The sequence below is a fragment of the Hydrogenophaga sp. L310 genome, assembly GCF_055703065.1.
In genome coordinates this window covers 171,372-221,743 of the sequence record NZ_JBVPZA010000002.1, presented here as the reverse complement: position 1 = coordinate 221,743, position 50,372 = coordinate 171,372, and the positions used below count along the sequence as shown (strand labels likewise).

Sequence of the window (50,372 nt, the reverse complement as noted above, 5' to 3'; positions counted from 1 at the left end):
GCAGCCGTCCGATCGAAAACGTGACGGCCTACGAACTCGCGCTGCAGGCCCGTGCCCGCGTGCGCGAGGGTTTGTCGCGCTCCCATGCGGCCACCCGCGACGAGGCCATCCGGATCGCCGGGCAAGCGTTGGCGCTGGACCCCCGCTGCGGGATGGCGCTGCACGCGATCGTGGACGCCCACTCGTGGCACCTGTACTTTGGCACCGCCGGGTCGATTCCGGACACCCTGGAGGCCGCGCTGAACGCGACGGCCAGGGCCCTGGCGATCGACAGCGCCGACCACCTGGCTTATCTCGGGCGCGGCTGGCTGATGCTGGTGTCGGGCCGGCTGCCCGAGGCGAGCGCCGATTTCCGGCGCGCCCTCGATCTGAACCCGAACGACCCGGTCGCGCTGGTGCGGCTCGGTATGTGCGAGGCGGTGTCGGGGGCGTGCGCGCTGGGCACACGGCGCTGCCTGGAGGCGCTGCGCCTGAGCCCGCGCGACCCTGCGCGCTTCCATCTGCTGGACAACCTGGTCTGGGCGCAGTTCGCATCCCGGTCCTACGCGGAAGCGATTGACACGGCGCGGCAGTCCTTGCGCGAGGCCGATTTCGCCGGCACCCGCCTGTGCCTGGTGCTCTGCCTGGTCGGCGCGGGCGATCTGCCGGGCGCCGCGATGGAGCTGCAACAGCTGCGCCAGCTCGCGCCCGCCATGGTGGAGGCCCGGCTCAGCGGGGTGTGGCTGGCCAGCGATCCGGACGTGCGGCAACGAGAGATCGATTTTCTGGGTGCCGCCAACGGCTACCGCGCCTGAGTCGCGTCAGCGCTGTGCGAGCACGAAATCGATCGCCGCGCACACGGCCGCCACCTGCGCGGCGTTGCAGTGCTCGGGCGTGACGCGCGGGCTGTCGGGATAGACCTCGGTCGTCGTGGTGTAGCGGGCGCCCGTGATGCCGGCGCACAGGCCGAGCGACTTCAGCGGGTAGCGGATCACGCCGCGCTCAGACTGGGGCGAGCCGATGAGGCCGCCATGAGCGTCGGACGGCGCAATGTGCGTGATGCGCTCCACCGCCGCGATGATGGCTTGCTGGAATTCGGGCTGCGGGTTCTCGGTGTCGTCCACGAGGTAGAAGCCGTCCGGGATGTGCACGGGGGTGTAGGGCACACCGTCGCGCGCTGCCTTCGCCGGGCTGAACTCCGATGCGTCGGTGTCGGTGGTTTCGTGCAGGTCGATGTGCGCAGCGAACTGACCCAGCAAGGGCGCCACCAGCCGCATCAAGGCGGCGGATTCCTGCGCCGCGCTGGATTCCTTGAACGAGCGGTTGGGGTCGATGGCGTCGAAGTTCCAGCGGTGGATGCGTTCGTAGCCCCACGGGCTCACGCACGGCGCCACCAGCAGGTTCACCCGGCCCGCATAGACCTCGGCATGCTGATCCAGAAACCGCAGCGCGCCGTGCACGCCGCTGGTCTCGTAGCCGTGCACGCCACCCGTCACGAGCACGCCCGGCAGGCCGGGTTTCCATTCAAGGCTCTGCAGGGCAAAGAGCGGATACACATCGCTCTCGTACAACACCTCCCCATAGGGCAAGACCTCGAAGCGCGCACGCAGCCGCTCGAACACGGTCAGCACATCCTCGGCGTAGCTGCGCTGGCGCACCAGCTGCGCGCGCCAGGCGGCCACTTCAGCGGGTCCCCAGGCCTGGCCGGAGGTGCCGATGGGATAGAAGGCGGGATGGGTCATGGGCGGTTTTTCCGTCTGGGCCAGGGCGCTCAGGGCCTGGCCACGCGCTGGCGAATGTCTTTCAGCTTGGCCTGCAGGCGCCGCTGGTTGTCGGGGCCGGTGCGCAGCAGCATCTTGCGCCCGGCCGACAGGGACTCCAGGGCCGGGTCGGCCAGTTCGTAGCGCACCCAGGGGCGTGTGGACGGGACCGAACCTTTCACGTCCACCAGGGTGACGGCCAGCGGTCCAGTGGGCACCGGCGTGGCGATCAGGTGGTCGAGCACCTGGACCAGCCGGTCGTTGAAGTAGCGGCCCGGAAAGCCCAGCTCTTCGTAGGCCTGCTGAAACAGGGGGTAGAGGCTGCGGTACAGGTCCACGGCCTTGCCGGTGTCCACCGATTCGATCATCAGCACCAGCGGCACGTAGCGCTGGCTGTTGTCGGGGTGGATGGTCTCAGCGCCGTTCTCACCACGTTGCGTGGTGAAGCGCTGGGGCGTGGGAATGACGGGCCAGACCATCACCGGCGCCTGCGAGCGCGCCAGGTTGTCCACCGTGGCCACCACCCGCCGCACGAAACCGTCGACCTGCAGGAAGGTGAGCAGGTTCTTGCGGCTGAGCAAGCCCGAGAGCAAACCGTTGACGTGTTCGTCGGACCCGGCGAGCGCGGGCAGCGGGGTGGGTTCTGCGGCAGCATCAGCAACCGGTGGCTCGACGGGGTGTTGAACGGTGGGTGGTGTGGGCTCGGGGTCCACCGGCGCAGGCGGCGCCTCCGGGGCGGCGGCCGAGGGTGCAGCGGCCGGGGCAACCGGTGCCGGCGCGGGTTTGAACTGCTGCCAGCCGAAGTAGCCCGCCACGGCGAGCGCGACCAGGGCAGCGATGAGTACGGGGAGCCGGGAAGTCGGTGGGTTCATGCCTCGTCACCTGGTGGGTGGTTGGGGGCTGACCATCCTACACCGGGGTTTTCATGAGCCAGCGCTGGCGCGCAAGGTTGCACACAGCGGCCATCTATGAACGGCACAACAAAATTTCGCATGGTTTACATGAATCGGGAAGAATCAGAGCCACTGCGAACCTCCCCGAACCAGCATGAACTTCACCGAGCGACTCAAGACCCTGCCCGCCACCCACCACCTCGCCGCGCTGCAACTGCTGGACGCCCACGGTGCGGTGTTGGCCACGATTGAAAACAGGCCGGGCCAGACCGGTTCGCTGGCGGTGTACGCCGCCCTGGCCGCGATGCACGGCGGCCGCATCACGCCCGAAGCGGCGGCGCTGGGGCTGGACTGGTACGCGGAACACACGGCCGATGCGCGCACGCACCCGGGCAAACACCCAAACATCGACCGCCTGCTGGCCTGGGCACAGGGCACGGCGAGCCACACCGTGCGGCCGGTTCCAGCGGCGAGTGTTTGAGCGTCGTCAGTCGACCCAGCTGACCACAGGGCCGAGCCTGCGTTCGGCCATGAACACGGCCTCGCGCAGCGAGAGGGCCGCGCCGCCGTCCAACCAGGGCATGGGTGTGTGGGGCTTGTCGAAGCGGATGTAGTAACACTCCACGGCGTGATCGCCGGCGAGTTCGGGCGGGTCGTCGGCGTTGCCGGTGCCGTACAGGGTGTGGTGGCGCACGATGCGCACATGGCAGGTGGTCACGCCGCCGTAGAACCACAGCCCCTGTTTGACGGGTGAAAGTTGGTCAACGTCTTTCATGTCGCCTGCCCCCTTGAGAGTGAACACCCGGGACGCCGGCCGTGCCGCCCCACGGGGCGGCCATGCCGTGCAGACCATGATAGGCACAGGTGACCGCTGCGCCAAGGTGGGTAACACGGGGTTTGTCGAAACCGGGCACCCTGCTTCGTCGTAGGCTGGTGGATGCGCCAGCTGTCCGCCGCTTCACCCGTCACCCCCCAACCGCCACCCAGGAGATTTCCCATGACCACCGGCACCGTCACCCTGCACCGTGTGTTGACCGCACCGCCCGAGCGCGTGTACCGCGCTTTTCTCGACCCGGACGCGATGGCCAAGTGGTTGCCGCCGCACGGCTTCACGGGCCGCGTGCTGGAGATGGACGCGAAGGTCGGCGGCATCTACCGCATGCAGTTCACCAACCTGAGCAGCGGCCACGTGCACGCCTTTGGTGGCAAATACCTGGAGCTGGTGCCCAATGAGCGCATCGTGAACACCGATGTGTTCGACGACCCGAACCTGCCCGGCCAGATGATCACCACGATCACGCTGAAAGCGGTGTCGGTGGGCACGGAGCTGACCGCAGTGCAGCAAGGCATTCCGGCCATGATCCCCACCGAAGCCTGCTACCTGGGCTGGCAGCAGTCGCTGCAGTTGCTGGCGCTGCTGGTGGAGCCGGAGATTCCGGGCTGAGCGCGGCCCTGCCTGCGTTTCAGCGCGCAGGCATCGCCAGTGCCTGCAGGCGCTGGTGCGGCTCGCTGGCCCAGTCCAGCGGCAGCTGCTGTCGGATGCTGAGGTAGTGGTCGGTGAACACGTCGAGCCAGGCGGCGAGCGTGTCGGCGGCGCGCTGTTCGCCGGCCAGTTCGAAACACAGCGCGGCCACTTCGGAGGTGCAGAAGTGGTGTTCGTGGGTGGAGCGGCGCAGCCGGTAGTTGGACACCTGTTCGGGGTGCAGGCTGAGCACGGGCAGGCGGTCCAGATACGGGCTCTTGCGAAACATCTTGCGCGCCTCGGACCAGGTGCCGTCGAGCAGGATGAACAGCGGGCGCTGGCCGCCCTGCCCGGCTTCGTTGCCCTCGACCGGGGGCAGCGCGGTCACCACGCGCCCGGGCTCCACATAGTCGCCGGGGAACACCACATACGGTTGCCACTGCGGATCGGCCAGCAGCGCCAGCAGCGCCGGGTCCACCGCGGTGCGCGCCCAGCCGAAGGCCCAGGTGTCGGCCACCACGTCGGCGATCAGCCAGCCGGTGTTGCTGGGCTTGAGCGCTTCGATGTCGCCCATGATCAGGCACACGCCGGCGCGCGTGGGCACCTGCGGGCGCAGTGCGCAGATGCAGTGGCTGGCAATGAGGCGGCAGCTGGGGCAGCGCCCCAGGCCGGAGCCGCGGGCCACGTAGGGCTTGGAGCTGACGGCCAGGCGCGCGGTGCGCAGGCGCGAGACGGCGTGGCTCATGGGCGTACCTTCGCCCTGCGGGCTGCGTGCCCGCAGGGCTGGATGGGTGACAGGGGTGGTCATGCGGGGACTGTATGCCAGTGGCGAGCTGCACGCCCTCGGCACGGCACAGCGTGCGCTGAAATCTGCCATCATGCCGCGCATGAACGACGCCACCACCCCACCCGACACCGTCATCCACGGCTGGCACGCCCACGTGTACTTCAACGCCGACACGCTGGCGCAAGCGCGCACGCTGTGCGAAGCAGCAGCCGCACAGTTCCCGCTGAAGATGGGCCGCGTGCACGAGAAGCCGGTGGGCCCGCACCCGGACTGGAGCTGCCAGCTGGCCTTCAAGGCCGCGCTGTTTGCCGACGTGATCCCCTGGCTGACGCTGCACCGCGGCGGTCTGGTGGTGTTCATCCACCCGATCACCGGCAACGACCTGGTGGACCACCGCGACCGCGCCATCTGGATGGGCGCGGTGCGCCCGCTGGACCTGAGCGTGTTGCCCGAGCGCTCGGTGACCTACGACCTGTAAGCCCTGAAGCCATGAACATCACCACCCTTGAAGCGCTGCGCGCGCTGTACGACCCGGTGCGCGAACGCTCGGCCAAGAAGGAACTCCCTCAGCTCGACGTGCACGCCACGCGCTTCATCGGCCTGTCGCCGCTGGTGGTGTTGTCGAGCGCGGGGGCGAACGGCGCGCTGGACGCGTCGCCGCGCGGCGGTGAGCCGGGCTTCGTGAAAGTGCTGGATCCGCAGACGCTGCTGATCCCCGACGCGCCCGGCAACAACCGGCTCGACACGCTGGAAAACATCGTGCAGACCGGCCAGATCGGCCTGCTGTTCCTGGTGCCGGGTATGGACGAGACGCTGCGCGTGAACGGCAGCGCGCTGCTGACCACCGATGAAGCCGACCGCGAGCGCAGCGCCGATGCGAGGCGCGTGCCCAAACTCGTCATCCGCGTGACGGTGCGGGCGTCTTACCTGCATTGCGCCAAGGCGCTGATGCGATCGGCACTCTGGAATGCGAGCCGCCATGTCGCGCGCTCGGTGATGCCGAGCATGGGCGAGATGCTGCGCGAACAGATCGGCGAGCGCATGAGCGCGGAGGCGCCGGTGGAGACACAGGAACAGATGCTGGAGCGCTACCGGCAGACGCTGTAGCGGCGTGCGTTCATGGGGTGTCGCAGCTCAGACACGCATTCGATAGATTTCCGCGATTCTGGTTGGGCCATGGCAACCATAATCGGGCGCATGCCTGTTTCTGAAATCGCCATCTGGTCGGCCATGCTCGGGGGTCTGTTGACGCTGGCGGCGCTGGCGCTGGGTGACGCGCTGGGCAGCCGCAGCACGGGCGCGATGCGCAACCTGTGGTTTGTGGTGCTCACTGGCGCGAGTTGCGTGGTCATGTCGGGTTTGCCGGAAGCCTTGTTTCCAGCCCTGCCGGAGCGTCCGCTGATGGTGCTCAAAGCCAGTCTGGGGCCGCTGGCGGGCGGCGTGGCCCTGTATTTCCTGGGTGGCTGGCTGGGCGGTGCGCGCGAGGACGCCCTGGCGCACCGCCTCACCGCCTGGGGGGGCGCTGCCGTGTTCCTGACCGCGATGGCGCTGGCGCTGCTGGCCAGCCAGGTGTCGCGTGACCACTTTCGTCCGGTGCTGCTGGCGGCCGCGGTGGTCAACATGGTGCCGGTGTTGCTGGCGCTGATCGCGGTCATCCGGGCCACCCGGCGGGGCGACCCGCTGGCGCGCTGGATGGTGCTGGCGATCGTGTGCCTGGCGGCCATGGTGAGTGGCCTGTACCTGCGCGGCCTGGACGCACCGGGCCTGGGTTCGGGCTTCTGGCTGCTCACGGCGCTGGTCACCATGGTGTATTTCCTCACGGCCACGGTGCTGGGTTTTGTGCGCAACCGGCAAAACCGCAAGCTCGCCCGCCTCTCGCGCGTGCAGCAAGGCGCCGATCCGGTCACTGGGCTCTACACCGGCTCGGCCCTGATCGCCGAGGTGGAACACGTGTTCTGGCGCACCGCCCGCCAGCAGGGCGAATGTTCGGTGATCTGCGTGAACGTGAGCAACCTCTACGAGCTGACCGATTCGGCCGGGCCGGGTGTGGAGCACCAGATCCTGGTGACGCTGGCGGCGCGCGTTCGCCGCGCGGCCGGTTTCCGTTGCGTGGTGGGTCAATACCACCCGCGCTGCTTTGTGGTGGTGATGTTCACCGACAAGCACGCCGCGCCGCTGACCGAAACGCTGGCCCATTTGCGCTTCATGGTCGGCGCGTCGCTGCCGGTGGTGGATGAGTATCAGACGCACCACACCTTCCAGCCGCGCCTGGGCATCGGGGTGGTCACCCACGCCCCCTCACACGCGAAGCCGATGGACATCCTCAACGAGGCCGAGCGCCTGGCGCTGGCGCAAATCGCCAACTGGTCCCGCCCTCAGGGACCCGATGCGACCACCGAGCACGAGATCGTGACCGCGCCACAGCCGCTGCGCTGAGGTCCGCGGAACGCTACTTTTTTTCGACCGGGTTCGCCGTCAGCCAGTTGGCCGGGTAGGCGCGCAGGAACTCGCGCGCCTTCTCGGGGTGGGCGGCGTTGAGCCAGGCGTCGTAGCCCCCTTCGTTCAGCACCGCGGGCATGCGTTTTTCACTGCCGGGCTGCTGGTAGCGGTGCATGAGCGCGTGGCTGTTGGCGTTGACGGTGAGCAGGGTGTAGCTCACGATGACTTCGCCGTCGGCGCCGGTCCAGCTTTCCCACAGGCCCGCCACGCCCATCGGCTGGCCGTCCACGCGGCTGATGCGCGTGGCCACGGCTTTGCCGCTGCGGAAGTCGTCTTCAAAAAACGCCATCATCGGCACGATGCAGCGCTGCCCGGCGAGCCAGGCTTCGCGCAGGTTGTTGGAGGTGGTCACGGTTTCCGAGCGCGCGTTGACCAGCTTGGGCGAACGCAGCTTGGCATCGGACGCCGACTTCACCCAGCGCGGCACCAGGCCAAACTGGCCGGCCACGAGTTCGCGCACCAGCGGGGGCGCCGGTCGGGGTTCCTGCGGCTCATTCGTGTCCGGGGAATCCGCCGGTTCCACGGGTTCGGCCACGGCAGCGGCCGCCTTGCGGATGAACACCCCCGGCTTGCGCGGCCAGAGGTCGGGCCCCACAGGGGATTCGGGGGCCTCGACATGGAAAACATCGGGATAAAGGGAGGCGAGCCGCAGGCTCTCGGTGTGAACGGTCATGCGGCCATGCTAGCCGACCGGACCGCCGGCCCACCCGCGGTTCACCGCCGGCCCGATCGGTGGCATGCTTGGAGCGCCCGCCACGCCCTGCCGATCGTCCAACCAGCGCACCCGCCTCCCATGCTTCAGAACCCCCTTGTGCCACCTGCTCAGTCGACCCGCTCCCGCCGCTCCGTGGTGCGGGGGGCCGCGGGCGCCGTGGGGCTTCTGCTGCTGGGTAACTGGCGCCTGGCCTCAGGGGCCGGGGAAGCGGCGGCCGAGGCGAACGTGCCCCAGGTGGCGCCGGTGCCGGGCGGCATCGTTCGCCTTTCGCTGGGGCCATCGCAGGAGCGTCCCCGGGCCTGGGCGGGCGAGGTTCCGCTGCTGGTGCTGGGTGATCCGGTCGAATGGACCGCGCTGGTGGGCATCCCGCTGTCGGCCACGCCGGGCGAGGCGCGCATCGTGGTGCAGGGCGAAGCCCGCGAGCCGCGCGAGCTGGCGTACACCGTGACGCCCAAACGTTACGCCGAGCAGCGTCTGAAGGTGGCCCCGAAAACGGTGGACCTCTCACCCGAAGACCTTGCGCGCTTCGAGCGCGAACGCGACCACCAGAAGACGGTGATGGCGACCTTCAGCGAGCCAGCGCCGGGCGACCTGCGCATGCGCGTGCCGGTGGCCGGCCGGCGCTCCAGTTCCTTCGGGCTGCGGCGCGTGTTCAACGGCCAGGCGCGCAGTCCCCACAGTGGAATGGACATCGCCGCGCCCACGGGCACGCCGGTGAACACGCCGTTGCCGGGTCGCGTGATCGACACCGGCGACTATTTTTTCAACGGCCAGACCGTCTGGCTCGACCACGGTGGTGGCCTGCTGAGCATGGTGTGCCACCTGAGCGCGATCGATGTGCGGGTGGGCGACACGCTGCTGGCGGGCGAACGCCTGGGCGCCGTGGGCGCCACCGGCCGCGTGACCGGGCCGCACCTGCACTGGGGCGTGATGCTCAACCGCACGATGGTGGATCCGGCGCTGTTTCTCGCTGAATGATGGAGCGAGCGCCACCATGCTGATCCGCTTCAACAAACCCTACGGCGTGCTCAGCCAGTTCACACCCGAAGGGCGCTGGCGCGGGCTCAAGGACTTCATCGACCGGCCCGGCGTGTACGTGGCGGGCCGGCTGGACGCCGACAGCGAGGGCCTGCTGCTGCTCACCGATGATGGCCAGGAGCAGGCACGCATCGCCGACCCGCGCCACAAGATGGAGAAGACCTACTGGGTACAGGTGGAAGGTGTGCCCGACGAAGCCGCGCTGGCCGCCCTGCGCCGCGGCGTGACGCTCAACGACGGCCCCACCCTGCCGGCCCGCGCCCGCGCGATGCCGGAGCCGCCCGCGCTGTGGGAGCGGAATCCGCCGATCCGGGTGCGCAAGGCGGTGCCCACGGCCTGGATCGAGCTGGTGATCCGCGAAGGCCGCAACCGCCAGGTGCGCCGCATGACGGCGGCGGTGGGGTTTCCCACGCTGCGCCTGATCCGAGCCGCCATCGGGCCGCACAATCTGGATGACTTGGCGCCCGGCACCTGGCGCTGAAACAAACAACCGCAAAGCCCTGCCCAGGCCCTTCCTTTGGCGACACACAGGACACCACCGATGACCACCACCCCACCGCCGACACAAACCCGCAACGCGTCTGCCACGGTGGACCCGCTGTTTCTGGCCGCGCCGCGCGTGTCCACCTTCCTGCGCAGCTACGCGCTCACCAACGCCAGCGGTTTCTTCTTCCAGCGCGACGAACGCCTCTACCTCGTCACCAGCCGCCATGTGGTGATCGACGAAGCCACCAGCCACCTGCCCGACCGGCTGGAGATCGAGGTGCACCTGGACGCCAGCAACCTCACCCGCTCGACCGGGTTTTCGATGCTGCTCTACAACCAGGGCGCTGCGGTGTGGCGCCAGGGCCGCGACGGCGGCAGCGAGATCGACGTCGCCGTGCTGGAGCTGGACCGCAGCCAGCTGCCGGCCGGCGCGATCATCCGCGCCTTCACCCCGGCCCACCTGCAGACCTCGTTTGCCAGCGTGCCGGTGGACGCCTCGCTGCTGGTGGTGGGTTTTCCGCTCGGTTTTCACGACGCCGTGCACCACCTGCCGGTGGTGCGCCAGGCGGCGATCGCGTCGCCCTATGGCATCCGCTTCCAGGGGCAGGGCTTCTTCCTGACCGACGCGCGCACCCACCGCGGCACCAGCGGCGCGGCGGTGGTGATGCGCGACACCGCGCCCACCCCCGAGACGGCCGAGCTGCCCTGGAAGCTGCTGGGTGTGCATTCGTCGCGCATGGACATGGGCGACCGCGACCGCGTGCTCGACGAGTCGCTGGGCCTGAACTGCGCCTGGTACGCCGACATCCTGCTGACCCTGACCACACCCCGGACGGCCGGCAGCCCGGTCTGACGCCCGCCCCCCGGTTCCGCCACGCCACGCCCATGAGTACCCTGCCGTTCAGCCCCGCCGCCGACCGCAACCAGCAACCGATCCTGGAGGCCTTGCGCGAGGTGCTGCCGACCCGGGGCCGCGCACTGGAAATCGCCTCGGGCACCGGGCAACACGCGGCCTGGTTCGGCGCCGGCCTGCCCGGCTGGACCTGGCAACCCACCGAAGCAAACAGCACCGCACTGCCCGCCATCGCGGCCCGGGTGCAGGAGGCCGGGGCCGGCAACGTGCGTGCGCCCTGTCTGCTCGACGTGATGAAGCCGCGGTGGCCGAGCGACGAAGAGACCCTGGCCAGTGCGTTCGCCTTGCCCTTCGATGCCATCTTCTGCGCCAACCTGCTGCACATCTCGCCCTGGGCCACGTGCCGATCGCTCATGCAGGGCGCCGGGCGCCACCTGGTCAAGGACGGCGGTCTGCTGCTGATCTATGGGCCGTTTCTGGAGGACGGCGTGCCCACCTCGCCCGGCAACCTGGCCTTTGACGAAAGCCTGCACGCGCAGAACCCGGCTTGGGGCCTGCGCCGCCGGGAAGCGGTGGAAGAAGAAGCCCTGCGCTGCGGCCTGGGCCTGCGCCAGCGGCTCGCCATGCCGGCGAACAACCTGCTGCTGGTGTTCGGGTTTCGCTGAACCGGGCTGCACATGGACACACCGCGCACGCATTCGCCGGCTCCGGTCGCACCGGACCGCCGCCGCTGGCTGGCCACTTCGGCCCTGCTGGCGGGCCTGCCCGCCTGGGCCACGCGTGCAACGGCCCAGCCTGCACCCAGCCCCCTGACGCGCCCCATCCCTTCCAGCGGCGAAGCGCTGCCGGTGGTGGGGCTGGGGAGCTGGATCACCTTCAACGTGGGCAACGACCCGGTGGCGCGCGATGCGCGTGCCGAGGTGGTGCGCGCCTTTTTTGCCGAGGGCGGCCGCCTGATCGACAGTTCGCCCATGTACGGCTCCTCGCAACCCGTGATCGGCCACGCGCTGGCGAAACTGGGCCACCCGGCCACGCTGTTTTCGGCCGAAAAGGTGTGGGTGGGTGACGCGGCACGCGGGGCCGCGCAGATGGCGGCTTCGCGGGCGCACTGGGGCGTGCCGCGCTTCGACCTGATGCAGGTGCACAACCTGCTGGCCTGGGAAGAACACCTGCCGCGGCTGCAGGCGATGAAGGCCGCGGGCCAGTTGCGCTACGTGGGCATCAGCACCTCCGAAGGCCGGCGCCACGCCGAACTGGAGCGCATCCTGCGCACGCAAGCGATCGACTTCGTGCAGCTCACCTACAACCTGCTGGACCGCGAGGTCGAGCAGCGCCTGTTGCCGCTGGCGCAGGAACGGCGCATCGCCGTGATCGTGAACCGGCCGTTCCGCCAGGGTGACCTGCTGGACCGGTTGCGCGGCCACCCGCTGCCAGGCTGGGCGCGCGAGATCGGTTGCGACGGCTGGGCCCAGGTGGCGCTGAAATTCGTGGTGTCGCACCCGGCCGTCACCTGCGCCATTCCCGCCACCAGCCAGGTGGCGCATCTGCGCCAGAACATGGGCGCGGCGCGCGGACGCCTGCCCGACGCCACCCTGCGCGCGCGCATGGCGCGGGACGTAGCGGCGCTCTGAACACCCACGCGCTGCACGGCACAGCAACCCCGAGCCAGCCATGAGCGAATGGTGGACCTACCGCCCGGCCGATCTGCTGATGTTCGCGCCGCGCACCTATTGGCGCCTGTTCGAGCTGCAGAACCAGGCGCTCTGGCCCATGCCGGTGCTGACCACGCTGATCTTTCTGGCCGTGGGCCTCGGCCTGCTGCGGCGCAGCGACACCGCCCTGCGGGCGGGCACCGCGGCGCTGGCGTTGTGCTGGGCGCTGGTGGCCTGGAGTTTTCTCCTGCAACGCTACGCGGCCATCAACCCGGCGGCCACGGTCTCGGCTGGCGTCTTCGCCGTGCAGGCCCTCGGCCTGCTCGTGCTGTCGGGCGCCAGCAGCCTGCGCACCACGGCCCACCCGCTGCGCTGCGGGATCGGCCTCGGCTTGCTGGCCTGGGCGCTGCTGCTGTACCCCCTGCACGCAATGGTCGCGGGCCGGTCGCTGGTCCAGGCCGAGGTGTTTGGTTTCGCGCCCGACCCGACGGCGATCGGCAGCCTGGGTCTGCTGCTGTGCGCGGACGCGAGAGGACGCTTCGCGCGCGGACTCCTGGGGGCGCTGCAGGGGGTGGCGGTCGCCTGGTGCGTCGTCAGCGCGGCCACCTTGTGGACCATGGGATCACAGCAGGGCTGGGTGCCCCTGATCGCCGCCGTGATCGCGCTGGCCGTGCGCTGGCACTGGCCCCACCGCGTGGACCGGCGGCCAACGGGAACCGCCAGCCGCCGATGAACGGCGCTGTTGCGCCGCGATCCGGTTATCTGGGCGCGGGCATCGGCGCTTGCATGGGGGCCCGCATGGGCGCCGGCGCCGGAACCTCGGTCACCAGTTCACGCAACAAGCCGCCGGCGGCCACGGAGCCCGTTTCATTGCCGTCGCCCCGCGCCCTGCGCTCGCAGAGCATCTTGTCGTCGGGCGACATATCCTTGCAACGCTGGAGGGCGTTGCGCGCCAGTTCTTCGGGTGACGTTCCGGTCGACCGACGGCCCTTCAGGGCTTCGGCGCGCACCGCACCGGCCTCGCGCAGGCAGGCCGTGCGTTCGTGCATCGACGCACTGTCGAGACAGGCGGCGCGGTCTTGCTGGTAGGTCGCATCGATCGCCGAGCGCGACTGCGCGAAAGCGACAGGCGACAACATGAGCAGGGCGGCGCTGGCCAGCAGACCACGGGTCATGGAATGGGACAAGAGGGACATACGGTCTCCTTTGGAACAGGGAAAAAAGCGTGCGGTGGCGAGCCACCGCATCACCGGAACAAAGTAACGCCCGCGCGGCGGTCCGTCTGTGCACCAGCGCACAGTGCGCGGCAGGTGCCAAGCTGCCAGCCGCGGTTCAGGAAGGCATTGCATGCGTGATTGGCCGCGCCTGGAACCCGAACACCTGCTGCAGCGATTTGTGTTCCGGCAGCACGTAAATCACGGCATGCCGGCCCGAAAACATCGGACGGATGTGCGCGTCGTAAAAATCGGCCGGCACGTTGATGCAGCCGTACGAAATGCGCTTGTCGGCGACGGAGGGCGATGCGAGCCGCTCCAGCCGGCGCTCGGTGGGTTGGGTGGTGCGAACCCGGTGCATCGACACGGCCGCACCGTGATCGACCCACACCACGTCTTCGCCGGTGTGGTTGCGGCCGGCCATGCCCACGAAGCGGCCCGCGGGCGTGGTGCGCTCCTCGGGCCTGACCTCTGCGATGGGCCGCGAACCGATGCCCGGCACGGAGTCATCGCCCGGCGCCGAGCCCAGCAAGACCGGCGTGGCATCGCGCAGGCGCGCCGCAGCGTCAAACACATAGAGCCGGGCCGCCTTCTTGTCGATGACGACGAACGGCTGGCCGCTGTGGTTGCCCGTGCCGGCCACCCAGTCCACCACCTGGCGGGTGGCAACCGAAGCCGGCGTGTGGCCAAAGTCGGGCAGGCGCCCGGCGCTGACCGGAGCAGCCACCTGCACCAGGACCTGTTGAACGGGCGGAATCACCAGCGCCAGGATGGCCAGGCCCGCCAGCAAGCCGCGCCGGACGTCCTCGGCCATGCCCCGGCGCGAGGCGTCCGGCGGTGTGTCGTGCCCGTCCATCGGATCAGTTGCGGTCGGCCCGTTCCATGGGTTCGTTCATCATGGCGCCGGACGTTGCGGCGTCCGGTGCGGGCGTGACCGCGGCGTCCGCGGGTGTGGTCATCGGCGTTTGCGCCTCGGCGGCAGGTTCTGGCGCGGTCTGGGCATAGGCCCAGCCCACCGCGCCCACGACGGCCAGGGCGGTCACCGACGAGGTGAGAAGTCTGGAAGCAATCATGACGGGTTCCTTCAGCGTTGCTGCACACGGCAGGGGAATGGCGAACCCGGCCGGAAAAACCGGCCGGGTCCCGCTTGGAACCGGTGTCCGGGGTCATGGTTCTCTTTCAACAAAGGTGGTTACTTGTGGTTCATTCCGGACAACGGGAATTACAAAAAAGCACACGACCCCATCGACCACACCGGGCCAGGCCCTCGATACTCCGCATGAATGTCCGGTCTTGTCGGGGCCGCACACCGAAGAACGCCCGGATGGGTCAAAAATGGCCTGCTCTGTCTGGCAACGAACAGACCCTGGTTTCGCCCCGCGGCGAAGCTGCTTGCATCACCTTCAGAGGGAAATCCAGATGGCACAAACCGCACGCATTGTTGGCAAGGTCGAATACCGCGAAGGCGACGGTCCGAACATCGCCATCCGCCCCGGACCGGTGGAGGTGACCCAGGGGCTGAACGACGTCACGTTGAGCTGGGTCGACGAAGAGACCCACGGCGTGGCGGCGATGCCCCTGACCGACTTCAAACGCTACGTGGCCGAAGGCCATATCCGTCTGGACGCCTGATCCACCCGGTTCACTGCGTCACCGCGACCCGTCTGGCGGCCCGCTGGGTTGCCGGGACCCCGGTCGCCCGCGCCCGCCGCAGGAAACCGCGGTTGACCGGGCTGTGCGGCCTGAGCGCCAGGCGTTCGTTGGCCAAGGCTTCGGCCATGCCGCGCTGGCCGGCACGCAGGGCGGACTCGGTCAGCGTCCAGTCGATGATGTCGCGCTGCGCATGGCTGCCGCCAAAGCGGTTGGCGAAGTGCCGCGCGCGGTAGAGGTGCTGCACCGCACTGTCGTGTTCACCGCGCCAGTGCGCGGCAAAACCTTCCAACAGGTCGTGCCCGGTGTCGGCGGCCCAGCGAGAGACCTCGCTGGCGCCATCGGCGCTGCGCATGGCATCGCGCAGGCGCTGCACGTCGCTCTGGCGGTCGGCACCCAGGTAGGCCATCACCGCGTGCCAGTCGTTGAACGGGTAGAGGCGGCCATCGGCGTGGGCGTCCCAGGTCTGCGCCAGCTCGGTCCAGCGACCGCCCACATCCACTCCCGTGAGCTGCAGGCGCCACAGCAAGGCCGAGGCGTCCACCAGGTCGAGCACCACGGCGCTCGGCGTCTTGCGCACGGTGCCGTCGTAGAGCGCGAGCATGGCGTCCGTCTGGCCCAGCTCCAGATGGCACAGCGCACCGTGCCAGGCGTTGTGCACCTTGAAGAAATTGTCATCGCCCGACCAGTGCGGTTCGCGCGCGTTCATCCAGCCGATGCCGTCCTGCGCGCGGCCCTGCATCTCCATCACATGCGCCACCGCGTGGTGCGCCCAGCAGTCCAGCGGCTGCAGGTCGAGCGCCTCGCGACCCACCGCTTCGGCGCGCGCGTAGTCGCCACTTTCTTCCAGTCCAAATGCGTACATGCCCAGGACGATGGAATAGCCTGGCATGTCGGCCGACCAGTGCGGCAGCACGCGCGCGATGCGGTCGCGCAGGTTGCGCGCACTGGCGCGGTAGAAGTCGATCAGGTGCCCGGCCTGCAGCGCCACGATGTCGTAGGGGTGCCGCGTGTGGTGCAGGTCCATGGCCAGGGCGGCTTTGGTCCATTCGCCCTGCAGCACGCGCTGGATCACGCCCACGTGCGAGGCTTCGCGTTCGTTCATCGGCAGTGGCCGGAGGTTCTGCAGCACCTCTTGCGCCATGGCGACGCAACCGGGCTCGGTGGCCAGCGCCAGCATATGGGCCTGGAGGATGTGCGCCATGGCAAAACGCGGCGCGGCGGCGGTGGCCTGCGCCAGGCTGGCCATGGGGTCGCCGCGGTACAGCTGGAAGGCCGTGACGGCCTGTTCGTAGAAGGGCAAGGCTTCGGTGGTGGCGCCGCTCAAGGCGTGGCCCTGGGTGTCGGTGATCATGGGGAGGCTCCTTGAATATGTGGTTGCGTGCCGGCCGTCCGGGGGTGGCTTGGCCGCTGGCCGGTGTTGCGCCTGCGGGGCCGGTAGGGGTACTCTAGAAGTCTGACGGCGCACCCACAATGCCCAGGGCGCCGGCATTTGTCACCGAAACGCCGCCCATGCTGGAAGACCGCCCCGCCGATCCGCTGACCGAGATCCTGCGCGCCATGCGCCTGACCGGTGGCGTGTTTCTGGAAGCGGCTTTCACCTCACCCTGGTGCGTGGTGTCCAAGGTGTCGCCCGAAGACTGCGCGGGCTACCTGCCGCTGCCGCGCCACATCATTGCCTACCACTTCGTTTGCGAGGGCGAGCTGCTGGTGCAGGTGGACGGCGGTGCGCCGATGAGCGCGCACCGCGGCGAGATCGTGATCCTGCCGCGCAACGACCACCACCTGCTCGGCAGCGAGCTGGCGTTGGCGCCCATTGATGTGAACGACCTGTTCGAACCCGGCGACGGCAGCCGGCCCGGGCGCCTGGTCCATGGCAACGCCGATGCCGCGGACACGCGTTTTTTCTGCGGCTTCCTGTCGCACAACCAGCCTGACGATCCGTTGCTCAGCGCCCTGCCGCGTGTGCTCAAGGCGCGGATGGAAGATGCGGCAGCAAGCGAGTGGGTCGAGAGCTCGTTGCGCTTCGCCTCGCGCCGGCCGACGCCGGACGAAAAGCTGTCGCCCGCCGTGCTCGGCAAGCTCGCCGAGCTGCTGTTCATCGAGGCGGTGCGCCAGTACCTGCAGGACGACCCCGCCACCACCGGCAGCGGCTGGATCGCCGGGCTGCGCGACCCCCGGGTGGGCCGCGCGCTGGCCCTGCTGCACGGCCAGCGGGAACGTGCCTGGACCACCGAAAGCCTGGCGCGCGAGGTGGGGCTGTCGCGCTCGGCTTTTGCCGAGCGCTTCACCGGCCTGGTGGGCGATCCGCCCATGCGCTACCTGGGCAAGTGGCGCCTGCAGCACGCCGCGCGCCGACTGGTGGAGAGCAGCGAACCGATCGCCCGCATCGCTGGCGAAGCGGGCTACGAATCCGAACCGGCGTTCCACCGCGCCTTCAAGCGTGAGCACCGGATGACACCCGCCAGCTGGCGAAAACAACACGCGATGGCCGGCGACGCCTGAACCGGCTGCACGCCAAAACGGCGGGCTTGTTCAGCGGGCCAGGGTGTCGAGCTCGCCGGCGATGCCGGCCATCTCGGGTCGCGCGGCCGGGTCGGTGTGCAGGCAGGCGGTGGCGAGACCGGCCAGACGGTCCAGCGCCAGCGATGCCGTGGCGCCAGCGCCCTGCGCATGGGCCACCAGTTCCTCCAGCAGGCAGCCGAAGGCGCGCACGTCCAGCGCCAGCAGGGCGCGGCGCAGCGCGGGCTGGTCGTCGGGCAACAGCGTTGCGCCGCCGAGATCGCTGAGCATGGCGTCGCCGCTGGCCGGGTTCCAGAGGATGTTGTGGGCGTAGAAATCGCCGTGCATCACACCGCGCTGGTGCAGATGGGCCAGCGCGCTGGCCATGGTGCGGGCCACGCGCAGCGCGGCGCTGGCGGGCAGGGTGAAGCCGGGCGCATACACGTCGCGCGTGCAGCTGTCGAAGCTGGGCGGGCCGGCGAGGTTCACCAGTTCGGGCGGCAGCAGCGGCAGCAGCATGCCGTGCACGCCTTCGGGGTGCGCGCTCAGTTCGGCGCTGGGCGTGCACAGCGCGGGGTGTTGCCCGGCAGCCTGGCAAGCGGCGAGTTCGTGTTCGGGCAGGCCGTCGCTGGTGACCGCACCCTTGAAGAGCTTGAGCGCCAGCGCGTCGTCCGTTGCGTCTTCGAGGTGCACGCGGTGGATGTGACCGGAAGCGCCCTCGCCCAGCCGCTCGGCCACGCGCAGCCGGCCCCAGGCGATGCGGGGCAGCGGCGCGGGCGCCGCGCGATGCCAGCCCAGCGGGTTGCCCGCCAGCGCCAGCCAGGCCAGGCGCGGCAGTTGGGTGAGCCAGCCGGGCAGCGTGCTGAAGCGGTTGGCCGACAGGCGCAGCAGCTCCAGCCGCTGCGCGTTCGCCAACCCCGGCGGCAGCGCGTCGAGGCGGTTGCCCGCGAGCATGAGCTTTTGCAGCGCCGGGCGCCGGCCCAGTTCGGCGGGCAGCTGTCCGATGGCGTTGTCGGTCAGGATGAGCCAGCGCAGCTTCGGCGGCAGCGCGGCGGCGGGCACGTGCTGGATGCGGTTGGCCTTGAAGCCCACCATCTCCAGCGCCGGGCAGTCGCCCAGCACCTCGGGCAGGTGGGTGAACGCGTTGCTGGAACAGAAAACGATCTTCAGCCGCTGCAGCCGGCCCAGGTCGGGCGGCAGTGCGCGCAGGCGGTTGCCGGTGAGGTTGAGCACCTCCAGCGTGTCGGCGAGATCCAGCACCTCGGGGGGCAGTTCGGTCAGGCTGCAACTCAGGTCGAGCCGGCGCGTGCCGGCGAGCGCGCCGCTGCGCAGTTGTTCAAGGGTGTGCATAAGCGTGGAGACGTGGAACCGGATCGGCCACCGTGGTCGCCGATTATCCGGCGCCCAACAGCGCCCATGCCCCTGATGCCGTTGCCACTTTGGCGTCTGCAGCAAGCTGTCATCGGGCGCAGGCCCGACATGGATAATCCGCCGCCATGGAACTCTCCCTCACCAACCTCTTCCCCCTGGGCTGGCAGCACTACCTGCTCGGCGGCCTGCTGATCGGCGCCGGCGTGTCGCTGCTGTTCGTGTTCACCGGCCTGGTGGGCGGCATGAGCACGGTGTTCACCAGCTCCTGGTCCTTCGTGTCACGACGGCCGTTCTTCCAGCAGGCGCGCTTCACCGGTTCGCGCGGCTGGCGGCTGGTCTACGCGGCCGGACTCGTGCTGGGGGCGCTGGTCTGGTGGCTCGTTTTTTCGGATGGCACACCGCTGTCCACCGGGGTGCCGGTGTGGATGCTGCTGCTGGGCGGCTTCTTCGTCGGCTACGGTGCGCGCCTGGGCAACGGCTGCACCTCGGGCCATGGCATCTGCGGCCTGGGTTCGCTGCAGCTGCCCTCGCTGCTGGCGGTGCTGACCTTCATGGCCACGGCCTTCATCACGGCCAACCTGGTCGCCTGGGGGTTGGCATGAGTCCGATGAAATTCCTCGCCGTGCTGGCGGGCGGCGCGCTGTTCGGTTTTGGCCTGGCGCTCTCCACCATGGTGCAACCCGAGGTGGTGCTGAGCTTCCTGCGTTTCCAGGACGCTGGCCTGATGCTGGTGATGGGCGGTGCGGTGCTCGTGACCCTGCTCGCCTACCGGCTGCTTCCCCGCCTGCTCGCCAGCCCACTGCTCGGTGGCTATTTCCACCAGCACGTCGCCCACTGGAACCGCGACACGCTGGTGGGCTCGGCCTTGTTTGGCGTGGGCTGGGGCCTGTGCGGCGTGTGCCCCGGTCCGGCCATCGCGGGCCTGGGCACGGGCAACTGGAGCCTGCTGTGGGCACTCGCCGGCATCGCCATCGGCGCGCTGGTGCAGGGTCTGCGGGCGAAGGCCTGAAACCCGGCCACCTGTTCGGGAACCCCGCACACCCCCGCTCGCTCTACCCTGACTGGCACACCACCCACACACTGCACCATGCTCAAGACGCTCCAGGACTTTCTCGCCCAGCTCACGGCCCCCGCGGCCAACCAGTCACCCGCCGAACAGGTGCACGACCTGCAACTCGCCACGGCGGTGCTGCTGGTCGAGGTGATGCGGGCCGATCCGGCCATCGCCGAATCGGAGCTCGACGCGGTGCTGAACGCGCTGCGCAGCAAGTTTTCTCTCGACGATGAGGAGCTGAAGCGGCTGCTGGAGCTGGCGCATGACACCGCCCACACCGCCTACGACTACCAGCGTTTCACCAGCCAGCTCAACGAGCGGTTCACCCAGGCGCAGAAGGTGCGTGTGGTCGAAGCGATGTGGCAGGTTGCATATGCCGACGACCACATCGATGCCCACGAAAACCACGTCATCAGCAAGGTCGCCGGGCTGCTGCACGTGACACACGGTGAATACATCGCGGCCAAGATGCGCGCCAAGGAAGCGGCCCTGACAGGTCTCTGAGGAAGGAAGGGGAGCAGACGAACACCTGGCTACCTGTCTTTGCAGTCGGAGTGCCCGGCCTTTACCCGGGCGACACAAGTTGCTGTCAGTATTCGCTCACCCCAACCCAAGGAGTACTTCCATGAAATCCAGAACCCTCGTCAGTGCCCTGCTGGCCGCCACACTCGGACTGAGCTCGCTGTCCGCCTTCGCGCAGTCGAACGACAAGCGCGGTGACAGGCGCAGCGACGTGCGCGTCATCGTGCAACCGGTCCAGCACGTCGAAAGACGCGACGACCGCCGAAATGACCGCGTTGAACGCCGCGATGACCGCCGCAACGACCGCTTCGACCGGCGCGACGACCGCCGCGATGCGCGCAGCAACAACCGGAACTTCCGGAACAACCACCGCTACTACAACGCGCGCAGCCCCGAGTTTCGCCGCGGCAACTACATTCCCTACGAGTACCGTCATCGCCAGTATTTCGTGGTGGACCACCGCGGACACCGTCTGGCGCCGCCCCCGCGTGGTCACCAGTGGGTGCAGGTGGGCACCGACTACGTGCTGATCGCCATCGCAACCGGGCTGATCGCGAACATCATCCTCAACCATTGACGCACCCCGGGTGCATGGGCATCGGGTGGCCACGCCCCCGGTGCCCGATGTCTGCGATGATGATGGCCCCGCCAGGCAACACGTCGCCCATCCCATGAATTTCAGACACCTCTCCCTCGCCGTTCTGGCGGCCTCCACGCTGCTGCTCGCTGCATGTTCCAAAGAAGAAGCCGCAGCGCCGGCCGTGGCCACCGTGGCGCCGGCCCAGGCCTACGACGCGGTCGCCGCCCGGGCCAAGGGCTTCACCGTGGGCGCGCTGATGGGGGCCAACCCGGTCTATGTGCTCTTTGATCCGCAGTGCCCGCACTGCAGCCAGCTCTGGAAAGCCAGTCAGCCGCTGAACACCAAGGTGAAGTTCATCTGGGTGCCGGTGGCCATCATCGGCCCCAAGAGCCTGCCCCAGGGTGCGGCGCTGATGCAGGCGAGCGATCCGGCGCAGGCCATGAACGAACACGAACAATCGCTGCTCGCCGGACAGGGCGGCATGTCGGCTTCGGCGAATGTGCCCGCCGACGTGGAAGCCGCGATCAAGTCCAACTCCCAGTTGCTCGACAGCCTGGGCGCCGACGCGGTGCCCTTCATCGTGGCCAAGAACGCACGCAACGGTCAGGTGGTGAGCAAGGCCGGCGCAATGGCCACGCCCGCTCTGGCGGAGCTGCTCGGCGTGTCGGCGCCCTGATCCCACCACGCGGTCTGCCGGCAGCGGCACCGGTGGCTTAACATCCGCGTCTACCCGCCGCGAAAAGCGGTCACCAACGGAGATCCCCATGGGCAAAGAACAACGCAACGAAAAGATGTCGAAAAAACCGAAGAAGGACACATCGGCACCCAAAGGCCCGGCCACTTCGGACCGCCCGACCCCACCCGTCACGGCCGTCGTGCCGCGCGGCAAGGAAAAGAGCAAATGACCAGGCCGCTCGCATGAAAGCCACCTGGAACGGCGTCGTCGTGGCCGAAAGCGACGACACGGTGCTGGAAGAAGGCAACCACTACTTCCCCGAAAGCGCCCTCAACCGCGCCTACGTCACCTTCAGCAACCACCGCACCAGCTGCCCCTGGAAGGGCGAGGCGAGCTACTACTCGCTGCTGGTCAATGGCGAAATCAACCCCGACGCCGCCTGGTACTACCCGGACCCGAAACCCGAAGCGGAACACATCCGCGGCCGGGTGGCGTTCTGGAAGGGCGTGAAAGTCGGCGCCTGACGGGCCGAGGCCCTCCGCCTGCACCGGGCAACTGCTCCAGCAGTTCAAGGCCCTGCACGGGCAGCGCGTGGTCGACAGTGCCGACGGCCTCGCGCGCAAGCCAGATCCAGGTGCAACCGGGCGCTGCTGAGCTGTTGCCCGGGCTGGTCGTGCAGTGTCTGGACCATGCGCCGCACCGTGAAACGTTCCTGCGCCATCAGCCGCCGGGAGATTGCCCCCCGTCGAGAGCAGTCATTCACGCTCGGCCTGCTTGCGCGCCGTGATGTCGGTGATGCAGACGGAGACATCCTCCCCGGCCGGATACAGACCGAATTCCAGCCACACGCCCCTGGACTCGTACCAGTCTGCAACCTTCAGGGCCTCGCCGCTTTCTCGCGCACGCCAGTAAGCCGTCTCGAACGCCGTGCCCCGGGATGCCGGCAACTCGTCCCAGAAGATGTGACCCAGCAGGTCCTGGGGCGACTGCCATCCCACCAGGCGCGCAGCCTTGTCGTTGGCATACACCAGACGCTGGTCGGGTCCGATCGACACGACGGCATCGGTCACGCGGCTGAACACGTCCTGGAGCAGCCGGTAGCGCTCTTCGCTCTCCTGCAACTGGTGCCGCAAGTTCACCATGTCGGTGATATCGCGGGCCGTGCCAAACACACCGATGGTCCCCGACTCATCGTGCAAGGGACCTTTGGTGGCGTGGAAGGTGCGCCGGCCATCGGGTATCGACCTCGTATACAGAATCCTGGACACGGAACCAGAACAGCGATCCGGTCGTCACCAGCACGAACAGCATGCCTTTCCAGGCTTGCGCTGCGGCGAGCAACTCGATGTTTTCGAACACCAACTCCACCAGCGCGTCGGACCACAGAATCCACAACAAGGCGACCACGCCGTAACCAATGACCACACGGGCAAACGGGGCGGAGGAGGAGGCTCTCATGGACGGTGGGTGGGGTCGGACAAGTCGGGGCCGGCATTTCGACGGCGCCGAAAGCAGCACCATTTTCGCTGCTGACCGGCCGCCGTGGGCGTGTCATCTTCAGAATGGAATCGGCAAGTCACGCCACCAAGCTGAGGTCTTCACCATCAACGCCATGGCGCAGTGACTACACTGCAGCCCTCAAAGCCCCTCGGTTTCCCCATGGATCTCTTCACCCTCAGCCTGCTGGCCTTTGCCGGCGCCTTCATCCTCAAGACCACGGACCAGCGCCAGCGCATCCAGCTGCTGGGGCGCCACCTCGGCCAGTTCCAGATCGAAAAACTGATGGAACGGCTGAGCGAGGGCTACATGCGGGCTTTGAGCGAAAAAGACCCCGAGCGCCGCCAGCAGATCTGGCAACTGCAGCAGGCCACCGAAACCACGCTCGCCAGCCAGTTCCAGCGCTTTGCAGCGGACCTGACCAAAGAAGCGCCCACGCCGTTTCGCGTCAACCGCATCGCCCTGCCCTACGCCGACCGCTGGCTGCCGGGTGTCAGCTTCGATCTGCGCGAGGCCATGCGCATCCATGCCCGCGGCATCCAGCAAACGGTGGACAACCCGGCGCAGCGCAGCGAACGCGACCGCGCCTACACCCTGCTGGCCGAGCTGTACCTGATGCAGCACACCTGCCACTGGTATTGCCGTTCCCGCACCACCGCCTCGGCGCGGGTGCTCGCCCGCCACCAGACGCCGTACGCCCAGCTGGTGGCTTCGGTGTCGCCGGAGACGCGCCAGGCCTACAGCGAGCTGGTGGGACTCAAACGCTGAGCCCGTCGTCACCGGCCACCGGTGACAGACAGGCCATGGCTTCGTCCAGCAAGGTGTGCAGGGCCACCACGCGTTCCACGCCGAGCGCCCGGTTGATGCCCTCCTGCGCGACGCGCCAGCGCCGCTGGGCTTCTGCCCGCTTGGCCTGACCAGCCTCGGTGGCGCTGATCAGGAGGCTGCGCGCGTCGGCGCCGGGCCCCACCGCGAGCCAGCCCGCGGCCACCAGCGGCTGCAGGTTGCGCGACAGGGTCGAGGTGCTGACCTTCATCTCGGCGGCCAGATCCACCGCCCGGATCGGCCCGAGCTTGACCACGTAGGACAGCAGCGAATACTGCGTGCCCTTCAGCCCCGACTTGCCCACCTCGTTGTCGTAGTGCTGCGCCACGCGGCGCATCAGCTGGCGCAACTTGAGATTGGTGCAACCCTGCGGCTTGACCGCAGGGGTTGTGGGGCTTGACGCGGTGGTGACAGGGTTCATGCAATTGATTGTATCTACAATCAATGCATATGCAACTGTTATGGAGAACCCCATGAGCGCGTCAGACACCCTGGAAACCTGGCTGGCCCAGGAGCAAGAAATTCTGCAACGGCTGGCCGTCGGCCCCGGGCCCGGCGTGGCCCGGCCCGAGCAGATCGCTGGCAAGACCGGTCTGGAAGTGATGCAGGCCATGCTGCAGGGCGAGATTCCCTACGCCGCCATCGCCAAAACGCTGGACTTCCTGATCGTCGAAGTGGGCGATGGCAGCGCCATCTTCCAGGGCACGCCGGGTCCGCAGCATTTCAACCCCATGGGCACGGTGCACGGTGGCTGGTTCGCCACCCTGCTCGACTCTGCGCTCGGCTGCGCGGTGCACACCAGGATGCCGCCCGGCCGCGCCTACACCACCGCCGAACTGAGCGTGAACATCGTGCGCGCGCTCACCCCCAAGGTGCAGCGCGTGCGCGCCATCGGCCGCGTGATCCACTGCGGCCGCCAGCTCGCCACCGCCGACGCCCAGCTGGTCGGCCCGGACGGCACGCTCTACGCCCATGCCACCACGACCTGCCTGGTATTCGACCTGCAGCACAAACCCGCGGGCGGCGCGACGACATAATCGCGGTCCACGAACCGACCCGAAAGCACCCGATATGCGATTCCTTCACACCATGCTGCGCGTGGGCAACCTGCAGCGATCGATCGACTTCTACACCCAGGTGATGGGCATGCAGCTGCTGCGCACATCCGAAAACCCGGAATACAAATACTCACTGGCCTTCCTGGGCTTCGAGGGTGGCAACCCCGGCCAGGCCGAGATCGAACTCACCTGGAACTGGGACACCGACCACTACGACATGGGCACGGCCTATGGCCACATCGCCCTGGGCGTGCCCGACGCCTACGCCGCCTGCGAAAAGATCAAGGCGGCGGGCGGCAACGTGACGCGCGAGGCCGGCCCGGTCAAGGGCGGCAGCACGGTGATCGCCTTCGTGACCGACCCCGACGGCTACAAGATCGAATTGATCCAGCGCGCAGAAACCGAGGGCGGCGCCGGTCTGCGCTGATCTGCAGCCTGCGCTGCATGCGCCCGCAAAAAAGCCCGGATCTGGCCGGGCTTTCTTTCGGATGAGAAACGCCGGGGTCAGTCAACGATCATCACTTCCACACGGCGGGCTTCGGCGTCGTTGCCGGTGCCAACGGCTTCTTCAGGTTTCCTGAGCTCCAGCGAAGCGGCGGCCACACCCGCACCCACCAGGGCGTCGCGCACCGAGAGGGCGCGTTTTTTGGCCAGCTCGGCGTTCTGGACGGGATTGCCGGTGGCGTCGTGGAAGCCGGAGAGCAACAGGCGTTTGCCGCCCTTGGCTGCGGTGATCGCATCGTCCAGCGCGTCGAGAGCGCCCGATGCCAGCTCGGCTTTTCCGGAGGCGAAATAAAACGTGACCACACCGTTTTCGATCACCACGCTGGCGTCGTCCGCGACCACGGGCGCCGCGGCGGCGGGCATTGCGGCGGTGGCTACCGCTTCAACGGCTACCGCTTGAGCGGCGGGCACTGCCACCTCCTCGGTCCCGGTGGCGCCACCCGTGCCGCGGGAATGGTGGATGCCGAAGCCCAGCGCCAGGCCCACGGCCAGCAACACGGCGGCCATCAGCACCACCGCTGCAACGCGGACGTCCTGGTCGTCATCTTGAGAAAACATGGGCAAACACTCCCTGAAGAACAATGGGCAAGAGAAAATCAACACCGCTCGCAACCGGCCAGGGACATGCAGCCAACAGGCCTGTGCGATCAAACCCCGCATTCTAAATGGCCCACCCCGACATGCACCCTGCCCCAGCCGCCCCCCGAACCCGCCGACCCGACACCTGGGACCCCACCCGTCGCGACGGCGCCCGGATGATGGCCGACACACTGGCCGAATGGCGCAGCCAGGGGCCCGCACCCGACCTGTGGGTGTTCGGCTACGCCTCCTTGGTCTGGCGGCCCGAATTCGAGGCCACCGAACAGCGCCTGGCCCGGGTGCACGGCTACCACCGCTGCCTGCAGATGTGGAGCCGGGTCAACCGCGGCACTCCCGAGCGGCCCGGCCTGGTGTTCGCGCTGATGAGCGGCGGCAGCTGCACGGGCCTGGCACTGCGGGTGCCCCACGCCCAGGTTGAGGCGCTGTTTCCCACGCTCTGGGCGCGTGAAATGCCCAACCCCGTGTACGACCCGAAGTGGCTGCACTGCCAGACCGCACAAGGCCCGGTGCAGGCGCTGGCCTTCACGCTGTCGCGCCGCAGCCCCAACTACACCGGCACGCTCGACGACGAACGCTACCGCGACATCTTCACCCACTGCCGCGGGCGCTACGGCAGCACGCTGGACTACGCCCGCCAGACGCTGCACGGCCTGCGCGCCCACGGCATCGAAGACCACGCGCTGGAGCGCCTGCTCCGACTCGCCCCGTCAGACGTGGCCGATTGACCGCGCGCAAGCGCCGCGCTCCCCCGGCTGCCTATACTGGCTCCATGAACATCGCCGACCTGCGCAAAAGCTACGAAAAAGCCGAACTCAGCGAATCCGCTTCCCAGGCCGATCCGCTCAAACAGTTCGATCAATGGCTCACCGAAGCCATCCACAGCGAAGTGCCCGAGCCCAACGCCATGACGCTCGCCACCGTGGGCTCCGACCTGCGGCCGAGCACCCGCGTGGTGCTGATCAAAGGCTACGACGAACAGGGCATCGTCTGGTACACCAACTACCAGAGCCAGAAAGGCCGCGAGCTGGCCGGCAACCCGTATGCCGCGCTGCAGTTCCACTGGGTTGAGCTGGAACGTGTGGTGCGCATCGAAGGCCTCGTCGAAAAGGTGAGTGACGCCGAGAGCGATGAGTATTTCAAGAGCCGCCCCCTCGACAGCCGGATTGGCGCCTGGGCCAGTCCGCAGAGCGAGGTGATCGAGAGCCGCACCGTGCTGGTGACCAACGCCGCCAGATACGGCGCGCAGTTCCTGCTGCAACCGCCCCGACCGCCACACTGGGGCGGCTACCGCCTCAAACCCGACAACTGGCAGTTCTGGCAAGGGCGCAAGAGCCGGTTGCACGACCGCCTGCGTTACACGCTGCAAGGCGATGGCGGCTGGCTGCGGGAGCGGCTGGCGCCTTGAACGGAGCACCCCCCGCGCCGCTTCGCGTCACCCCCTCAAGGGGGCGATGCCTGTGGCCCGGCGGAGCCGGTTCCATGGCATCCTGGGTTCGGGCACGCCCTCCGGCTACGGCCTCACATGCACTGGATGCCTTGGCCTGATACCGCGGCCAGTGCTTCGTCAGTCACCCGCTCGGGTGCAATTTCAGATAGCGGTACCAAAACAAACGCCCGCTCCCCCATGCGCGGGTGCGGCACGATCAGCGTCGCCGAATGGATGCGCGCGCTGCCGTACAGCAGCAGGTCCAGATCCAGCGTGCGCGGCGCGTTGCGGTAGGGACGCTCTCGCCCTGCGCCCTGCTCGATCGCTTGCAGGGTGGTGAGCAGATCGGGTGCGGTGAGCGTGGTGGCGATCTCGGCCACCGCGTTGAGGTAGTCCGGGCCGCTGGAGTCGATGGGCGCGGTGCGGTACACGCTGGAGGTCCTCACCAGCCGGAGGCCCGGGGTTTCAGACATGCACCGCAAGGCCTCGCGCAGGGCCTGCGCCGGATCGCCGAGGTTGGCGCCCAGCGCCACAAAGGCCGTGACTTCATCGCGCTGTGGCATGCCCCAGGCCTGCACGGATCGAGATCAGTCGCCGGAACCTTCGGTGGCGCCGCCCTGCCCGGCCGCACCACCTGCGCCACCGGGTTTGCGACGGCGGCGGCGGCGCTTCTTGGCGGGTGCCGTGCCATCGGCGGAGGCGCCCGCTTCGGCCGGCGCGTTGTCGTCGTCGCCGTCTTCGTCGTTGTCAGCCTCACCCGCCGCCCGGAAGCGTGGATCCGGCTCGGTTGCGCTGGCCGGGTGATCGGCATCGCTGCGCTTCACACGGCGCGCGCCGCCAGCTCCGCCTTTGGGCTGGTTGACCTTGCGCTGCGCGTCCACCATGTCTTCGCGGATTTCGTCGCTGGCGTTCTGGAAAGTCTCCCACCAGTGGGCCAGCTCTTCTTCGATCTCGCCCACCTGGGCACGCAGGCGCAGGAAGTCGAAGCCGGCACGGAAGCGTGCCTGGTCCACCAGGCTGAACGGCGATGTGCCCACGCGCTTGTCAAAGCGCGGCTGCATCATCCAGATCTCGCGCATGTCGGCGCCAAGCTTGCCGCGGCCGGAGACGTCGCCAATGCGCGACTCGAACACCTCGTCCACGGCGTCCTGCAAGGCGCCAAACGCCGGCGGCGGGCGCTGGTTGCCGCGCGGCTGCAGGCGCTGGCTCCAGCCCTTGCGCACATCGGCCCACAACACGCAGGCCAGCAGAAAGCTCGGCGCCACCGGCTTGCTTTCGCCGACGCGGCGGTCGGTGTCCTGCAGGGCCAGTTTCACGAACGGATCGTCGGCGCGCTCCACCACCACGTCGAGCAGCGGGTAGATGCCGGTGTTCAGGCCCACGGCCTTGAGCTGAGCCACGCTGTCCAGCGAATGACCGGTCTGCAGCAGCTTGAGCATTTCGTCAAACAGGCGGCTCTGCGGCACGTCGGCCAGCAAGTTGCGCGACGAAGCGAGCGGCGCCAGGGTCTTGGCGTCGAACTTGAAACCCAGGCCGCTGAGCTTGGCGGCAAAACGCACGGCGCGGATGATGCGCACCGGGTCTTCGCGGTAGCGCGTGGCGGCGTCGCCGATCATGCGCAGGGTGAGCTTCTTGGCGTCGCGGATGCCGTTGTGGAAATCGACCACGACCTGGGATTCCGGGTCGTAGTACATCGCGTTGATGGAAAAGTCGCGGCGCGCAGCGTCCTGCTCGATCGGGCCCCAGACGTTGTCGCGCAGCACGCGCCCGCTGGCGTCCACCGCGTGCTTCATGCTGGCGAGCTCGCCCTTGCTGGTGCGCTCGTTGCCGCTCACCTGCTCGGCGTCGGCGCTATCGAGGTAGGCGCGGAAGGTCGAGACTTCGATCATCTCGTGTTCGCGGCCACGGCCGTAGACCACGTGCACGATGCGAAAGCGCCGGCCGATGATGAAGGCGCGGCGGAACAGGCTCTTCACCTGCTCGGGCGTGGCGCTGGTGGCAACGTCAAAGTCCTTGGGGCGCAGACCCAGCAGCAGGTCGCGCACCGCACCGCCCACGATGTAGGCCTCGAAGCCGGCCTGCTTGAGCGTGTGCACTACGTCCAGCGCGCGCTGGTCCACCAGGCTGCGGTCGATGCCGTGCACCGACACCGGCACGTCTTCGCGTTTGCCGAACTTGGAAATCTTGGCGTTTTTGGAGCCACTGGCTTTGCCGAGCAGCTTGTCGATGAATTTTTTGATCATTCGAATAGGTTCAGGATGCGCCAGCCCCGCTCGCTGGCGATGGGCCGGAGCCGGGCGTCCGGGTTGGTCGCGACGGGCTCGTGCACTTTTTCCAGCAGCGGCAGGTCGTTGATGGAGTCGCTGTAGAAGGTGCTGTGCGCCACGCTGGCCCAGGAATGGCCGCGCGCAGCCAGCCATTGTTCCACACGCGCGACCTTGCCCTCGCGAAACGACGGTGTGCCCCGGATCGCGCCGGTGGGTTCACCCTGCGCATCGCGCTCCAGATCGATGGCGATCAGCTCGTCCACCCCGAAGGCTTCGGCGATCGGACGGGTGACGAATTCGTTGGTGGCGGTGACGATGATCACCGTGTCGCCGGCGTCCTGGTGCTGGCGCACGAGATCGAAAGCAACGGGTTTCATGGCCGGGCGGATCACCTCGTCCATGAAGCGGCGGTGCGCGGCGTCGGACTTCTTGGCGCCGTGTTCGGCCAGGGGCGCCACGGAGAAACGGATGTATTCGTGGATGTCCAGCGTGCCGGCCTTGTACTGCTCGTAAAAGGCGTCGTTCGCCCGGGTGTGGGTTTCGGCATCGCGCCAGCCCAGGGTCACGGTGAACTGACCCCAAGAATAGTCGGAATCGATGGGGATGAGGGTGTGATCGAGATCGAAAAGAGCCAGGTTCATTCGTTTTCCAGCATGGATTTGATCAGCGGGATGGTGATCGCGCGCTGGGTGCGCAGGGCGTAGGCGTCGAGCTGGTCGAGCAGCATCATCAGGCTGGAGAGGTCGCGCGAGAAGCGGGTGAGCATGAAGTCCATGACTTCGTCGCCGAGGAACACGCCGCGCTCGTCGGCCGCGCGGCGCAGCACGGCGCGGCGTTCGGTCTCGCCCAGCGCGTGCAGCTGGAACACATGGCCCCAGCCCAGCCGCGTTCGCAGGTCTTCGCGCAGCTGCAGGTCGGCCGGTGGCCGGTCAGCGGCGGCCAGCACCCAGCGCGCGGGCCCGAGCGCCGGGCTCTGGGCGTTGACAAACCAGTTGAATGCGGTGGCCTGCTGTTCGGCGGTGTAGAGCTGGCAATCGTCGAACAGCACGGCGTCCCAGTGTTCGTCGTACTCGCCGGGGTGCAGCGTGGCGGCGTCGATCCAGCCGACCCGGCTGCCGTGGTCGCGCAGGGCTTCGCGCACCGCGCGCAGCAGGTGCGTCTTGCCACTGCCGCCGTCGCCCCACAGGAACGTCGGCACCGGCGAACGCAGCGGATTGCCAGCCCACAGGCGTAAATGCTCCAGCGCAGCTTCGTTGCCGGCAGCCACGAAATTGGTGAGCGTGGGCACGGGAGCCAGACCGATGTCCAGCGCCATCTGTTTCATGGGGGGATGACCCCTGCTCATGCCGGTCGGTCCTGCTCGGGCATGGGTGTCGTCGCCTGCGGTTGAACAGCTCTTTCGATGTAAAGCTCACTGGCCATGTACTGCGACTTGGCCCGGCGGATCGCGACCAGCAACACTGCGCTGGCCGGCAAGGCGATCAGCACGCCGACAAAACCAAACAGGTGACCAAAAGCCATCAGGGCGAAGATGACGGCGATCGGGTGCAGGCCAATGCGTTCGCCGAGCAGCCGCGGCGTGATGTACATGCTCTCGACCACCTGGCCCACGGTGTAGACCGCCGCCACCAGCGCCACGCCCAGCACCGCCTGAAACTGCAGCACGGCCGCCAGCAGGGCCATGACCAGCCCCAGACCAAAACCCAGGTAAGGAATGAACACCGCCAGCCCGGTGAAGACGCCGATGGGCAAGGCGAGTTTCAGACCCACCAGCGCCAGACCCACGGTGTAGAACACCGCCAGCACACCCATCACCAGCAGCTGCCCGCGCAGGTACTGCCCGAGCACCTCGTCGGTTTCATCCAGGAAACGCTGCACCACGGCGCGCCAGCGCGGCGGGATCAGGCCCTTGCTGCGCTCGATCAGATTGGCCCAGTCGAGCAGCAGGTAGTAGGCCACGATGGGCGCGAGGATCAGGTTGCCGAACACCGCGGCGAGCGCGCTGCCCCCGATGCGCAGCGACGACAGCAGGCCCTGGATGAGTTCACTTTCGTGACCGGTGATGAGCGCCTGCATCCAGCCGCGCACCAGCGACACGTCCACCTGCAGGTCAACCCCGAAACGCGCCAGCAGCGGCACCAGCCGGGTGTTGACACTGTCCAGCAACGCCGGCACCTGGTCCTTGAGCAGGGGCACCTGCTTGGTGATCACCGGCACGATCAGCAACACCACCGCCAGCATCACCAGCGACAGCATCGTGATGGCCAGGCCAGCGCCGAGCCAGCGCGGGATGCGCCGCGCGTGCAGCCGCTCGACCAGCGGGTGCAGCGCATAGGCCAGCACGGCTGCCAGCAGAAAAGGCATGAGCACCGGCGCCAGCAGCGACAGCAGCAGCCAGCTCACCAGCGCGATGGCGGCCCACGAAGCGACACGGATCTGGTTGGGCGTGAAAGTCATGAACAGGTGTGTCGGAGGTAAACGATCGGGCTGCAGGGGCAAACCCTTAAAATCTGGGGCAAATTCTAGTCCGCCACCCCGGGTGGACCCGCAACCGACCGCCAAACCGCGCTGCCCCACCTTGGTGGAGGCTGCTCCATCGACGTTTTCCCCGTCCCAACGCCCGGCCCCGCCGCCGGCACACGCACCCCATGACCTCCAGCAACACTCCCCTTTCCTACAAAGACGCCGGCGTTGACATCGTCGCGGGCGACGCGCTCGTCGAACGCATCAAGCCGCTGGCGAAGAAGACCATGCGCGAAGGCGTGCTGGCCGGCATCGGCGGTTTTGGCGCGCTGTTTGAAGTGCCCAAGCGCTACCAGGAACCGGTGCTGGTGTCGGGCACCGACGGCGTGGGCACCAAGCTCAAGCTGGCCTTTGAATGGAACATGCACGACACGGTGGGCATCGACCTGGTGGGCATGAGCGTGAACGACGTGCTGGTGCAGGGCGCCGAGCCGCTGTTCTTCTTGGACTACTTCGCCTGCGGCAAGCTCGATGTGGACACCGCCGCGGCCGTGGTCGGCGGCATCGCCCTGGGTTGTGAACTCTCCGGCTGCGCGCTGATCGGCGGCGAAACCGCCGAAATGCCCGGCATGTACCCGGCGGGTGAATACGACCTCGCCGGCTTCTGCGTCGGCGCGGTGGAAAAGAGCAAGATCCTCACTGGCCAGAGCGTCAAGCCCGGCGACGTGGTGCTGGGCCTGGCCTCGCACGGCGTGCATTCCAACGGTTTTTCGCTGGTGCGCAAGTGCATCGAACGCGCCGGCAGCGAACTGCCCGCCACGCTGGACGGCCAGCCGTTCAAGCAGGCCATCATGGCCCCGACCCGCCTCTACGTGAAGAACGTGCTGGCCACCCTCGCGAAGCACCCCGTCAAGGCCCTGGCCCACATCACCGGCGGCGGCCTGCTGGAGAACATCCCGCGCGTGCTGCCCGAGGGCACGGCTGCCCACCTCAAGAAAGGCAGCTGGCCGCAGACCGAGCTGTTCGCCTGGCTGCAGAAGACCGCCGGCATCGACGACATCGAGATGAACCGCACCTTCAACAACGGCATCGGCATGGTGGTGGTGATCGATGCCGCCGAAGCCGCCGCCTGCGCCGCCACGCTGCGCGAGCTGGGCGAGACGGTCTATGAGATCGGCGTGATCGCGGCCAAAGGCGGGGAAGCGATCGTCACGGTCAGCTGAACCCGCACCGCTTCGTGCCCAGGAAGGCCCGGCAACGGGCCTTCGCCGTTTCCGGGACACAACACAACCAGGGAGATAAAGTGTCCGAAAATTCCCTGTCCATGGCGACTGTCATGGGTACCTGGTAGACAGTGGCCATGTCCTGAAATGATCGGTTCCTGTCTGGCAGCGAGCAGACACCCGCATCGGTCATCGGCATGATCAAGGCTTCAACAACCCCGATGGAGTCCCCATGAAAACCGCCCTGCTGGTCATCGACGTGCAAGAGTCCTTCCGCCACCGCCCCTTCTTCACCGAACGGGACCTGCCCGCCTACCTGGCCGCGCAGAACGCGCTCATCGCGGGCGCCCAGGCGGCTGGCATGCCCATCGTGCGCATCTTCCACGTGGACGGGCCGCAGGTTCCGCAAAACCCTTTCTCGCTGGAGTCGGGCGCCGTGCGGCCGCTCGACGGCCTCGGGCCTTTTGAAGCCGCCGCGACCTTCCACAAGTCGCGCCACAGCGCGCTCGTGGGCACCGGGCTGGAGGTGTGGCTGAACCGGAATGCCATCCAGCGCCTGATCGTCAGTGGCATCCGCACCGAACAGTGCTGCGAAACCACCACCCGCCACGCGGCCGATCTGGGCTACACGGTGGACTTCGTGACCGATGCCACGCTGACCTTTGACATGGTGCAGCCCGACGGCACGCCGCTGCCGGCCGCCGACATCACGGCCCGCACGGCCACGGTGCTGAAAGACCGCTTCGCGCGCCTGTGCACGCCCGCGCAGGCACTGGAACCGGCATGAGCGCCGCGCCCGGCCGCCTTCACGCTGCGAGGGACATGACGCCCGCGACCGCGCCCATCCAGGTGGCGTTCGTGCTCATGCCGGACAGCCTGATACTCGACTGGGCCGGTCCCGCCGAGGCGCTGCGCATCGCCAACCAGTGCCTGCGCGCGGCCGGCCAGCCCGAGGCGTTCGCGCTGCGGTTCATCGGGCCCGAGAGCCAGACGAGCAGCTCGGTGGGCGCCATCATCAGTCAGATCGAACCCCTGCCGACCGGCCTGTCCGAGCCGGCCTGGGTGGTGCTGGTCGGACAACCGGGGCGGACCCTCGATGTGGGCAGCGACAGCGCGCGCCAGCTCATCCACTGGCTGCGGGCACTCGAGCTGGCGCCGGGCCGACTGGAACTGCTCACCGTGTGCGCGGGCGCCCTGCTGGCCGCGCACGCGGGACTGCTGGATGGACACCGGGCCACCACCCACCACCAGCACCTCGACGAGTTGCGCGCCGTGGCGCCCCGCTGCGAGACGGTGTCGAACCGCGTGTTTGTGGTCGATGGCCCGGTGAGCAGCAGCGCGGGCGTGACCACCGGCATCGACCTGTTCCTGCACCGCATCGCCGACCTGTGCGGGCCGGCCCTGGCGGCCCAGGTGGCGCAGGCCATGGTGGTGGCGCTGCGGCGCGGACCGAACGACCCCGAACTCTCGCCCTTTCTGCGCTTTCGCGCCCACCTGCACCCGGCCATCCACCGGGTCCAGGACGCCATCGGCCAGCAACCGCAGGCCGACTGGTCGCTGCAGCGCATGGCCGACGTGGCCTGCACCTCGCCGCGCCACCTCGCGCGCCTGTTCCTCACCCACGCGGGCATCGCCCCGCTGGCCTACCTGCGCAGCATCCGGCTGGATCTGGCCGACGCCGCGCTGCGATCGGGCCACAGCGTCACGCTGGCCGCCGAGCTGGCCGGCTTCAGCTCCGACACCCAGCTGCGCCGCACCTGGCACCAGCTCGGCAAGGCGGGCTCACCGGCGCACCGCTAAAGCAGCACCTCCGAAGGCAGCACATGCACCCCCGGCGTGGCGGCCAGCGCGGCCTGCAGCAGGTGGTGTGCGATGCGCTGCGCGGGGACCACGCGGTAGCGTCGCGGCAGCAGCGGCTGCACCCACTGCGAGAGGCGCACCGCGAGCTGTTCGGCCGGCCGGCTCTCCAGCCGCACGCCCCCGATCAGGCCCGGGCGCACCAGCGTGAGCGAGGGGTAGCCCACGGCCTGCAGATCGCGTTCGGTTTCGCCCTTGGTGCGGGCATAAAAAACGCGCGAGGCCGCGTCCGCGCCCAGGGCCGAGTTGAAGGCAAACGCCCGCGCGCCGTGGCGCCGCGCGAGGTAGGCGACCTCCAGCGGGTGGTCGTGATCCACCTTGTAGAAAGCGGCCTGCGAACCGGCCTTGGCGATGGTGGTGCCCAGGGTGCAGACCACGGCGTCCACCGCCCACCAATCGGCGTCTTCGGGCAGGCGCTCGAAGTCCACCAGCGGATTGAGCAGCTTGGGGTGCGGCGCCAGCGCCTTGCGGGTCGGGGCGACCACCTGGGCCACGGCGGCGTCGGCCAGGGCCTGCTGCAGCACGGCCTGCCCCACCAGGCCGGTGGCACCGACCAGCATCAGGCGCGTCATCCGCGGCAGCTCAGTTCAACGCGCGGCGCAGTTCCTGCAGCCGGCGGTCCATGGCGTCGCGGTCGAGCGCGTCGTCGGTGTGGGCGATGTAGATCTCCAGATCGCTCACCGCAAGGCGGGCGTCGCCCATTTCGGCCCAGGCCAGGCCGCGGTCGCGGTACTCCGTCCAGGCATCGGGCAGCAGCACGAGCAGGCGGTCCTGCACCGCGATCAGGCGCAGCCAGTCTTCCTGGGTGCGGTGGATTTCTTTCAAATTGCGCAACATGCGCGAGAGGATCTCGCGCGATGGCGCGGCCTGCAGGTACAGGCCGACCGGCACGTCGAAATCGTCCACCAGCCCGTTGCGCCGCTTGTAGGGCTCCAGCCGCTCGGACAGGTCTTCGCGGCTGAGCGACTGGCCGGTGAACGGGTCGATCACCACCTGGCCATTGGGCAGGTTGACCTTGACCATGAAATGCCCGGGGAAGTTGACGCCCCGCGCCTTCAGGCCCAGCCCTTGCGCCAGCTCCAGCCAGAGCACACCCAGGGTGATGGGGATGCCGCGCCGGGTCCGGAGCACCGCGTTGAGGTAGCTGTTGTCGGGGTCGTAGTAGTTGTTGACGTTGCCGCCAAACCCCATGTCGCGAAAGAAGAACTGGTTGAGCGCCCGCAGCCGCTGCAGCGGATCGGTGGCGTCGTCGCAGCGCCGGCGCACGCGGGCCAGCAACTGGTCCACGTCGCCCAGCACTTCCTGCACATCCATCTCGGGGTATTCATCCTGGGCGATGGCGGTGGCGGCTTCCAGCAACGGCAAGCCGTCATCGTCGGCCACCAGCGCGGCGAAGTAGCCCAGGGGCGTGGGCGTGGGGAATTCAAAGGCTGAAGGCATGGTCAGGGCGGCGGGCAGACCGCTGAACGGCGGGGTGCCGGTGCAGCGGACTTCATTTTCGGACGAATTGGCGAAGTTTCAAACCGGCCACGGTCAGGCTCAGGAAATAGATCAGGGCCGCGCCCACCACGCACAGGGCCAGCAGGCCCACACGCTGCAACGCCTGGCCCTCAAAACCCAGCCAGTTGAAGCGCGCAGCAGTCCACATCAGGAACACGGACATCAGCGCGCTGGCCGCGACCACCTGCAGGGCAAAACGCGCCCAGCCGGGTGTCGGCGTGTAGGCCCCGCGGCGCAGCAGGCCGATCAGCAGCCACAGCGCATTGACCATGGCGCCGATGCCGATGGCCAGCGCCAGCCCGGCGTGGGCCAGGTAAGGCACGAACAACAGGTTCATCAGCTGGGTCAGCACCAGCACCACCACCGCGATCTTCACCGGCGTGCGGATGTCCTGGCGGGCGTAGAAGCCGGGCGCCAGCACCTTGATGGCGATCAGCCCGATCAGGCCGGCCCCGTAGCCCATGAGGGCGCCGGTGGTCTGCTGCACGTCGGCCGCGGTGAAGGCGCCGTAGTGGTAGAGCACGGCCACCAGCGGTTTGGCAAACGTCAGCAGCGCCACCGCGCAGGGCACGGCCAGCAGCACCACCAGGCGCAGGCCCCAGTCGAGCAGGTTGCTGTAGCGCTGGGCATCTTCGGCCGCTTTGGCGGCCGCCAGCTGGGGCAGCAGCACCACACCCAGCGCCACGCCCAGCATGGCGGTGGGAAATTCCATCAGGCGGTCGGCGTAGGTGAGCCAGCTCACGCTGCCAGTGGCCAGGTGCGATGCGATCTGGGTGTTGATCAACAGCGAAATCTGCGCCACGCTCACGCCCAGCAACGCGGGGAGCATCAGCGTGGTCACGCGGCGCGTGCCGGGGTGGTTCCAGGCGGTTTTCAGCGACGACCAGCGCATGCTGATGCGCGGCAACATGCCCAGCCGCAGCAAGGCCGGGATCTGCACACCCAGCTGCAGCGTGCCGCCCAGCAAGACCCCGCCCGCCATGGCGTAGATCGGCGGGATGCCCAGGCTGTTGAACCAGGGTGCGCCCCAGTACGCGGCCGCGATCATGGCCACGTTGAGCAGCACCGGCGTGGCCGCCGGCACGGCAAAGCGCTTCCAGGTGTTCAGGATGCCGGCCGACAGCGCCACGAACGACATGAAGGCGATGTAAGGGAACATCCAGCGCGTCATGAAGACGGCGGCCTCAAAGCCGTCAGGGCTCTGTTTCAGGCCGCTGGCCATGGCCCAGACCAGCACCGGCGCCCCGGCCACGCCCAGCACGCAGGTGGCGGTCAGCGCCCAGGCCAGCACGGTGGCGATCTGGTCCACCATCTGGCGGGTGGCGGCGTCGCCCTCCTTTTCGCGCACACCGGCCAGCACGGGCACGAACGCCTGGCTGAACGCGCCTTCGGCAAACAGCCGGCGCAGCAGATTGGGGATGCGGAAGGCGACGTTGAACGCGTCGGTCAGGGCGCTGGCACCGAAAGTGGATGCCATCAGCAGTTCGCGCACCAGCCCGGTGATGCGTGAGGCCAGCGTCAGCAGGGAGACCAGGGAGGCGGATTTGAACAGGGACACGGCCGCCAGTGTAACCACGCGCTCCCTGCGCCCGGCGGAGACGCTACCCAGGCTGGCGGCACCATGCTAAAATTGCGGGCTTTGCTGGGCATCATCCCCAAACATTTGAAGGAAATTCACCATGGCAACCAAGCCGAAGAAAAAGAACCCCCGTCTGGCATCTGGCCGCAAACGCGTCCGCCAGGACATCAAGATCAACGCTGCGAACACCTCGCTGCGTTCCAAATACCGCACCGCCGTCAAGAACGTTGAAAAAGCGGTTCTGGCCGGCGACAAGACCAAGGCCACCGAACTCTTCGCCAAAATGCAAGGCGTTGTGGACATCATTGCCGACAAGGGCATCTTCCACAAAAACAAGGCCGCTCGCGACAAGAGCCGCCTGTCCGCCAAGGTCAAGGCACTGGCACTCGCCACCGCCTGACCACCCCACCGGCCTGATCCGTCAGGCCACCAGCCCGGACCCCTCGGGGTCTGCCGTTTGAAACGGGTGCGCTGCCAGCAAAGAAAAGCAAAAAACCGCCTTCGGGCGGTTTTTTGTTGCCTGTCCACTGTTCAAGTGACGTGGGCCAGGTGGTTCAGGGTTTTGCGGCCGGCTCCGGCAGCACGCAGCCTTCGGCCACCTGCAGGTCGTTGTCGCGCGCAAAGTGCATGACGAAGTCCCAGGCCATGGGTTCGGCTTCGCGCAGATCGGTGTGCACGATGACGACCTTGACGCCGTTCATGACCGTGGGCACGCACCAGGGCGAATACGCGATGTGGCTGCCCTGCCGGACCACGCCGCCGCCGGGGCGGAACTGGCTCATCACGCCGGCCAGACGTTCGGCCCAGTCGCTGGGGCGAAAGGTGCGGCCACTGCGTGTGACGCCCTGGATGAACACTTGTTTGGCAGTCGGAGAAACCATCGGGGAAGCCTTCGGATGGAGGGCCCTGGAAGGGACGCATGGCCACCGCCAGACCGAGGATCGCTGGCCGGGGTGGATGGCAGGTATTCTATCTTATATAAGACCTGAACTCAGGGATAACCCGGAGCTCCGGTCGGCTGACCACAGGCTGCCATGGCTTCATGACAGCGATGCGGAACAAGCAATGATGATGCCCGCTGCTGCCCCTAAAATCGCTTTTCAACGGCTCAACCTTCGTTGAGCCGCTTTCTTTTGGCCCTTCCCCACCGGAGTCCCGCATGAATGCCGCCGCCACCGCCGTCCCCTCGTCGCCCCACGTGATGAACACCTACGGCCGCCTGCCGATCGCGATGTCGCATGGCCGAGGCTGCCGCGTCTGGGACGTGAACGGCAAGGAATACCTGGACGCGCTGGCCGGCATCGCCGTCAACACCCTGGGCCACGCCCACCCCAAACTGGTGCCTGCGCTGCAGGACCAGGTGGCCAAGCTGATCCACTCCAGCAACTACTACCACGTGCCCAACCAGGAAGTGCTGGCCCGGATGCTGGTGGAGCGCTCGGGCCTGACCAACGTGTTCTTCTGCAGCTCCGGCCTGGAGGCCAACGAGGCCGCGCTGAAACTGGCGCGCAAGTACGGCCACGACAAGGGCATTGAGCGCCCGGAGATCGTGGTCTACGAAAAGGCTTTCCACGGCCGCAGCATCGCCACGCTGAGCGCCACCGGCAACCCCAAGGTGCAGGCCGGCTTCGGACCGCTGGTCGAAGGTTTCATCCGCGTGCCGCTCAACGACATCGAAGCCCTGAAAAAGGCCACCGTCGGCAACCCGAACGTGGTGGCGGTGTTCTTCGAGACCATCCAGGGCGAAGGCGGCGTGAACCCGATGCGTGCGCAGTACCTGCAGGACGTGCGCGCGCTGTGCGACGCGCAGGACTGGTTGCTGATGATCGACGAGGTGCAGTGCGGCATGGGCCGCACCGGCAAGTGGTTCGCCCACCAGTGGGCCGGCATCCAGCCGGACGTGATGCCGCTGGCCAAGGGCCTGGGCTCGGGTGTGCCGATCGGCGCGGTGGTGGCCGGCCCGAAAGCCGCGAACATCTTTGCGCCGGGCAACCACGGCACCACTTTCGGCGGCAACCCGCTGGCCATGCGTGCCGGGGTGGAAACCATCCGCATCATGGAAGAAGAAGGCCTGCTGGAGAACGCGGCCACCGTGGGCGCCCACCTGCGCGGCCAGCTCGAAGCCGCCCTGCTGGGCAAGCCGGGCGTGAAAGACATCCGCGGCCAGGGCCTGATGATCGGCATCGAGCTGGACAAACCCTGCGGCGTGATCACCCAGCGCGCGGCCGACGCCGGCCTGCTGCTGTCGGTCACGGCCGACAGCGTGATCCGCCTGGTGCCACCGCTGATCATGACCACCGCCGAGGCCGACGAAGTCTGCGCCATCCTGTTGCCGATCATTGCTGCTTTCCTGGCAGAAAACACATGAACCTCCGCCACTACCTCCAGTTCAAGGACCTGAGCGCCGACGAGTACGCCTACCTGCTCACGCGCGCCGCCTTCATCAAGGCCAAGTTCAAGGCCGTCGAAAAGCACCAGCCCTTCGCCGACCCCGACCGCACCCTGGCCATGATCTTCGAGAAGGCCAGCACGCGCACCCGCGTGAGCTTCGAGGCCGGCATGTACCAGCTCGGCGGCTCGGTGGTGCACCTGACCACGGGCGACAGCCAGCTTGGCCGCGCCGAACCGATTGAAGACAGCGCCAAGGTCATCAGCCGCATGGTCGATCTCGTGATGATCCGCACCTACGAGCAGAGCAAGCTGGAGCGCTTCGCCGAGCACTCGCGCGTGCCCGTCATCAACGGCCTGACCAACGAGTTCCACCCCTGCCAGATCCTGGCCGACCTGTTCACGATGGTCGAGTACCGACCGGCCGCCAGCGGCAACCCGCTGGACGCCCTCAAGGGCAAGGTCGTGGCCTGGGTCGGTGACGGCAACAACATGGCCAACACCTGGCTGCAGGCGGCCGAGCTGCTGGGCTTCACCGTGCATGTGAGCACACCCAGCGGCTATGAAGTCGACCCGAAGCTTGCCGGCGTCTCCAACCCGGCCTGCTACAAGGTGTTCAAGGACCCGAAGGAAGCCTGCAAAGGCGCCGACCTGGTGACCACCGACGTGTGGACCAGCATGGGCTACGAGGCCGAGAACGAGGTGCGCCGCGCCGCCTTCGCGCAGTGGTGCGTGGACGAAGCCATGATGGCCGTGGCCCAACCCGACGCGCTCTTCATGCACTGCCTGCCCGCGCACCGTGGTGAAGAGGTGAGCGCCGAAGTGATCGACGGCCCGCAGAGTGTGGTGTGGGACGAGGCAGAGAACAGGATGCATGCGCAGAAGGCGCTGATGGAGTACCTGTTGCTGGGGCGCCTGGCCTGATGCGCCGGGCCTGCGCTGCGTGACGATGGGCTCCTGTACCTCGTGCGGGGCCTGCTGCGCGAGCTTTCGCGTGGACTTCTCGGTCTGCGAGACGCAGGCGGAAGGCGGCAGCGTGCCCGACGGGCTCACCGTCACGGTCACCGACACCATCAGCCGCATGCGCGGCACCGACCACGGTCAACCCCGTTGCGCCGCGCTCTCGGGCCGCATCGGCGAACGAGCCACGTGCGGCATCTACGAGTGGCGGCCCAACCCCTGCCGCGAGTTCGAAGAAGGCAGCGACGCCTGCGGCCAGGCGCGCCGCCGCCATGGTCTGCCACCGCTGGGTGAATGGCCAGAACACTGAAAGAACATGCAAGCCCTACTCGACACCATCGCCACGATGGCCATGCCCACCGATGCCCAGCGCCTCTTCCACGGCCGGGGTGGCCTGCACCCGGGCTGTGAAGCCTGGACGCTGGATACCTACCCGCCGGTGTGGGTGCTGACCCGATTTGGCGAAGCCAGCGACGACGAACTGGCCACGGTGTCGGCCGCCCTCGCCGCGCGCCACGAACAGCTCGCACCCGGTGAGCCGCTGAACTGGGTGTTCCAGAGCCGGCACGAAGGTCGCAGCGAAACCCGGCTGATGGCCGGCAGCGTGCCCGAACCCCACGTGGTGAGCGAACGCGGCGCGCGCTACCTGGTGCACGTGCTCAAAGGGCAGAACCACGGCCTGTTCCTCGACATGGCCGAAGGGCGCCAGTGGGTGCGCGAACACGCCGCGGGCGCCAAGGTGCTCAACCTGTTTGCCTACACCTGCGCCTTCTCGGTGGCGGCGCTGCAGGGCGGCGCGAAGCAGGTGGTCAACGTGGACATGAGCGCGGGGGCCATCGCCATCGGGCAACAGAACCACGCGCTCAACGGCCTGCAGGCCGGCGCCAGCTTCCTGGCCCACGACATCTTCAAGACCTGGGGCAAGCTCACACGATCCGGGCCCTACCACCTCATCGTCGTGGACCCGCCGAGCTACCAGAAAGGCAGCTTCATCGCCACGAAGGATTACGCCCGCCTCATGCGCCGCCTGCCGGACCTGCTGCGCCCCGACGGCGAGTTGCTGCTGTGTCTCAACGCACCCGAGCTGGACACCGCGTTTCTGCAAGACCCGATGCGCGAAGCCGCGTCCGAACTGGTGTTTGTTGAACGCCTGCCCAACCCGGCCAGCTTCGCCGACGTGTCGCCCGAGCGCGCCCTCAAGGTGCTGCGCTACCGGGCGCCCGGGCTGCTGGATGCGCCCCGCGTTCAGACCCGGGGTTTGCCGGACGGGCAACCCGAGCAGGCCGAACAGGCACCACACGCGCCCGGCGGCTGACCGTCCGCGGTGTTCCCGCTGGCCGCGCCCGCCCGACCCCGCTGCAGCCAGCGCCGCAGGCTCGGCCGCAGCACATACCCCAGCGCCACCAGAACACACACGCCGGCGATGAAGCCCTGAACGCTCATGTTGCGCCCCAAGCCCCGGCGACCCGGTAGGTGGTCCAGGCCATCAGGTAAGCCAGTGCAAACAGGTAGGCCGCCACCCCCAGGGCGTGGCGCCAGTGACCGGTTTCACGCCGCACGGCGGCCAGCGTGGCCACACACTGCGGCGCATAGACAAACCACACCAGCAAGGCCAGCGCCGTGGGCAGGGTCCATTGTTCGGCGATCAGGGCGCCGAGCGCCTCGTGCACCTGGTCGCCCTGCGCGGACAGGGCATAGACCGTGCCCAGGGCCGCCACCACGACCTCGCGCGCCGCCATCGCCGGGATCAGCGCCACCACGATGCGCCAGTCAAAACCCAGCGGCGCGAACAGGGGCTCCAGCACGCCACCCAGGCGGCCGGCAAAACTGTGCGCCACGGCTGACCCGGTGAAGCCTTCGGGGGCCGCCGGGTAGCTGGAAAGAAACCACAGCAGCACCATGAGCGCCAGGATGATGCCGCCGACCCGGCGCACAAAAATCAGCCCCCGCTCCCAGAGGCCTCGCGCGATGTTGCGCGCGCTCGGCCAGCGGTAGGCCGGCAGCTCCATCAGCAGCGGCGTGGGCTGCCCCTTGCCGCTGTGGCGCGACACCACATAAGCCACGAACATCGCGCTGACGATGCCCATGACGTACAGCGCGAACAGCACGAGCCCCTGCAGGTTGAACAGACCACCCACCGTGCGCTGCGGAATGAAAGCCCCGATCAGCAGCGCGTACACCGGCAGCCGCGCCGAGCAGGTCATCAGCGGGGCCACCAGGATGGTCAGCCAGCGGTCGCGCCAGTGGGTGATGGTGCGCGTGGCCATGATGCCGGGCACGGCGCAGGCAAAGCTCGACAGCAGTGGAATGAAGGAGCGGCCTGAAAGCCCCACCAGACCCATCCAGCGGTCCATGAGAAACGCCGCGCGCGGCAGATAACCCGAATCCTCCAGCACGAAGATGAAAAAGAACAGGATCAGGATCTGCGGCAGAAACACCAGCACACCGCCCACGCCCGCGATCACGCCATCGACCAGCAGGCTGCGCAACGGGCCGTCGCTCATGCGCGTGGCCACCTGCTCGCCCACCAAACCGATGCCGGCCTCGATCGCGTCCATCGGCCAGGCCGCCCAGGCGAACACCGCCTGGAACATGAACAGCAGCAACAGCGCCAGCAAGGCCATGCCCCACAGCGGGTGCAGCGCAAAGCGGTCGATGCGGTCGCTCAGGCCCCAGCGCTTGGCGGGGGCCTGCAGGGTCAGCGCCAGCAGTTCGCGCACCCGCTGGTTGAGCGCCACCGGGTCCACCCCGCCGGCGTCGGCCGCGGCAGGCAACGGCGTCGGAAGCCCCTGGGTGAACAGGGCATCCAGCTGCTCCAGCAAGGCGCGCGCACCGTCTTTCTGCACGCTCACCGCGGACACGACCGGCATGCCCAGTTCCGCGGCCAGCGCCACCGTGTCGATGCGCATGCCCTGCGCCTGCGCCACGTCGGCCATGTTGAGCACCAGCACCATGGGCAGCCCCAGCGCCTGGGCTTCCAGCACCAGCCGCAGGTTGAGCTGCAGATGCGTGGCATCGACCACACACACCAGCAGGTCGGGCCGCGCTTCGCCGTCCAGCCGCCCCTGCACCACGTCGCGCGTGACCTGCTCATCCTGGCTCAGCGGGTCCAGGCTGTAAGTCCCGGGCAGGTCGAGCAGTTGCGCGCGCCGCCCCTGCGGCGTGGTCAGCCAGCCCTGCTTGCGTTCGACGGTCACCCCCGCGTAGTTGGCCACCTTCTGCCGGTGGCCGGTGAGCAGGTTGAACAGCGCGGTCTTGCCGCAGTTCGGGTTGCCGAGCAGGGCCAGCCGGGGAGCCGCTGTGCTCATTGGGAAGCCTCCGTGCTGCGCACTGCGGCGCGAGCTGGCTTGGGGCGGCCCGGCGCGGCGCTCATACTTTTACGGCCCAGCGCACCTGCAGCAACGCCGCTTCGTGGGCGCGCAAGGCGAAGGTGGACTGCCCCACGCGCACCGCGATCGGCCCGCCGCGCCGCCAGCCCCGCGACACCACCCGCACCGACTCGCCGGGCAGGAACCCGATCTCGGCCATCCGGCGCAGGGTCCTGCGGCTGTCCTCGTCGCGCGCCGGAGCAAAGACCTGCAACACGCCCGGCGTGTGCAGCGGACCCTGGTGCAATGCACTCACCCGATCGGCAGGCGCCAGATCATCGTCAACAGGCAAAGGCCAGGAAACCGCTTGGGGTGTGGAGAGGGACACGGTCACATCCATGAATGAAAAGAAGTGAGCAGAGCGTACACAAACGAGATTGGTTCTCATTTGCTTTAAATCAAGCTTTCACAAAAACCTGAACCGGCACAGGGCATCCGTCCGGCGGTGTGAATCCATTATTTTGTTTAGGCCTAAAATAATTTCTCTCCGTTGGAAATAACCGACACCATGGTTTTTTCACCGGTGCTACCTTCGCCGGACCATGAAAAAGCTCTGGGACATTTCCCCTCCCGTCAACGCCAGCACGCCGGTTTTCCCGGGCGATACGGCCTACGCCCAGCAGTGGGTGGCCCGCATCGAACCCGGCTGCCCGGTCAACGTGAGCGCCATCACGCTCTCGCCCCACGTGGGCGCACACGCCGACGCCCCGCTGCACTACGACCCTTCTGGCGCCGCCATCGGCGCGGTCGAGCTCGACGCCTTTCTCGGCCCCTGCCGCGTGATCCACGCCATCGGTTGCGGCCCGCTGGTGCGGCCGGAACACCTGGCGCATGCACTCGACCAGTTGCCGCCTCGCGTGCTGGTGCGCGTGTACCGGCTTCAGCCCCAAGACCGCTTTGACAACGCCCTGCCGGCTTTTGCCCCGGAAACGGTTTCACTGCTGGCCGACCGCGGCGTGAACCTCATCGGCATCGACAGCGCCAGCATCGACCCCGCCGACAGCAAGACGCTGGAGAGCCACCAGGTGATCCGCCGCCGCGGCCTGCGCGTGCTGGAAAACCTGCTGCTCGACGACGTGCCCGAAGGCGACTACGAACTCATCGCCCTGCCCCTGAAGCTGACCACCGCCGACGCCAGCCCGGTGCGTGCCGTGCTTCGAAGTCTCGAATAGCCCCCCGCGCCGCCTGCGGCGTCACCCCCCAAGGGGCGACACCAGCGGCCCGGCAAAGCCGGTTCCGCGGTATCCCTGAACCGGAAAGACCCGCTCCACCTATCCACACTGTTAAACGGAGACGACCTCAATGACCACACAGCAAGACTGCATCGCCCTCGACGCGCAAGACCCGCTGCGCGACCTGCGCAAGCTCTTCACCCTCCCCGAAACCACCATCTACCTCGACGGCAACTCGCTCGGCGTGATGCCCGCCGCCGCCCCGGCCCGCGTGGCCGACGTCGTGACCCGCGAGTGGGGCACCGACCTGATCCAGAGCTGGAACAAGAACGGCTGGTTCGCCATGCCGCAGAAGGTGGGTGACAAGATCGCACGCCTGATCGGCGCCGCACCGGGCACCGTGGTCGCGACCGACAGCACCTCGGTCAACCTGTTCAAGGTGCTGAGCGCGGCGATGAACATCGTGGCCACTGACGCGCCGCAGCGCAAGCAGATCGTGAGCGAACGCAGCAACTTCCCCACCGACCTCTACATCGCCGAAGCCCTGTGCAAGCAACACGGCATGGAGCTGGTGCTGGTGGAGCCGGAAGACATGGCCGCCTCGCTCACCGCGAACGTGGCCATCCTCATGCTCACGCACGTGAACTACCGCACCGGCGCCATGCACAACATGGCCACCGTGACCGCCGCGGCGCATGCCAAAGGCATCCTGACCGTGTGGGACCTGGCGCACAGCGCGGGCGCGGTTCCAGTCGACCTGAATCAGGCCCGGGCCGACTTCGCGGTTGGCTGCGGCTACAAATACCTCAACGGCGGCCCCGGCGCCCCCGCCTTCGTGTGGGTGAACACCCAACACGCCGACCGCTTCTGGCAACCGCTGGCCGGCTGGTGGGGCCACGCCACGCCGTTCGATTTCACGCCCGACTACCGACCCGCCCCCGGCATCACGCGCTACCAGTGCGGCACCCAGCCCATGATCAGCCTGGCCGCGCTGGAATGCGGCGTGGACACGCTGCTGGCCGCCGATGCCCAAGGTGGCATGGCCGCGCTGCGCAGCAAGTCGTTGGCGTTGACCGACCTGTTCATCCAGCTCGTCGAAGAACGCTGTGCGGGTCATGGTCTGGGTCTGGCGACGCCGCGCGAACATGCGCAGCGCGGTTCACAGGTGTGCCTCACCCGGGACGAAGGTGCCTACGCCATCGTGCAGGCGCTGATCGCGCGCGGCGTGGTGGGCGACTTCCGCGCCGGCGATGGTGGCCACCACAAGGACATCCTGCGCTTCGGCTTCACGCCGCTCTACATCGGCTTCGAGGACGTGTGGAACGCGGTCGAGCAGTTGAAGCAGGTGCTCGATACAGCGGAGTGGCAACGCCCCGAGTTCAACCGCAAACACGCCGTCACCTGAACCGGAGCACCCCATGGCCTGCCCATACCACGACACCCCCGCGTCCCCCACCGAAGCCATCGTCGCCGAGGAAAAAGCCCAGCTCGATTTCAGCAACGACATGAGCTATGGCGACTACCTGCAGCTCGACGCCATCCTGGGCGCGCAGAAACCGCTCTCGCCCGCGCACGACGAGTTGCTGTTCATCGTGCAGCACCAGACCAGCGAACTCTGGATGAAGCTCATGCTGCACGAGCTCACGGCCGCGATCCGCAACATCGCGGCCAACGAACTGAACCCTGCGTTCAAGCAGATGGCCCGCGTCTCCAAGATCATGGAGCAGCTGGTGCACGCCTGGGACGTGCTGGCCACCATGACGCCGCCCGAATACAGCGCCATCCGTCCTTACCTCGGCCATTCCAGCGGTTTCCAGAGCTTCCAGTACCGCTGCATCGAGTTCGCGATGGGCAACAAGAACGCCGCCATGCTCAAGCCCCATGCGCACAGCCCCGAACGGCTGGCGCTGGTGCAGGCGGCCTTTGAGGCCCCGTCGCTGTACGACGAGGCCCTGCGCCTGCTCGCGCGCCGCGGCATCGCCGTGCCGGCGAGCCACACCCAGCGCGACTGGACCCAGCCGTACGAGGCCAGCGACACGGTGAAACAGGCCTGGCTGCAGGTCTACCGCAACCCCAAGGAACACTGGGACCTGTACCAGCTCGGCGAAGAACTCACCGACCTCGAAGACGCCTTCCGCCTCTGGCGCTTCCGCCACGTGACCACGGTCGAACGCGTGATCGGCTTCAAGCGCGGCACCGGCGGCACGGGCGGGGTGAGCTATCTGCGCAAGATGCTGGACGTGGTGCTGTTCCCGGAAATCTGGACATTGCGCACGGAGCTTTGATGTGCTTCGTCACCGGCGGTTGGTCGCCCACCGCAGACCACCGCTCGATCAACTGAAAACCGCGCTCGCGCCGCCACCGTCATCGGCTGCCCGGCGCAGCCTGCTTCAGCAGTTGCCCTTCTTGGCCTGGCCAGGGGGACAGAACTTGCCGCCACTCTTGCCCGGGGGGCCAGGGTCGACAACCACCGAACCGGATGGGGTGTAGACAGCGCAGCCAGCGAGCGAAGCGGCAACAACCAACAGTGCAATGAACGCTTTCATTCAATTCCTTAAAGTGAAGTCATGCGGTGGAGTCTATGCGCTGGGCGCCCAGCGCAGCATGACCCGTGAAACACTTGGGAATGGCAGGCCATCCGGCCGTGTTCAGTGACGGCGCAATGCATTCGACTCCGGCATGATGAATCCATGGTCACCATCACCCTGCCCGACCTGCGCCGCTACGCCATCGCCCGCAGCCTGTTCACGCCCACCACCCTGCCCAAGGCCATCGAGCGGCTGGGTTTTGTGCAGGCCGACCCGATCCGCTCACCCGCCCGCGCGCAGGACCTGACACTGCGCCACCGGGTCAAGGCGTACCGGGTGGGCGACCTGGAGCGGCACTACCCGCGGCTGGCGGTGGAGGAAGATTTTTTCGTCAACTACGGCTTCGTCACACCCGCGCTGCATGCCCGCATGCACCCACGCACCGCGCCCACCGAATGGACCCCCGAACGTTTGGCGCAGGCCCAGGCGGTCTGGTCCTTCGTACAGGCGCGCGGCGAAGTCCACCCGCGCGAGGTGGACACGCATTTCGCGCACGGCCACACCACCAACGGTTTCGGTGGCCAGTCCAAGGCCAGCACCCAGTTGCTCGACGGCATGCACTACCGCGGCTGGCTGCGCGTGGCCCGGCGCGAGAACGGCACCCGGCTGTACGCGGTGCACACCCCGCAGGAAGCACCTGCCGACGTGCCCGCCACGCTGGACGCGCTGGTAGACACCCTGGTGGCGAAATACGCCCCGCTGCCCTCGCCCGGCCTGCGCCTGCTGGTGGGCCGTCTGCTCTATCACGCCGTGCCGCAATGGAAGGACCAGTTGCGCCCGGCGCTGCTGCGGGCCTGCGCCCGGCTGCCGCACGCCGAAGTGGGCGGCACGACCTGGTACTGGCCCGGGGAAGAAGACCCGCGCTCGCGCCGCTGGAGAGCGCCCGATGGTGTGCGCCTGCTGGCGCCGTTCGACCCCGTGGTCTGGGACCGCGACCGCTTCGAACGCCTGTGGGCCTGGGCCTACCGCTTCGAGGCCTACACCCCGCCTGCCAAGCGCGTGCGCGGCTACTACGCCATGCCGCTGCTGTGGCGCGACCAGGTCATCGGCTGGGGCAACCTGTCGGTGGTGAATGGGCGGCTGCGTGCAGACCTGGGCTACGTTGACGGGCGGGTACCCAAGGACACCGCGTTCCGCGAAGCGTTGGACGCCGAGCTGTCGGCCATGGCCGCTTGCCTGGGCGTCAATTCGGTTTGATGTTGTTTTTGCGAATGACTTCTGCCATCACAGCCGTGTCGGCCTTGATGCGGTTCGCCAGACCTTCGGGCGAGGTGCCCGCCACCTGCCAGCCCTGGGCCAGGATTTTCTGCCGCATCTCGGGCTGGCGCACGATCTCGGCCAGCAGCGTGGCCAGCCGGTTCACATGTGCCTTGGGCAGGCTGTTCGGCGCGGCCACCGCATTCC

Annotated in this window: 64 protein-coding genes (2 of these 64 cut by a window edge); 38 read left to right on the top strand and 26 right to left on the bottom strand. The window is 68.0% G+C overall.

The window, feature by feature from the left end; translation table 11 throughout:
- Positions 1 to 794, top strand: partial view of a winged helix-turn-helix domain-containing protein gene (locus tag AC0GNO_RS04765; protein ID WP_472903129.1) — the 3' portion only. It extends 793 nt beyond the left edge of the window; 794 of the gene's 1,587 nt are visible here — the last part of the coding sequence; its start codon lies off the left edge, out of view; it ends in the stop codon at positions 792 to 794.
- 6 nt (positions 795 to 800) lie between these two features.
- Here AC0GNO_RS04765 and AC0GNO_RS04760 read toward each other — a convergent pair whose 3' ends face one another.
- Both AC0GNO_RS04760 and AC0GNO_RS04755 read right to left on the bottom strand, forming a co-directional pair.
- Positions 801 to 1,721, bottom strand: a complete 921-nt coding sequence (locus AC0GNO_RS04760; RefSeq protein ID WP_472903128.1) for a M14 family metallopeptidase — start codon at positions 1,719 to 1,721, stop codon at positions 801 to 803.
- Positions 1,722 to 1,750: 29 nt separating this feature from the next.
- Positions 1,751 to 2,611 carry a DUF3014 domain-containing protein gene (locus tag AC0GNO_RS04755; protein WP_472903127.1) on the bottom strand — a complete coding sequence of 287 codons (861 nt, stop codon included), beginning with the start codon at positions 2,609 to 2,611 and terminating at the stop codon, positions 1,751 to 1,753.
- A gap of 175 nt (positions 2,612 to 2,786) precedes the next feature.
- Between AC0GNO_RS04755 and AC0GNO_RS04750 the strand changes: the two genes are divergently transcribed.
- Positions 2,787 to 3,113: a DUF2322 family protein gene (locus AC0GNO_RS04750; protein ID WP_472903126.1), complete on the top strand. Its 327-nt coding sequence runs from the start codon at positions 2,787 to 2,789 to the stop codon at positions 3,111 to 3,113.
- Positions 3,114 to 3,119: 6 nt separating this feature from the next.
- On the opposite strand, the gene AC0GNO_RS04745 is transcribed toward AC0GNO_RS04750, so the two are convergent.
- Positions 3,120 to 3,407, bottom strand: a complete 288-nt coding sequence (locus AC0GNO_RS04745) for a hypothetical protein (RefSeq protein WP_472903125.1) — start codon at positions 3,405 to 3,407, stop codon at positions 3,120 to 3,122.
- A gap of 222 nt (positions 3,408 to 3,629) precedes the next feature.
- Here AC0GNO_RS04745 and AC0GNO_RS04740 point away from each other — a divergent pair, with 222 nt between their 5' ends.
- On the top strand, positions 3,630 to 4,076 hold the full coding sequence (locus AC0GNO_RS04740) for an SRPBCC family protein (protein ID WP_210828544.1): 447 nt from the start codon (positions 3,630 to 3,632) through the stop codon (positions 4,074 to 4,076).
- A 19-nt stretch (positions 4,077 to 4,095) separates the two neighbouring features.
- Here AC0GNO_RS04740 and AC0GNO_RS04735 read toward each other — a convergent pair whose 3' ends face one another.
- Positions 4,096 to 4,839: a tRNA-uridine aminocarboxypropyltransferase gene (locus AC0GNO_RS04735; RefSeq protein ID WP_472903430.1), complete on the bottom strand. Its 744-nt coding sequence runs from the start codon at positions 4,837 to 4,839 to the stop codon at positions 4,096 to 4,098.
- A 61-nt stretch (positions 4,840 to 4,900) separates the two neighbouring features.
- Here AC0GNO_RS04735 and AC0GNO_RS04730 point away from each other — a divergent pair, with 61 nt between their 5' ends.
- From AC0GNO_RS04730 to AC0GNO_RS04720, 3 genes are all read left to right on the top strand, one after another.
- The gene (locus tag AC0GNO_RS04730; protein WP_472903124.1) at positions 4,901 to 5,359 is read left to right on the top strand and encodes a DOPA 4,5-dioxygenase family protein; all 459 of its coding nucleotides are present in this window, start codon (positions 4,901 to 4,903) and stop codon (positions 5,357 to 5,359) included.
- Between the two features lie 11 nt (positions 5,360 to 5,370).
- Positions 5,371 to 5,988 (top strand): pyridoxamine 5'-phosphate oxidase family protein, encoded by a 618-nt coding sequence (locus AC0GNO_RS04725; protein WP_472903123.1) that lies wholly within the window; start codon positions 5,371 to 5,373, stop codon positions 5,986 to 5,988.
- 90 nt (positions 5,989 to 6,078) lie between these two features.
- Entirely contained in the window at positions 6,079 to 7,317 is a 1,239-nt protein-coding gene (locus tag AC0GNO_RS04720; RefSeq protein WP_472889407.1) for a GGDEF domain-containing protein, read from the top strand.
- A gap of 13 nt (positions 7,318 to 7,330) precedes the next feature.
- On the opposite strand, the gene AC0GNO_RS04715 is transcribed toward AC0GNO_RS04720, so the two are convergent.
- Positions 7,331 to 8,053, bottom strand: coding sequence for an SOS response-associated peptidase (locus tag AC0GNO_RS04715; RefSeq protein ID WP_472903122.1), 723 nt, complete (start codon positions 8,051 to 8,053; stop codon positions 7,331 to 7,333).
- Positions 8,054 to 8,173: 120 nt separating this feature from the next.
- Here AC0GNO_RS04715 and AC0GNO_RS04710 point away from each other — a divergent pair, with 120 nt between their 5' ends.
- The 6 genes from AC0GNO_RS04710 to AC0GNO_RS04685 are packed head-to-tail and all read left to right on the top strand — an operon-like array spanning position 8,174 to position 12,857.
- On the top strand, positions 8,174 to 9,073 hold the full coding sequence (locus tag AC0GNO_RS04710) for a peptidoglycan DD-metalloendopeptidase family protein (protein WP_472903121.1): 900 nt from the start codon (positions 8,174 to 8,176) through the stop codon (positions 9,071 to 9,073).
- Between the two features lie 16 nt (positions 9,074 to 9,089).
- Positions 9,090 to 9,614 (top strand): pseudouridine synthase, encoded by a 525-nt coding sequence (locus tag AC0GNO_RS04705; protein WP_472903120.1) that lies wholly within the window; start codon positions 9,090 to 9,092, stop codon positions 9,612 to 9,614.
- Positions 9,615 to 9,674: 60 nt separating this feature from the next.
- Entirely contained in the window at positions 9,675 to 10,472 is a 798-nt protein-coding gene (locus tag AC0GNO_RS04700) for a S1 family peptidase (protein ID WP_472903119.1), read from the top strand.
- 32 nt (positions 10,473 to 10,504) lie between these two features.
- Positions 10,505 to 11,137, top strand: coding sequence for a DUF938 domain-containing protein (locus tag AC0GNO_RS04695; protein WP_472903118.1), 633 nt, complete (start codon positions 10,505 to 10,507; stop codon positions 11,135 to 11,137).
- Positions 11,138 to 11,149: 12 nt separating this feature from the next.
- Positions 11,150 to 12,103, top strand: coding sequence for an aldo/keto reductase (locus AC0GNO_RS04690; RefSeq protein ID WP_472903117.1), 954 nt, complete (start codon positions 11,150 to 11,152; stop codon positions 12,101 to 12,103).
- A 40-nt stretch (positions 12,104 to 12,143) separates the two neighbouring features.
- A complete protein-coding gene (locus AC0GNO_RS04685; protein WP_472903116.1) occupies positions 12,144 to 12,857 on the top strand; it encodes a DUF6064 family protein in 714 nt (237 codons plus the stop codon).
- Positions 12,858 to 12,882: 25 nt separating this feature from the next.
- On the opposite strand, the gene AC0GNO_RS04680 is transcribed toward AC0GNO_RS04685, so the two are convergent.
- From AC0GNO_RS04680 to AC0GNO_RS04670, 3 genes are all read right to left on the bottom strand, one after another.
- On the bottom strand, positions 12,883 to 13,320 hold the full coding sequence (locus AC0GNO_RS04680; RefSeq protein ID WP_472889398.1) for a hypothetical protein: 438 nt from the start codon (positions 13,318 to 13,320) through the stop codon (positions 12,883 to 12,885).
- 136 nt (positions 13,321 to 13,456) lie between these two features.
- Positions 13,457 to 14,194 carry a hypothetical protein gene (locus AC0GNO_RS04675; RefSeq protein ID WP_472889397.1) on the bottom strand — a complete coding sequence of 246 codons (738 nt, stop codon included), beginning with the start codon at positions 14,192 to 14,194 and terminating at the stop codon, positions 13,457 to 13,459.
- A 4-nt stretch (positions 14,195 to 14,198) separates the two neighbouring features.
- Positions 14,199 to 14,411, bottom strand: coding sequence for a hypothetical protein (locus tag AC0GNO_RS04670; protein ID WP_472889396.1), 213 nt, complete (start codon positions 14,409 to 14,411; stop codon positions 14,199 to 14,201).
- Positions 14,412 to 14,757: 346 nt separating this feature from the next.
- Here AC0GNO_RS04670 and AC0GNO_RS04665 point away from each other — a divergent pair, with 346 nt between their 5' ends.
- On the top strand, positions 14,758 to 14,970 hold the full coding sequence (locus AC0GNO_RS04665; RefSeq protein ID WP_305279002.1) for a hypothetical protein: 213 nt from the start codon (positions 14,758 to 14,760) through the stop codon (positions 14,968 to 14,970).
- A gap of 10 nt (positions 14,971 to 14,980) precedes the next feature.
- On the opposite strand, the gene AC0GNO_RS04660 is transcribed toward AC0GNO_RS04665, so the two are convergent.
- The gene (locus AC0GNO_RS04660; RefSeq protein WP_472903115.1) at positions 14,981 to 16,342 is read right to left on the bottom strand and encodes a tetratricopeptide repeat protein; all 1,362 of its coding nucleotides are present in this window, start codon (positions 16,340 to 16,342) and stop codon (positions 14,981 to 14,983) included.
- A gap of 158 nt (positions 16,343 to 16,500) precedes the next feature.
- Between AC0GNO_RS04660 and AC0GNO_RS04655 the strand changes: the two genes are divergently transcribed.
- A complete protein-coding gene (locus AC0GNO_RS04655) occupies positions 16,501 to 17,493 on the top strand; it encodes an AraC family transcriptional regulator (RefSeq protein ID WP_472903114.1) in 993 nt (330 codons plus the stop codon).
- Positions 17,494 to 17,523: 30 nt separating this feature from the next.
- Here the strand turns inward: AC0GNO_RS04655 and AC0GNO_RS04650 are convergent, their stop codons facing one another.
- Positions 17,524 to 18,840, bottom strand: a complete 1,317-nt coding sequence (locus tag AC0GNO_RS04650; RefSeq protein WP_472903113.1) for a leucine-rich repeat-containing protein kinase family protein — start codon at positions 18,838 to 18,840, stop codon at positions 17,524 to 17,526.
- A gap of 146 nt (positions 18,841 to 18,986) precedes the next feature.
- Between AC0GNO_RS04650 and AC0GNO_RS04645 the strand changes: the two genes are divergently transcribed.
- From AC0GNO_RS04645 to AC0GNO_RS04615, 7 genes are all read left to right on the top strand, one after another.
- Positions 18,987 to 19,463, top strand: coding sequence for a YeeE/YedE family protein (locus tag AC0GNO_RS04645; protein ID WP_472903112.1), 477 nt, complete (start codon positions 18,987 to 18,989; stop codon positions 19,461 to 19,463).
- Positions 19,460 to 19,870 carry a DUF6691 family protein gene (locus AC0GNO_RS04640; protein WP_472889391.1) on the top strand — a complete coding sequence of 137 codons (411 nt, stop codon included), beginning with the start codon at positions 19,460 to 19,462 and terminating at the stop codon, positions 19,868 to 19,870. The genes AC0GNO_RS04645 and AC0GNO_RS04640 overlap by 4 nt, the downstream gene beginning before the upstream one ends.
- A 78-nt stretch (positions 19,871 to 19,948) precedes the next feature.
- Positions 19,949 to 20,419, top strand: a complete 471-nt coding sequence (locus AC0GNO_RS04635) for a tellurite resistance TerB family protein (RefSeq protein ID WP_472903111.1) — start codon at positions 19,949 to 19,951, stop codon at positions 20,417 to 20,419.
- A 121-nt stretch (positions 20,420 to 20,540) separates the two neighbouring features.
- The gene (locus AC0GNO_RS04630) at positions 20,541 to 21,014 is read left to right on the top strand and encodes an RcnB family protein (RefSeq protein WP_472903110.1); all 474 of its coding nucleotides are present in this window, start codon (positions 20,541 to 20,543) and stop codon (positions 21,012 to 21,014) included.
- Between the two features lie 94 nt (positions 21,015 to 21,108).
- Positions 21,109 to 21,693 (top strand): thioredoxin fold domain-containing protein, encoded by a 585-nt coding sequence (locus AC0GNO_RS04625; RefSeq protein WP_472889388.1) that lies wholly within the window; start codon positions 21,109 to 21,111, stop codon positions 21,691 to 21,693.
- Between the two features lie 88 nt (positions 21,694 to 21,781).
- The gene (locus AC0GNO_RS04620) at positions 21,782 to 21,922 is read left to right on the top strand and encodes a hypothetical protein (RefSeq protein ID WP_305278990.1); all 141 of its coding nucleotides are present in this window, start codon (positions 21,782 to 21,784) and stop codon (positions 21,920 to 21,922) included.
- 13 nt (positions 21,923 to 21,935) lie between these two features.
- Positions 21,936 to 22,217, top strand: a complete 282-nt coding sequence (locus tag AC0GNO_RS04615; protein WP_472903109.1) for a DUF427 domain-containing protein — start codon at positions 21,936 to 21,938, stop codon at positions 22,215 to 22,217.
- 231 nt (positions 22,218 to 22,448) lie between these two features.
- Here AC0GNO_RS04615 and AC0GNO_RS04610 read toward each other — a convergent pair whose 3' ends face one another.
- Positions 22,449 to 22,892 carry a PAS domain-containing protein gene (locus AC0GNO_RS04610; RefSeq protein WP_472903108.1) on the bottom strand — a complete coding sequence of 148 codons (444 nt, stop codon included), beginning with the start codon at positions 22,890 to 22,892 and terminating at the stop codon, positions 22,449 to 22,451.
- Complete coding sequence (locus AC0GNO_RS04605; RefSeq protein ID WP_472903107.1) at positions 22,882 to 23,151, bottom strand: hypothetical protein; 270 nt, start codon at positions 23,149 to 23,151, stop codon at positions 22,882 to 22,884. Before AC0GNO_RS04605 ends, AC0GNO_RS04610 begins: the two co-directional genes overlap by 11 nt.
- Positions 23,152 to 23,352: 201 nt before the next feature.
- On the opposite strand from AC0GNO_RS04605, the gene AC0GNO_RS04600 reads away from it, so the two are divergent.
- Positions 23,353 to 23,958: a hypothetical protein gene (locus AC0GNO_RS04600; protein WP_472903106.1), complete on the top strand. Its 606-nt coding sequence runs from the start codon at positions 23,353 to 23,355 to the stop codon at positions 23,956 to 23,958.
- Here the strand turns inward: AC0GNO_RS04600 and AC0GNO_RS04595 are convergent.
- Positions 23,948 to 24,436, bottom strand: a complete 489-nt coding sequence (locus tag AC0GNO_RS04595) for a MarR family winged helix-turn-helix transcriptional regulator (RefSeq protein WP_472903105.1) — start codon at positions 24,434 to 24,436, stop codon at positions 23,948 to 23,950. The genes AC0GNO_RS04600 and AC0GNO_RS04595 overlap by 11 nt on opposite strands.
- Before the next feature lie 52 nt (positions 24,437 to 24,488).
- Between AC0GNO_RS04595 and AC0GNO_RS04590 the strand changes: the two genes are divergently transcribed.
- Complete coding sequence (locus AC0GNO_RS04590; protein WP_472903104.1) at positions 24,489 to 25,052, top strand: PaaI family thioesterase; 564 nt, start codon at positions 24,489 to 24,491, stop codon at positions 25,050 to 25,052.
- Between the two features lie 34 nt (positions 25,053 to 25,086).
- Positions 25,087 to 25,500 (top strand): lactoylglutathione lyase, encoded by a 414-nt coding sequence (gene gloA, locus AC0GNO_RS04585; protein ID WP_472889381.1) that lies wholly within the window; start codon positions 25,087 to 25,089, stop codon positions 25,498 to 25,500.
- 77 nt (positions 25,501 to 25,577) lie between these two features.
- Here gloA and AC0GNO_RS04580 read toward each other — a convergent pair whose 3' ends face one another.
- A complete protein-coding gene (locus tag AC0GNO_RS04580) occupies positions 25,578 to 26,135 on the bottom strand; it encodes an OmpA family protein (protein WP_472903103.1) in 558 nt (185 codons plus the stop codon).
- Between the two features lie 107 nt (positions 26,136 to 26,242).
- On the opposite strand from AC0GNO_RS04580, the gene AC0GNO_RS04575 reads away from it, so the two are divergent.
- Positions 26,243 to 26,902, top strand: a complete 660-nt coding sequence (locus AC0GNO_RS04575; RefSeq protein ID WP_472903102.1) for a gamma-glutamylcyclotransferase — start codon at positions 26,243 to 26,245, stop codon at positions 26,900 to 26,902.
- Between the two features lie 44 nt (positions 26,903 to 26,946).
- Positions 26,947 to 27,582, top strand: coding sequence for a pyridoxamine 5'-phosphate oxidase (gene pdxH, locus AC0GNO_RS04570; RefSeq protein ID WP_472889378.1), 636 nt, complete (start codon positions 26,947 to 26,949; stop codon positions 27,580 to 27,582).
- A gap of 113 nt (positions 27,583 to 27,695) precedes the next feature.
- Here pdxH and folK read toward each other — a convergent pair whose 3' ends face one another.
- From folK to AC0GNO_RS04545, 5 genes are read right to left on the bottom strand one after another with little or no spacing between them, the layout of a single operon-like run.
- Positions 27,696 to 28,166: a 2-amino-4-hydroxy-6-hydroxymethyldihydropteridine diphosphokinase gene (gene folK / locus AC0GNO_RS04565; RefSeq protein ID WP_472903101.1), complete on the bottom strand. Its 471-nt coding sequence runs from the start codon at positions 28,164 to 28,166 to the stop codon at positions 27,696 to 27,698.
- A 24-nt stretch (positions 28,167 to 28,190) separates the two neighbouring features.
- Positions 28,191 to 29,846, bottom strand: coding sequence for a polynucleotide adenylyltransferase PcnB (gene pcnB, locus AC0GNO_RS04560; protein WP_472889376.1), 1,656 nt, complete (start codon positions 29,844 to 29,846; stop codon positions 28,191 to 28,193).
- A complete protein-coding gene (locus AC0GNO_RS04555) occupies positions 29,843 to 30,511 on the bottom strand; it encodes a histidinol-phosphatase (protein WP_472903100.1) in 669 nt (222 codons plus the stop codon). The genes pcnB and AC0GNO_RS04555 overlap by 4 nt, the downstream gene beginning before the upstream one ends.
- Positions 30,508 to 31,194: a DnaA regulatory inactivator Hda gene (gene hda, locus AC0GNO_RS04550; RefSeq protein WP_472889426.1), complete on the bottom strand. Its 687-nt coding sequence runs from the start codon at positions 31,192 to 31,194 to the stop codon at positions 30,508 to 30,510. The genes AC0GNO_RS04555 and hda overlap by 4 nt, the downstream gene beginning before the upstream one ends.
- A gap of 17 nt (positions 31,195 to 31,211) precedes the next feature.
- Positions 31,212 to 32,327, bottom strand: coding sequence for an AI-2E family transporter (locus AC0GNO_RS04545; protein WP_472903099.1), 1,116 nt, complete (start codon positions 32,325 to 32,327; stop codon positions 31,212 to 31,214).
- Between the two features lie 191 nt (positions 32,328 to 32,518).
- Here AC0GNO_RS04545 and purM point away from each other — a divergent pair, with 191 nt between their 5' ends.
- The 3 genes from purM (at position 32,519) to AC0GNO_RS04530 (ending at position 35,356) form a co-directional block, all read left to right on the top strand.
- Complete coding sequence (gene purM, locus AC0GNO_RS04540; RefSeq protein WP_472903098.1) at positions 32,519 to 33,556, top strand: phosphoribosylformylglycinamidine cyclo-ligase; 1,038 nt, start codon at positions 32,519 to 32,521, stop codon at positions 33,554 to 33,556.
- Between the two features lie 232 nt (positions 33,557 to 33,788).
- Entirely contained in the window at positions 33,789 to 34,343 is a 555-nt protein-coding gene (locus AC0GNO_RS04535) for an isochorismatase family protein (protein WP_472903097.1), read from the top strand.
- Positions 34,340 to 35,356 (top strand): GlxA family transcriptional regulator, encoded by a 1,017-nt coding sequence (locus AC0GNO_RS04530; RefSeq protein ID WP_472903096.1) that lies wholly within the window; start codon positions 34,340 to 34,342, stop codon positions 35,354 to 35,356. The genes AC0GNO_RS04535 and AC0GNO_RS04530 overlap by 4 nt, the downstream gene beginning before the upstream one ends.
- Here the strand turns inward: AC0GNO_RS04530 and AC0GNO_RS04525 are convergent.
- The 3 genes from AC0GNO_RS04525 to murJ are packed head-to-tail and all read right to left on the bottom strand — an operon-like array spanning position 35,353 to position 38,471.
- Positions 35,353 to 35,985 carry a Rossmann-fold NAD(P)-binding domain-containing protein gene (locus AC0GNO_RS04525; RefSeq protein WP_472903095.1) on the bottom strand — a complete coding sequence of 211 codons (633 nt, stop codon included), beginning with the start codon at positions 35,983 to 35,985 and terminating at the stop codon, positions 35,353 to 35,355. The two genes, AC0GNO_RS04530 and AC0GNO_RS04525, sit on opposite strands and share 4 nt — an antisense overlap.
- 10 nt (positions 35,986 to 35,995) lie before the next feature.
- Complete coding sequence (locus tag AC0GNO_RS04520) at positions 35,996 to 36,853, bottom strand: SirB1 family protein (protein ID WP_177135649.1); 858 nt, start codon at positions 36,851 to 36,853, stop codon at positions 35,996 to 35,998.
- Positions 36,854 to 36,905: 52 nt separating this feature from the next.
- Entirely contained in the window at positions 36,906 to 38,471 is a 1,566-nt protein-coding gene (gene murJ / locus AC0GNO_RS04515; protein ID WP_472889370.1) for a murein biosynthesis integral membrane protein MurJ, read from the bottom strand.
- Positions 38,472 to 38,592: 121 nt separating this feature from the next.
- Between murJ and rpsT the strand changes: the two genes are divergently transcribed.
- Positions 38,593 to 38,892 (top strand): 30S ribosomal protein S20, encoded by a 300-nt coding sequence (gene rpsT, locus AC0GNO_RS04510; RefSeq protein WP_177135647.1) that lies wholly within the window; start codon positions 38,593 to 38,595, stop codon positions 38,890 to 38,892.
- Between the two features lie 154 nt (positions 38,893 to 39,046).
- On the opposite strand, the gene AC0GNO_RS04505 is transcribed toward rpsT, so the two are convergent.
- Entirely contained in the window at positions 39,047 to 39,373 is a 327-nt protein-coding gene (locus AC0GNO_RS04505) for a DUF3579 domain-containing protein (RefSeq protein ID WP_290971267.1), read from the bottom strand.
- Between the two features lie 278 nt (positions 39,374 to 39,651).
- On the opposite strand from AC0GNO_RS04505, the gene AC0GNO_RS04500 reads away from it, so the two are divergent.
- From AC0GNO_RS04500 to AC0GNO_RS04485, 4 genes are read left to right on the top strand one after another with little or no spacing between them, the layout of a single operon-like run.
- A complete protein-coding gene (locus AC0GNO_RS04500; RefSeq protein ID WP_472903094.1) occupies positions 39,652 to 40,860 on the top strand; it encodes an acetylornithine/succinylornithine family transaminase in 1,209 nt (402 codons plus the stop codon).
- On the top strand, positions 40,857 to 41,804 hold the full coding sequence (gene argF, locus AC0GNO_RS04495) for an ornithine carbamoyltransferase (RefSeq protein ID WP_472889368.1): 948 nt from the start codon (positions 40,857 to 40,859) through the stop codon (positions 41,802 to 41,804). The genes AC0GNO_RS04500 and argF overlap by 4 nt, the downstream gene beginning before the upstream one ends.
- A gap of 25 nt (positions 41,805 to 41,829) precedes the next feature.
- On the top strand, positions 41,830 to 42,150 hold the full coding sequence (locus AC0GNO_RS04490; RefSeq protein WP_472903093.1) for a YkgJ family cysteine cluster protein: 321 nt from the start codon (positions 41,830 to 41,832) through the stop codon (positions 42,148 to 42,150).
- Positions 42,151 to 42,156: 6 nt separating this feature from the next.
- Positions 42,157 to 43,155: a class I SAM-dependent methyltransferase gene (locus tag AC0GNO_RS04485; RefSeq protein WP_472903092.1), complete on the top strand. Its 999-nt coding sequence runs from the start codon at positions 42,157 to 42,159 to the stop codon at positions 43,153 to 43,155.
- Positions 43,156 to 43,279: 124 nt separating this feature from the next.
- Here the strand turns inward: AC0GNO_RS04485 and feoB are convergent, their stop codons facing one another.
- Positions 43,280 to 45,148: a ferrous iron transporter B gene (gene feoB / locus AC0GNO_RS04480; protein WP_472903091.1), complete on the bottom strand. Its 1,869-nt coding sequence runs from the start codon at positions 45,146 to 45,148 to the stop codon at positions 43,280 to 43,282.
- A 61-nt stretch (positions 45,149 to 45,209) separates the two neighbouring features.
- The gene (locus tag AC0GNO_RS04475) at positions 45,210 to 45,536 is read right to left on the bottom strand and encodes a FeoA family protein (protein WP_472903090.1); all 327 of its coding nucleotides are present in this window, start codon (positions 45,534 to 45,536) and stop codon (positions 45,210 to 45,212) included.
- Positions 45,537 to 45,750: 214 nt separating this feature from the next.
- Here AC0GNO_RS04475 and kynB point away from each other — a divergent pair, with 214 nt between their 5' ends.
- The 4 genes from kynB (at position 45,751) to AC0GNO_RS04455 (ending at position 50,165) form a co-directional block, all read left to right on the top strand.
- Positions 45,751 to 46,380 (top strand): arylformamidase, encoded by a 630-nt coding sequence (gene kynB / locus AC0GNO_RS04470; RefSeq protein ID WP_472903089.1) that lies wholly within the window; start codon positions 45,751 to 45,753, stop codon positions 46,378 to 46,380.
- Between the two features lie 130 nt (positions 46,381 to 46,510).
- Positions 46,511 to 47,785 carry a kynureninase gene (gene kynU / locus AC0GNO_RS04465; protein WP_472903088.1) on the top strand — a complete coding sequence of 425 codons (1,275 nt, stop codon included), beginning with the start codon at positions 46,511 to 46,513 and terminating at the stop codon, positions 47,783 to 47,785.
- A 13-nt stretch (positions 47,786 to 47,798) separates the two neighbouring features.
- Positions 47,799 to 48,665, top strand: a complete 867-nt coding sequence (gene kynA / locus AC0GNO_RS04460) for a tryptophan 2,3-dioxygenase (RefSeq protein ID WP_472903087.1) — start codon at positions 47,799 to 47,801, stop codon at positions 48,663 to 48,665.
- Between the two features lie 405 nt (positions 48,666 to 49,070).
- Positions 49,071 to 50,165, top strand: a complete 1,095-nt coding sequence (locus AC0GNO_RS04455) for a DNA glycosylase AlkZ-like family protein (RefSeq protein ID WP_472903086.1) — start codon at positions 49,071 to 49,073, stop codon at positions 50,163 to 50,165.
- Here the strand turns inward: AC0GNO_RS04455 and AC0GNO_RS04450 are convergent.
- Positions 50,152 to 50,372, bottom strand: the end of a protein-coding gene (locus AC0GNO_RS04450; protein ID WP_472903085.1) for a Bug family tripartite tricarboxylate transporter substrate binding protein. 754 nt of this gene lie beyond the right edge of the window; 221 of the gene's 975 nt are visible here — the last part of the coding sequence; its start codon lies off the right edge, out of view — the gene reads right to left on this strand; the stop codon is at positions 50,152 to 50,154. The two genes, AC0GNO_RS04455 and AC0GNO_RS04450, sit on opposite strands and share 14 nt — an antisense overlap.

Excerpts from the sequence above, each read along its gene's own strand:
- AC0GNO_RS04545 (WP_472903099.1), bottom strand. The coding sequence starts at position 32,327 with ATGACTTTCACGCCCAACCAGATCCGTGTCGCTTCGTGGGCCGCCATC.
- AC0GNO_RS04635 (WP_472903111.1), top strand. The coding sequence starts at position 19,949 with ATGCTCAAGACGCTCCAGGACTTTCTCGCCCAGCTCACGGCCCCCGCG.
- AC0GNO_RS04485 (WP_472903092.1), top strand. The coding sequence starts at position 42,157 with ATGCAAGCCCTACTCGACACCATCGCCACGATGGCCATGCCCACCGAT.
- AC0GNO_RS04725 (WP_472903123.1), top strand. The coding sequence starts at position 5,371 with ATGAACATCACCACCCTTGAAGCGCTGCGCGCGCTGTACGACCCGGTG.
- kynB (WP_472903089.1), top strand. The coding sequence starts at position 45,751 with ATGAAAAAGCTCTGGGACATTTCCCCTCCCGTCAACGCCAGCACGCCG.
- AC0GNO_RS04645 (WP_472903112.1), top strand. The coding sequence starts at position 18,987 with ATGGAACTCTCCCTCACCAACCTCTTCCCCCTGGGCTGGCAGCACTAC.
- AC0GNO_RS04605 (WP_472903107.1), bottom strand. The coding sequence starts at position 23,151 with ATGAGAGCCTCCTCCTCCGCCCCGTTTGCCCGTGTGGTCATTGGTTAC.
- AC0GNO_RS04490 (WP_472903093.1), top strand. The coding sequence starts at position 41,830 with ATGGGCTCCTGTACCTCGTGCGGGGCCTGCTGCGCGAGCTTTCGCGTG.
- AC0GNO_RS04625 (WP_472889388.1), top strand. The coding sequence starts at position 21,109 with ATGAATTTCAGACACCTCTCCCTCGCCGTTCTGGCGGCCTCCACGCTG.
- AC0GNO_RS04710 (WP_472903121.1), top strand. The coding sequence starts at position 8,174 with ATGCTTCAGAACCCCCTTGTGCCACCTGCTCAGTCGACCCGCTCCCGC.
- AC0GNO_RS04750 (WP_472903126.1), top strand. The coding sequence starts at position 2,787 with ATGAACTTCACCGAGCGACTCAAGACCCTGCCCGCCACCCACCACCTC.
- AC0GNO_RS04500 (WP_472903094.1), top strand. The coding sequence starts at position 39,652 with ATGAATGCCGCCGCCACCGCCGTCCCCTCGTCGCCCCACGTGATGAAC.
- pdxH (WP_472889378.1), top strand. The coding sequence starts at position 26,947 with ATGAACATCGCCGACCTGCGCAAAAGCTACGAAAAAGCCGAACTCAGC.
- AC0GNO_RS04555 (WP_472903100.1), bottom strand. The coding sequence starts at position 30,511 with ATGAACCTGGCTCTTTTCGATCTCGATCACACCCTCATCCCCATCGAT.
- AC0GNO_RS04640 (WP_472889391.1), top strand. The coding sequence starts at position 19,460 with ATGAGTCCGATGAAATTCCTCGCCGTGCTGGCGGGCGGCGCGCTGTTC.
- AC0GNO_RS04455 (WP_472903086.1), top strand. The coding sequence starts at position 49,071 with ATGGTCACCATCACCCTGCCCGACCTGCGCCGCTACGCCATCGCCCGC.
- AC0GNO_RS04730 (WP_472903124.1), top strand. The coding sequence starts at position 4,901 with ATGCGGGGACTGTATGCCAGTGGCGAGCTGCACGCCCTCGGCACGGCA.
- AC0GNO_RS04630 (WP_472903110.1), top strand. The coding sequence starts at position 20,541 with ATGAAATCCAGAACCCTCGTCAGTGCCCTGCTGGCCGCCACACTCGGA.
- gloA (WP_472889381.1), top strand. The coding sequence starts at position 25,087 with ATGCGATTCCTTCACACCATGCTGCGCGTGGGCAACCTGCAGCGATCG.
- AC0GNO_RS04655 (WP_472903114.1), top strand. The coding sequence starts at position 16,501 with ATGCTGGAAGACCGCCCCGCCGATCCGCTGACCGAGATCCTGCGCGCC.
- AC0GNO_RS04665 (WP_305279002.1), top strand. The coding sequence starts at position 14,758 with ATGGCACAAACCGCACGCATTGTTGGCAAGGTCGAATACCGCGAAGGC.
- AC0GNO_RS04745 (WP_472903125.1), bottom strand. The coding sequence starts at position 3,407 with ATGAAAGACGTTGACCAACTTTCACCCGTCAAACAGGGGCTGTGGTTC.
- kynA (WP_472903087.1), top strand. The coding sequence starts at position 47,799 with ATGGCCTGCCCATACCACGACACCCCCGCGTCCCCCACCGAAGCCATC.
- AC0GNO_RS04705 (WP_472903120.1), top strand. The coding sequence starts at position 9,090 with ATGCTGATCCGCTTCAACAAACCCTACGGCGTGCTCAGCCAGTTCACA.
- AC0GNO_RS04535 (WP_472903097.1), top strand. The coding sequence starts at position 33,789 with ATGAAAACCGCCCTGCTGGTCATCGACGTGCAAGAGTCCTTCCGCCAC.
- AC0GNO_RS04720 (WP_472889407.1), top strand. The coding sequence starts at position 6,079 with ATGCCTGTTTCTGAAATCGCCATCTGGTCGGCCATGCTCGGGGGTCTG.
- AC0GNO_RS04700 (WP_472903119.1), top strand. The coding sequence starts at position 9,675 with ATGACCACCACCCCACCGCCGACACAAACCCGCAACGCGTCTGCCACG.
- AC0GNO_RS04715 (WP_472903122.1), bottom strand. The coding sequence starts at position 8,053 with ATGACCGTTCACACCGAGAGCCTGCGGCTCGCCTCCCTTTATCCCGAT.
- AC0GNO_RS04755 (WP_472903127.1), bottom strand. The coding sequence starts at position 2,611 with ATGAACCCACCGACTTCCCGGCTCCCCGTACTCATCGCTGCCCTGGTC.
- AC0GNO_RS04760 (WP_472903128.1), bottom strand. The coding sequence starts at position 1,721 with ATGACCCATCCCGCCTTCTATCCCATCGGCACCTCCGGCCAGGCCTGG.
- rpsT (WP_177135647.1), top strand. The coding sequence starts at position 38,593 with ATGGCAACCAAGCCGAAGAAAAAGAACCCCCGTCTGGCATCTGGCCGC.
- AC0GNO_RS04735 (WP_472903430.1), bottom strand. The coding sequence starts at position 4,839 with ATGAGCCACGCCGTCTCGCGCCTGCGCACCGCGCGCCTGGCCGTCAGC.
- kynU (WP_472903088.1), top strand. The coding sequence starts at position 46,511 with ATGACCACACAGCAAGACTGCATCGCCCTCGACGCGCAAGACCCGCTG.
- AC0GNO_RS04590 (WP_472903104.1), top strand. The coding sequence starts at position 24,489 with ATGAGCGCGTCAGACACCCTGGAAACCTGGCTGGCCCAGGAGCAAGAA.
- AC0GNO_RS04620 (WP_305278990.1), top strand. The coding sequence starts at position 21,782 with ATGGGCAAAGAACAACGCAACGAAAAGATGTCGAAAAAACCGAAGAAG.
- AC0GNO_RS04525 (WP_472903095.1), bottom strand. The coding sequence starts at position 35,985 with ATGACGCGCCTGATGCTGGTCGGTGCCACCGGCCTGGTGGGGCAGGCC.
- AC0GNO_RS04615 (WP_472903109.1), top strand. The coding sequence starts at position 21,936 with ATGAAAGCCACCTGGAACGGCGTCGTCGTGGCCGAAAGCGACGACACG.
- argF (WP_472889368.1), top strand. The coding sequence starts at position 40,857 with ATGAACCTCCGCCACTACCTCCAGTTCAAGGACCTGAGCGCCGACGAG.
- AC0GNO_RS04650 (WP_472903113.1), bottom strand. The coding sequence starts at position 18,840 with ATGCACACCCTTGAACAACTGCGCAGCGGCGCGCTCGCCGGCACGCGC.
- AC0GNO_RS04670 (WP_472889396.1), bottom strand. The coding sequence starts at position 14,411 with ATGATTGCTTCCAGACTTCTCACCTCGTCGGTGACCGCCCTGGCCGTC.
- AC0GNO_RS04600 (WP_472903106.1), top strand. The coding sequence starts at position 23,353 with ATGGATCTCTTCACCCTCAGCCTGCTGGCCTTTGCCGGCGCCTTCATC.
- AC0GNO_RS04580 (WP_472903103.1), bottom strand. The coding sequence starts at position 26,135 with ATGTTTTCTCAAGATGACGACCAGGACGTCCGCGTTGCAGCGGTGGTG.
- purM (WP_472903098.1), top strand. The coding sequence starts at position 32,519 with ATGACCTCCAGCAACACTCCCCTTTCCTACAAAGACGCCGGCGTTGAC.
- AC0GNO_RS04575 (WP_472903102.1), top strand. The coding sequence starts at position 26,243 with ATGGCCCACCCCGACATGCACCCTGCCCCAGCCGCCCCCCGAACCCGC.
- AC0GNO_RS04695 (WP_472903118.1), top strand. The coding sequence starts at position 10,505 with ATGAGTACCCTGCCGTTCAGCCCCGCCGCCGACCGCAACCAGCAACCG.
- AC0GNO_RS04740 (WP_210828544.1), top strand. The coding sequence starts at position 3,630 with ATGACCACCGGCACCGTCACCCTGCACCGTGTGTTGACCGCACCGCCC.
- AC0GNO_RS04685 (WP_472903116.1), top strand. The coding sequence starts at position 12,144 with ATGAGCGAATGGTGGACCTACCGCCCGGCCGATCTGCTGATGTTCGCG.
- AC0GNO_RS04595 (WP_472903105.1), bottom strand. The coding sequence starts at position 24,436 with ATGAACCCTGTCACCACCGCGTCAAGCCCCACAACCCCTGCGGTCAAG.
- AC0GNO_RS04520 (WP_177135649.1), bottom strand. The coding sequence starts at position 36,853 with ATGCCTTCAGCCTTTGAATTCCCCACGCCCACGCCCCTGGGCTACTTC.
- AC0GNO_RS04680 (WP_472889398.1), bottom strand. The coding sequence starts at position 13,320 with ATGTCCCTCTTGTCCCATTCCATGACCCGTGGTCTGCTGGCCAGCGCC.
- hda (WP_472889426.1), bottom strand. The coding sequence starts at position 31,194 with ATGAAACAGATGGCGCTGGACATCGGTCTGGCTCCCGTGCCCACGCTC.
- AC0GNO_RS04505 (WP_290971267.1), bottom strand. The coding sequence starts at position 39,373 with ATGGTTTCTCCGACTGCCAAACAAGTGTTCATCCAGGGCGTCACACGC.
- feoB (WP_472903091.1), bottom strand. The coding sequence starts at position 45,148 with ATGAGCACAGCGGCTCCCCGGCTGGCCCTGCTCGGCAACCCGAACTGC.
- AC0GNO_RS04675 (WP_472889397.1), bottom strand. The coding sequence starts at position 14,194 with ATGGACGGGCACGACACACCGCCGGACGCCTCGCGCCGGGGCATGGCC.
- pcnB (WP_472889376.1), bottom strand. The coding sequence starts at position 29,846 with ATGATCAAAAAATTCATCGACAAGCTGCTCGGCAAAGCCAGTGGCTCC.
- AC0GNO_RS04690 (WP_472903117.1), top strand. The coding sequence starts at position 11,150 with ATGGACACACCGCGCACGCATTCGCCGGCTCCGGTCGCACCGGACCGC.
- AC0GNO_RS04530 (WP_472903096.1), top strand. The coding sequence starts at position 34,340 with ATGAGCGCCGCGCCCGGCCGCCTTCACGCTGCGAGGGACATGACGCCC.
- folK (WP_472903101.1), bottom strand. The coding sequence starts at position 28,166 with ATGCCACAGCGCGATGAAGTCACGGCCTTTGTGGCGCTGGGCGCCAAC.
- AC0GNO_RS04660 (WP_472903115.1), bottom strand. The coding sequence starts at position 16,342 with ATGATCACCGACACCCAGGGCCACGCCTTGAGCGGCGCCACCACCGAA.